This window comes from Xanthobacter nonsaccharivorans, from assembly GCF_043194755.2.
In the GTDB taxonomy this organism is placed as follows: domain Bacteria; phylum Pseudomonadota; class Alphaproteobacteria; order Rhizobiales; family Xanthobacteraceae; genus Xanthobacter; species Xanthobacter autotrophicus_G.
Window position 1 is genome coordinate 4,322,305 of the sequence record NZ_CM195526.1, and the last position, 55,498, is coordinate 4,377,802.

At 69.7% G+C, this 55,498-nt stretch carries 52 protein-coding genes (2 of these 52 running past the window's edge); 20 read left to right on the forward strand and 32 right to left on the reverse strand.

Annotation, left to right across the window (positions count from 1 at the left end; genetic code table 11):
- Nucleotides 1-1,258, forward strand: partial view of a siroheme synthase CysG gene (gene cysG / locus V5F59_RS19675; RefSeq protein ID WP_393976816.1) — the 3' portion only. Its footprint begins 239 nt before the window's first position; only the last 1,258 of its 1,497 coding nucleotides appear in the window; its start codon lies off the left edge, out of view; its stop codon occupies nt 1,256-1,258.
- A gap of 34 nt (nt 1,259-1,292) precedes the next feature.
- On the opposite strand, the gene V5F59_RS19680 is transcribed toward cysG, so the two are convergent.
- The 6 genes from V5F59_RS19680 to V5F59_RS19705 all read right to left on the reverse strand — a co-directional run bounded on the left by V5F59_RS19680 (nt 1,293) and on the right by V5F59_RS19705 (nt 8,829).
- Entirely contained in the window at nt 1,293-2,039 is a 747-nt protein-coding gene (locus V5F59_RS19680) for an SDR family NAD(P)-dependent oxidoreductase (protein WP_393976818.1), read from the reverse strand.
- Nucleotides 2,040-2,229: 190 nt separating this feature from the next.
- Entirely contained in the window at nt 2,230-3,777 is a 1,548-nt protein-coding gene (gene purF, locus V5F59_RS19685) for an amidophosphoribosyltransferase (RefSeq protein ID WP_509211116.1), read from the reverse strand.
- 18 nt (nt 3,778-3,795) lie between these two features.
- Entirely contained in the window at nt 3,796-4,500 is a 705-nt protein-coding gene (locus tag V5F59_RS19690) for a CvpA family protein (protein ID WP_393976822.1), read from the reverse strand.
- A gap of 108 nt (nt 4,501-4,608) precedes the next feature.
- Nucleotides 4,609-6,078, reverse strand: coding sequence for a DNA repair protein RadA (radA, locus tag V5F59_RS19695; RefSeq protein WP_393976824.1), 1,470 nt, complete (start codon nt 6,076-6,078; stop codon nt 4,609-4,611).
- 121 nt (nt 6,079-6,199) lie between these two features.
- Nucleotides 6,200-7,282 (reverse strand): alanine racemase, encoded by a 1,083-nt coding sequence (gene alr, locus V5F59_RS19700; protein WP_393976826.1) that lies wholly within the window; start codon nt 7,280-7,282, stop codon nt 6,200-6,202.
- Nucleotides 7,283-7,347: 65 nt separating this feature from the next.
- Nucleotides 7,348-8,829, reverse strand: a complete 1,482-nt coding sequence (locus V5F59_RS19705; RefSeq protein ID WP_393976828.1) for a replicative DNA helicase — start codon at nt 8,827-8,829, stop codon at nt 7,348-7,350.
- Nucleotides 8,830-9,110: 281 nt separating this feature from the next.
- Between V5F59_RS19705 and V5F59_RS19710 the strand changes: the two genes are divergently transcribed.
- Nucleotides 9,111-9,536, forward strand: a complete 426-nt coding sequence (locus V5F59_RS19710) for a hypothetical protein (protein ID WP_393976830.1) — start codon at nt 9,111-9,113, stop codon at nt 9,534-9,536.
- Between the two features lie 51 nt (nt 9,537-9,587).
- Nucleotides 9,588-10,403, forward strand: coding sequence for an alkaline phosphatase family protein (locus V5F59_RS19715; RefSeq protein WP_393976832.1), 816 nt, complete (start codon nt 9,588-9,590; stop codon nt 10,401-10,403).
- A 16-nt stretch (nt 10,404-10,419) separates the two neighbouring features.
- Here the strand turns inward: V5F59_RS19715 and V5F59_RS19720 are convergent, their stop codons facing one another.
- Nucleotides 10,420-10,962: an SH3 domain-containing protein gene (locus tag V5F59_RS19720; protein ID WP_393976834.1), complete on the reverse strand. Its 543-nt coding sequence runs from the start codon at nt 10,960-10,962 to the stop codon at nt 10,420-10,422.
- A gap of 253 nt (nt 10,963-11,215) precedes the next feature.
- Between V5F59_RS19720 and V5F59_RS19725 the strand changes: the two genes are divergently transcribed.
- Nucleotides 11,216-12,217: a 2-hydroxyacid dehydrogenase gene (locus V5F59_RS19725; RefSeq protein ID WP_393976836.1), complete on the forward strand. Its 1,002-nt coding sequence runs from the start codon at nt 11,216-11,218 to the stop codon at nt 12,215-12,217.
- 212 nt (nt 12,218-12,429) lie between these two features.
- On the opposite strand, the gene V5F59_RS19730 is transcribed toward V5F59_RS19725, so the two are convergent.
- The 5 genes from V5F59_RS19730 to V5F59_RS19750 are packed head-to-tail and all read right to left on the reverse strand — an operon-like array spanning nt 12,430 to nt 15,792.
- Nucleotides 12,430-13,380: a glycosyltransferase domain-containing protein gene (locus V5F59_RS19730; protein WP_393976838.1), complete on the reverse strand. Its 951-nt coding sequence runs from the start codon at nt 13,378-13,380 to the stop codon at nt 12,430-12,432.
- The gene (locus V5F59_RS19735; RefSeq protein WP_393976840.1) at nt 13,377-14,198 is read right to left on the reverse strand and encodes a HesA/MoeB/ThiF family protein; all 822 of its coding nucleotides are present in this window, start codon (nt 14,196-14,198) and stop codon (nt 13,377-13,379) included. The genes V5F59_RS19730 and V5F59_RS19735 overlap by 4 nt, the downstream gene beginning before the upstream one ends.
- Nucleotides 14,199-14,255: 57 nt before the next feature.
- A complete protein-coding gene (locus tag V5F59_RS19740; protein WP_393976842.1) occupies nt 14,256-14,861 on the reverse strand; it encodes a DsbE family thiol:disulfide interchange protein in 606 nt (201 codons plus the stop codon).
- Nucleotides 14,858-15,040, reverse strand: coding sequence for a heme exporter protein CcmD (ccmD, locus tag V5F59_RS19745; RefSeq protein WP_393976844.1), 183 nt, complete (start codon nt 15,038-15,040; stop codon nt 14,858-14,860). Before ccmD ends, V5F59_RS19740 begins: the two co-directional genes overlap by 4 nt.
- Nucleotides 15,041-15,060: 20 nt before the next feature.
- A complete protein-coding gene (locus V5F59_RS19750; protein ID WP_393976846.1) occupies nt 15,061-15,792 on the reverse strand; it encodes a heme ABC transporter permease in 732 nt (243 codons plus the stop codon).
- Nucleotides 15,793-15,987: 195 nt separating this feature from the next.
- On the opposite strand from V5F59_RS19750, the gene V5F59_RS19755 reads away from it, so the two are divergent.
- Nucleotides 15,988-16,383: a hypothetical protein gene (locus V5F59_RS19755; RefSeq protein WP_393976848.1), complete on the forward strand. Its 396-nt coding sequence runs from the start codon at nt 15,988-15,990 to the stop codon at nt 16,381-16,383.
- Between the two features lie 120 nt (nt 16,384-16,503).
- On the opposite strand, the gene V5F59_RS19760 is transcribed toward V5F59_RS19755, so the two are convergent.
- Both V5F59_RS19760 and V5F59_RS19765 read right to left on the reverse strand, forming a co-directional pair.
- Nucleotides 16,504-17,709, reverse strand: coding sequence for an NAD-dependent formate dehydrogenase (locus V5F59_RS19760; protein WP_393976850.1), 1,206 nt, complete (start codon nt 17,707-17,709; stop codon nt 16,504-16,506).
- 255 nt (nt 17,710-17,964) lie between these two features.
- Complete coding sequence (locus V5F59_RS19765; protein WP_393976852.1) at nt 17,965-18,891, reverse strand: LysR family transcriptional regulator; 927 nt, start codon at nt 18,889-18,891, stop codon at nt 17,965-17,967.
- A 181-nt stretch (nt 18,892-19,072) separates the two neighbouring features.
- On the opposite strand from V5F59_RS19765, the gene V5F59_RS19770 reads away from it, so the two are divergent.
- Complete coding sequence (locus V5F59_RS19770) at nt 19,073-19,429, forward strand: winged helix-turn-helix domain-containing protein (RefSeq protein WP_393976854.1); 357 nt, start codon at nt 19,073-19,075, stop codon at nt 19,427-19,429.
- Here V5F59_RS19770 and ccmB read toward each other — a convergent pair whose 3' ends face one another.
- Together ccmB and ccmA are read right to left on the reverse strand one after the other, a co-directional pair.
- Complete coding sequence (gene ccmB / locus V5F59_RS19775; protein WP_393976856.1) at nt 19,430-20,101, reverse strand: heme exporter protein CcmB; 672 nt, start codon at nt 20,099-20,101, stop codon at nt 19,430-19,432.
- Nucleotides 20,098-20,709, reverse strand: a complete 612-nt coding sequence (gene ccmA / locus V5F59_RS19780; protein WP_393976858.1) for a heme ABC exporter ATP-binding protein CcmA — start codon at nt 20,707-20,709, stop codon at nt 20,098-20,100. The genes ccmB and ccmA overlap by 4 nt, the downstream gene beginning before the upstream one ends.
- Before the next feature lie 204 nt (nt 20,710-20,913).
- Here ccmA and acnA point away from each other — a divergent pair, with 204 nt between their 5' ends.
- The 3 genes from acnA to V5F59_RS19795 all read left to right on the forward strand — a co-directional run bounded on the left by acnA (nt 20,914) and on the right by V5F59_RS19795 (nt 25,377).
- Nucleotides 20,914-23,610 (forward strand): aconitate hydratase AcnA, encoded by a 2,697-nt coding sequence (acnA, locus tag V5F59_RS19785; RefSeq protein WP_393976860.1) that lies wholly within the window; start codon nt 20,914-20,916, stop codon nt 23,608-23,610.
- A 212-nt stretch (nt 23,611-23,822) separates the two neighbouring features.
- A complete protein-coding gene (locus V5F59_RS19790) occupies nt 23,823-24,587 on the forward strand; it encodes a DUF1223 domain-containing protein (RefSeq protein ID WP_393976862.1) in 765 nt (254 codons plus the stop codon).
- 418 nt (nt 24,588-25,005) lie between these two features.
- Nucleotides 25,006-25,377, forward strand: coding sequence for a DUF2794 domain-containing protein (locus V5F59_RS19795; protein ID WP_393976864.1), 372 nt, complete (start codon nt 25,006-25,008; stop codon nt 25,375-25,377).
- A 232-nt stretch (nt 25,378-25,609) separates the two neighbouring features.
- On the opposite strand, the gene irrA is transcribed toward V5F59_RS19795, so the two are convergent.
- A complete protein-coding gene (gene irrA / locus V5F59_RS19800; protein WP_393977084.1) occupies nt 25,610-26,089 on the reverse strand; it encodes an iron response transcriptional regulator IrrA in 480 nt (159 codons plus the stop codon).
- A 345-nt stretch (nt 26,090-26,434) separates the two neighbouring features.
- Between irrA and V5F59_RS19805 the strand changes: the two genes are divergently transcribed.
- Nucleotides 26,435-26,923: a disulfide bond formation protein B gene (locus V5F59_RS19805; protein WP_393976866.1), complete on the forward strand. Its 489-nt coding sequence runs from the start codon at nt 26,435-26,437 to the stop codon at nt 26,921-26,923.
- 6 nt (nt 26,924-26,929) lie between these two features.
- On the opposite strand, the gene V5F59_RS19810 is transcribed toward V5F59_RS19805, so the two are convergent.
- From V5F59_RS19810 to V5F59_RS19820, 3 genes are all read right to left on the reverse strand, one after another.
- Nucleotides 26,930-27,487 (reverse strand): HNH endonuclease, encoded by a 558-nt coding sequence (locus V5F59_RS19810; protein ID WP_393976868.1) that lies wholly within the window; start codon nt 27,485-27,487, stop codon nt 26,930-26,932.
- A 138-nt stretch (nt 27,488-27,625) separates the two neighbouring features.
- On the reverse strand, nt 27,626-28,333 hold the full coding sequence (locus tag V5F59_RS19815; protein ID WP_393976870.1) for an alpha/beta hydrolase: 708 nt from the start codon (nt 28,331-28,333) through the stop codon (nt 27,626-27,628).
- A gap of 63 nt (nt 28,334-28,396) precedes the next feature.
- Nucleotides 28,397-29,047 carry a DNA-3-methyladenine glycosylase family protein gene (locus V5F59_RS19820; protein WP_393976872.1) on the reverse strand — a complete coding sequence of 217 codons (651 nt, stop codon included), beginning with the start codon at nt 29,045-29,047 and terminating at the stop codon, nt 28,397-28,399.
- Nucleotides 29,048-29,176: 129 nt separating this feature from the next.
- Between V5F59_RS19820 and gluQRS the strand changes: the two genes are divergently transcribed.
- Nucleotides 29,177-30,109 carry a tRNA glutamyl-Q(34) synthetase GluQRS gene (gene gluQRS, locus V5F59_RS19825; RefSeq protein ID WP_393976874.1) on the forward strand — a complete coding sequence of 311 codons (933 nt, stop codon included), beginning with the start codon at nt 29,177-29,179 and terminating at the stop codon, nt 30,107-30,109.
- On the opposite strand, the gene V5F59_RS19830 is transcribed toward gluQRS, so the two are convergent.
- Nucleotides 30,088-31,029, reverse strand: coding sequence for an AEC family transporter (locus V5F59_RS19830; RefSeq protein ID WP_393976876.1), 942 nt, complete (start codon nt 31,027-31,029; stop codon nt 30,088-30,090). The two genes, gluQRS and V5F59_RS19830, sit on opposite strands and share 22 nt — an antisense overlap.
- A gap of 10 nt (nt 31,030-31,039) precedes the next feature.
- Nucleotides 31,040-31,354, reverse strand: coding sequence for a hypothetical protein (locus V5F59_RS19835; protein ID WP_393976878.1), 315 nt, complete (start codon nt 31,352-31,354; stop codon nt 31,040-31,042).
- Nucleotides 31,355-31,736: 382 nt separating this feature from the next.
- Here V5F59_RS19835 and V5F59_RS19840 point away from each other — a divergent pair, with 382 nt between their 5' ends.
- Both V5F59_RS19840 and V5F59_RS19845 read left to right on the forward strand, forming a co-directional pair.
- Nucleotides 31,737-31,937, forward strand: coding sequence for a hypothetical protein (locus V5F59_RS19840; protein WP_393976880.1), 201 nt, complete (start codon nt 31,737-31,739; stop codon nt 31,935-31,937).
- 116 nt (nt 31,938-32,053) lie between these two features.
- Entirely contained in the window at nt 32,054-32,668 is a 615-nt protein-coding gene (locus tag V5F59_RS19845; protein ID WP_393976882.1) for an SCO family protein, read from the forward strand.
- Here the strand turns inward: V5F59_RS19845 and V5F59_RS19850 are convergent.
- Nucleotides 32,613-34,556, reverse strand: coding sequence for a glycosyltransferase (locus V5F59_RS19850; protein ID WP_393976884.1), 1,944 nt, complete (start codon nt 34,554-34,556; stop codon nt 32,613-32,615). The genes V5F59_RS19845 and V5F59_RS19850 overlap by 56 nt on opposite strands.
- Nucleotides 34,557-34,772: 216 nt before the next feature.
- On the opposite strand from V5F59_RS19850, the gene V5F59_RS19855 reads away from it, so the two are divergent.
- A complete protein-coding gene (locus tag V5F59_RS19855; protein WP_393976886.1) occupies nt 34,773-35,708 on the forward strand; it encodes a transporter substrate-binding domain-containing protein in 936 nt (311 codons plus the stop codon).
- A gap of 81 nt (nt 35,709-35,789) precedes the next feature.
- On the opposite strand, the gene V5F59_RS19860 is transcribed toward V5F59_RS19855, so the two are convergent.
- Nucleotides 35,790-36,401: a TetR/AcrR family transcriptional regulator gene (locus V5F59_RS19860; RefSeq protein WP_393976888.1), complete on the reverse strand. Its 612-nt coding sequence runs from the start codon at nt 36,399-36,401 to the stop codon at nt 35,790-35,792.
- A 124-nt stretch (nt 36,402-36,525) separates the two neighbouring features.
- Between V5F59_RS19860 and V5F59_RS19865 the strand changes: the two genes are divergently transcribed.
- Nucleotides 36,526-36,753, forward strand: coding sequence for a putative antibiotic biosynthesis monooxygenase (locus V5F59_RS19865; RefSeq protein ID WP_393976890.1), 228 nt, complete (start codon nt 36,526-36,528; stop codon nt 36,751-36,753).
- Between the two features lie 76 nt (nt 36,754-36,829).
- Entirely contained in the window at nt 36,830-38,512 is a 1,683-nt protein-coding gene (locus V5F59_RS19870; protein WP_393976892.1) for a lysine--tRNA ligase, read from the forward strand.
- Between the two features lie 405 nt (nt 38,513-38,917).
- Here V5F59_RS19870 and metH read toward each other — a convergent pair whose 3' ends face one another.
- The 3 genes from metH to V5F59_RS19885 form a co-directional block, all read right to left on the reverse strand.
- The gene (metH, locus tag V5F59_RS19875; RefSeq protein WP_393976894.1) at nt 38,918-42,658 is read right to left on the reverse strand and encodes a methionine synthase; all 3,741 of its coding nucleotides are present in this window, start codon (nt 42,656-42,658) and stop codon (nt 38,918-38,920) included.
- A gap of 92 nt (nt 42,659-42,750) precedes the next feature.
- Nucleotides 42,751-43,683, reverse strand: a complete 933-nt coding sequence (metF, locus tag V5F59_RS19880) for a methylenetetrahydrofolate reductase [NAD(P)H] (RefSeq protein WP_393976896.1) — start codon at nt 43,681-43,683, stop codon at nt 42,751-42,753.
- Nucleotides 43,683-44,702 carry an ArsR/SmtB family transcription factor gene (locus V5F59_RS19885; RefSeq protein ID WP_393976898.1) on the reverse strand — a complete coding sequence of 340 codons (1,020 nt, stop codon included), beginning with the start codon at nt 44,700-44,702 and terminating at the stop codon, nt 43,683-43,685. Before V5F59_RS19885 ends, metF begins: the two co-directional genes overlap by 1 nt.
- 270 nt (nt 44,703-44,972) lie before the next feature.
- Here V5F59_RS19885 and V5F59_RS19890 point away from each other — a divergent pair, with 270 nt between their 5' ends.
- Nucleotides 44,973-46,262 carry a L,D-transpeptidase family protein gene (locus tag V5F59_RS19890; protein ID WP_393976900.1) on the forward strand — a complete coding sequence of 430 codons (1,290 nt, stop codon included), beginning with the start codon at nt 44,973-44,975 and terminating at the stop codon, nt 46,260-46,262.
- Nucleotides 46,263-46,357: 95 nt separating this feature from the next.
- On the opposite strand, the gene V5F59_RS19895 is transcribed toward V5F59_RS19890, so the two are convergent.
- Nucleotides 46,358-47,044, reverse strand: coding sequence for a DUF1345 domain-containing protein (locus V5F59_RS19895; protein WP_393976902.1), 687 nt, complete (start codon nt 47,042-47,044; stop codon nt 46,358-46,360).
- Nucleotides 47,045-47,256: 212 nt separating this feature from the next.
- Here V5F59_RS19895 and V5F59_RS19900 point away from each other — a divergent pair, with 212 nt between their 5' ends.
- Entirely contained in the window at nt 47,257-47,835 is a 579-nt protein-coding gene (locus V5F59_RS19900; RefSeq protein ID WP_393976904.1) for an HdeD family acid-resistance protein, read from the forward strand.
- Nucleotides 47,836-48,053: 218 nt separating this feature from the next.
- Here the strand turns inward: V5F59_RS19900 and V5F59_RS19905 are convergent, their stop codons facing one another.
- From V5F59_RS19905 to V5F59_RS19915, 3 genes are all read right to left on the reverse strand, one after another.
- Nucleotides 48,054-51,143: an efflux RND transporter permease subunit gene (locus tag V5F59_RS19905; protein WP_393977086.1), complete on the reverse strand. Its 3,090-nt coding sequence runs from the start codon at nt 51,141-51,143 to the stop codon at nt 48,054-48,056.
- Between the two features lie 44 nt (nt 51,144-51,187).
- Nucleotides 51,188-52,390, reverse strand: a complete 1,203-nt coding sequence (locus V5F59_RS19910; protein WP_393976906.1) for an efflux RND transporter periplasmic adaptor subunit — start codon at nt 52,388-52,390, stop codon at nt 51,188-51,190.
- Nucleotides 52,391-52,491: 101 nt separating this feature from the next.
- Nucleotides 52,492-53,106: a TetR/AcrR family transcriptional regulator gene (locus V5F59_RS19915; protein ID WP_393976908.1), complete on the reverse strand. Its 615-nt coding sequence runs from the start codon at nt 53,104-53,106 to the stop codon at nt 52,492-52,494.
- Between the two features lie 179 nt (nt 53,107-53,285).
- Here V5F59_RS19915 and V5F59_RS19920 point away from each other — a divergent pair, with 179 nt between their 5' ends.
- A complete protein-coding gene (locus V5F59_RS19920) occupies nt 53,286-54,380 on the forward strand; it encodes a WD40/YVTN/BNR-like repeat-containing protein (protein WP_393976910.1) in 1,095 nt (364 codons plus the stop codon).
- Between the two features lie 8 nt (nt 54,381-54,388).
- Nucleotides 54,389-54,679: a ubiquitin family protein gene (locus V5F59_RS19925; protein WP_393976912.1), complete on the forward strand. Its 291-nt coding sequence runs from the start codon at nt 54,389-54,391 to the stop codon at nt 54,677-54,679.
- A gap of 3 nt (nt 54,680-54,682) precedes the next feature.
- Here the strand turns inward: V5F59_RS19925 and V5F59_RS19930 are convergent, their stop codons facing one another.
- A protein-coding gene (locus V5F59_RS19930; RefSeq protein WP_393976914.1) for a phosphoglycerate dehydrogenase crosses the window boundary here: on the reverse strand, nt 54,683-55,498 show its 3' portion. Its footprint extends 174 nt past the window's final position; 816 of the gene's 990 nt are visible here — the last part of the coding sequence; its start codon lies off the right edge, out of view; its stop codon occupies nt 54,683-54,685.

Below are 55,498 nucleotides of genomic sequence, written 5' to 3' on the forward strand. Positions count from 1 at the left end.
GCCCCACGGCCCCATCGCCATTCACGTGCGCCCCTGGCATAAGGACGACCTCACCGGCGCCACCCTCGCCATCGGCGATTTCGAGGCGGATGAGGAAGCCGGTCGGTTCGGCGCGGCCGCCCGCGACACGGGCGTGCCGGTGAATGTCATCGACAAGCCGGCCCTGTCCGACTTCACCTTCGGTGCCATCGTCAACCGCTCTCCCCTCGTGGTGGGCATCTCCACCGATGGCGCGGCTCCAGTGTTCGGGCAGGCGGTGCGGGCGAAGATCGAGGCGCTCTTGCCGTCCGGCTTCAAGGCCTGGGCTCTGGCGGCCAAGACCTGGCGTCAGGCGGTGACCGCCCGCGGCCTCAGCCACCATGCCCGCCGCGCCTTCTGGGAGCGCTTCGCGGCCAAGGCGCTGTCCGAGCCGCATCGTGCGCCGGAGGAGGCGGACCGCGCCGCCTTGTTCGCCGCCATCGAAACCGAGGGACAGGCGCCGCATACCGGCTCGGTGGTGCTGGTGGGCGCCGGCCCCGGCGATCCGGAGCTGCTGACGCTGAAGGCGGTGCGCGCCCTCCAATCAGCGGACGTGGTGCTTTACGACGACCTCGTCTCGGGCGCGGTCCTCGATTTCGCCCGCCGCGAGGCGAGGAAGATGCTGGTGGGCAAGACCGGATACGGCCCCTCCTGCAAGCAGGACGACATCAACGCGCTGATGGTGGACCTGGCGAAGGAAGGCCGGCGGGTGGTGCGCCTGAAGGGCGGCGAGCCCATGATCTTCGGCCGTGCCGGCGAGGAAATCGCTTATTGCCGCGCCTCCGGCGTGCCGGTGGAGGTCATCCCCGGCATTTCCGCGCCGCAGGGGGCGGCGAGCCGGCTCGTCACCTCCCTGACCCATCGCGACCATGCGCGTCGGCTACAGTTCGTCACCGCCCACGCCCGCGACGGCAAGCTGCCGAAGGACCTCGACTTTGGCGCCCTCTCCGACAAGGCGGCCACCACGGTGGTCTACATGCCCCGCCGCACCCTGCCGGACCTCGTGCGCAACCTGCTCGCCGCCGGCATCGATCCCGCGACTCCCGCCATCGCCATCTTCTCGGTGACGCGGCCGGAGGAAAGGATCGTCCTCGCCGAAATCGGGACCCTGAACGAGGAGGTCACGCGCGCGATGGAAGCCGGCGCCGAGGGGCCGTGCCTCGTGCTCTACGGCTTTGCGCTGGCGGAAGCCAGCGCCAGCGCCCTCGTCGCGGATGCAGAACGCGCCGCCCTGGGCTGAGCCCGGCCGGCGCGCCGAAACGAACGGAGCGCCCTCAGGACGGCAGATGGAAGTCCAGCAGCTTGCCCTGCGGGAAATCGTAGAGCTTTCCCGTCTCCATGAAGCCGGGCAGGCACAGGGGCAGGATGGCCGCGGCGGCTTCCTCGGGGGTCGGCAGCGTCATCGGGTCCTCCCCCGGGAAGGCCTTCGCCCGCATCAGGGTGCGGATGGGCCCGGGGTTGAAGAGGTTCACCTTGAGATTGCCGGTAACGCTTTCCGCCGCCCAGGTGCGGGCCATCACCTCCAGCCCGGCCTTGGTGATGGCGTAAGGCCCCCAATAAGCGCGCGCCTTGTGCGCCGCACCAGAGGTGAGCACCACCGCCCGCCCGGTCGGCGACAGCTTCAGCAGCGGGTCGAACGAGCGCACGCAACGCCAGTTGGCGGTGAGGTTCACCGCGACGATGTCGTCCCAATCCTTGGGAAACACATGCCCGAGCGGGGAGAGCGGTCCCAGCACGCCGGCATTGGCCACGAACACGTCGAGCCGGCCGTAGCGCTGGTAGAGCGCGCCGCCCAGCCGATCGATGCCCTCGGAATCCTTCAGGTCCAGCGGCACCAGGGTCGCCGAGCCGCCCACCGCGCGGATGGCGTCGTCGATATCCTGAAGCGCCCCCTCGGTACGGCCCACCGCCACCACATGCGCCCCGGCTTTCGCGAGCTCCACCGCGGTGGCGGCGCCAATGCCGCGCGTGGCGCCGGTGACGAGGGCAATCTTCTCGGCGAGCGGCCGGTCGGCGGTCATGGAATGGTCCGTGGTTGTGACGGGAAGGCCCTGCGCCCCTCAGCGGGCGAAGGAAGAGGAGACGCAGGACCCGCAGGCCCGCCGGAAGAGGCCATCTGGTCCCTGTGCCGCGCCAGCCCTCCCCCGTCCGGCGGGAGAGAGGACCAGTCCAAGCCCCAGCTTAGATGGTCCCGGCTCAGATGGCCGCGGCTCAGCTCGCCTCGGCGAGGAGGGAGAGCTGCTGCTGTCCCACGGCGCCCGCGCGGTCGGTGAGCGGGGTGGGGTAGTCGCCCGTGAAGCAGTGATCGGTGAACTGGGGCTTCGCCGGATCGCGCGCCTCGTAGCCCATGGCGCGATAAACGCCATTGACGGACAGGAAGGCCAGCGAATCCGCGCCGATATAGCGCCGCATGCCCTCCAGGTCGTGGGTGGCGGCGAGCAGCTTGTCCCGGTCCGGCGTGTCGATGCCGTAATAGTCGGGGTGGGTGATGGGCGGCGAGGCGATGCGGAAATGCACCTCCTTGGCGCCCGCATCGCGCATCATCTGCACGATCTTCACCGAGGTGGTGCCGCGCACGAGGCTGTCGTCCACGAGGACGATGCTCTTGCCCTCCACCACCGAACGGTTGGCGGAGTGCTTCATGCGCACGCCCTGGTCGCGGATGGACTGGGTCGGCTGGATGAAGGTGCGGCCCACATAATGGTTGCGGATGATGCCAAGCTCATAGGGAATGCCCGAGAGCTGGGAGAAGCCGATGGCCGCCGGCACGCCGGAATCCGGCACGGGAACGATGACGTCGGCATTGGCGGGGCTCTCCTCCGCCAGCACCTGGCCCATCTTCTTGCGCACCTGGTAGACGGAGCGCCCGCCCACCACCGAATCCGGCCGGGCGAAATAGATGTACTCGAAGATGCAGGGGCGCGCGGCCATCTCCGGGAACGGCTTGAAGGACTGCACGCCCTCCTCGTCGATGACGATCACCTCGCCATTCTCGATGTCGCGCACGTAGCGCGCGCCGATGATGTCGAGGGCGCAGGTCTCCGACGCCAGGATGGGCGAGCCCTCCAGGGAGCCGAGCACCAGCGGGCGGATGCCGAGCGGGTCGCGGGCGCCGATGAGCTTCTTGTTGGTCAGCGCCACCAGAGAATAAGCGCCTTCCAGGGCCCGCAGGGCATCAATGAAGCGGTCGATGAAGCGCGGCTTCTTGGAGCGAGCCACGAGGTGAAGGATCACCTCGGTATCGGTGGTGGACTGGGTGATGGCCCCCTCGCGCACCAGCTGCTTGCGCAGGGTCAGGCCATTGGTGAGGTTGCCGTTGTGCCCCACCGCGAAGCCGCCGGCATCGAGCTCGGCGAACAAGGGCTGCACGTTGCGCAGCAGGGTTTCGCCGGTGGTGGAGTAGCGCACGTGGCCCACGGCGGAATCGCCGGGAAGGCGGGCGATCACGTTGGCATCGGAGAAGGCGTCGCCCACGAGGCCGAGCCGCCGCTCGGAATGGAAGCGCCGGCCGTCATAGGAGACGATGCCCGCCGCTTCCTGCCCACGATGCTGGAGCGCATGCAGGCCGATGGCCGTGATGGCCGCGGCCTCCGGGTGATTGTAGATGCCGAAGACGCCGCATTCCTCGCGCAGCCGGTCCCCGTTGAGATCGAGATCGAAGGCGCCGCGCGTCTCCGGCAGAGGGGCGCCATGCCCGTGGGGCGCCGCGGCGCCTTTTTCACCCTCGGTCTCGAGACCCTGGCTGTCGCAGTCCATCATGCACCTCCGCCCGGGCGGCTATAGGCCAACGCCGTGCGCGCTTTCGGCCGGCTGGCCCAACCCCAGCCGCCCCGATCCGCGGTACGTGCCCGCGCCCGTGGCGGATGGCTGGGCCATCGCGGCCTTGATTATGGTGCCCCCCAAATCCGTCCGCGGCCCCCCTGCGGGGGCGGCCGGAGTTGCGGGCGCATCGCCCTCCTCACCGGCGGGCGGTTTCTTTAGTTGATTAAGAATGGTGTTTCCAGGGTTATCCGGCAACTGCGCCTTCAGCCACTCCCCCATATTCTTCATGGCGGGCAGGGTTTTTGCGTTTGCAACCCATGGGGGGAGCTTCTCCGGCGGCACCAGCCAGTTGAAGAACAGAAGCGCGATCACCATGAGCAGCAGGCCGCGGGCCAGGCCAAAGAGGAAGCCCAGAGTGCGGTCCAGGGCGCCGATTCGGCTGTCCAGGACCAGATCGGAAATGCGGGCGGTGATGATCGACGCGATCAGCAGCGTGCCCAGAAAAAGAAGAGCGACCGTCACCGCAAGCGCTGCCGAGTCCTGTGAAATGTACTGCTTCACATACGGCAAGGCCTGCTTGTGGAAATACGCGGTCACGCCGGCCGCCACCACCCAGGACATGATGGAGAAGACTTCGCGCAGGAAGCCGCGAACCATCGCAAGCAACCCGGAAATCAGCATGACCGACAAAACAATAATGTCGAGCAAGGTCACAGGCATCGGCGCATTGATCCGTGGTGAGGGCGCACCGCGAGGCGCTGATGCGCGCGGCGTTCCGCCCCCCGGAGCCTCGCCGCGCGGCTGATATAGCTCGCGCGAGGCGCCGCGTCACCTTCCCTCGTCCTCCGGCCAGTCGGCGTGGGCGACGGCCCGTGGCGTCGCGTCGCGCCCGGAAGGGCTCCGCGTCTCGCGCATGGCTGGCCGACGCGGAGCGCGGGCCGCGATGCCCGCCACCAGCTCCGCCAGGGAAGAAACGGCGGTCACCGCCACCGGCGCCTCCACCCCGTCCAGCCCCCCGGCGGGAATAACGGCCCCCGCGAAGCCGAGCTTCGCCGCTTCCTTCAGCCGCGCCGGCGCCTGCGACACCTGCCGCACGGCCCCGGTGAGGCTCGCCTCGCCGAAATAGACCGCATCCGCCGGCAGCGGGGCGCCGGTGAGTGAGGAGACGAGGGCCGCCGCCACCGCGAGGTCGGCCGCCGGCTCGCCGATCCTGAGGCCGCCGGCCACGTTGAGATAGACGTCGTGCCCGCCGAGACGCACGCCGCAGCGCGCATCCAGCACCGCCAGCACCATGGAAAGGCGGTTCGGGTCCCACCCCACCACCGCCCGGCGCGGCGTGCCGAGGGAGGAGGGTGCCACCAGCGCCTGGATCTCCACCAGCACCGGGCGCGTGCCCTCCATGCCGGCGAAGACGGCGGTGCCCGGCGCCCCGGCGTCGCGGTTGGAGAGGAACAGCTCCGAGGGGTTGGCCACCTCGGAGAGGCCGCGCCCTGTCATCTCGAACACGCCGATCTCGTCGGTGGGCCCGAAGCGGTTCTTCTGCGCACGCAGGATGCGAAACTGGTGGCCGCCGTCGCCCTCGAAGGAGAACACCGCGTCCACCATGTGCTCCACCACCCGAGGGCCGGCGATCTGCCCGTCCTTGGTCACATGGCCGACAAGGATGACGCAGGCCCCCGTCTGCTTGGCGAAGCGCACCAGCAGCTGGGCGGAGGTGCGCACCTGCGTCACCGTGCCAGGGGCGGATTCCACGCTGTCCGACCACATGGTCTGGATGGAATCGATCACGACCATGTGAACCGGCGGCCCACCCGAGAGGGTGGCGATGATGTTCTCCGCATTGGTTTCGGCGGCGAGGCCCACATCGGCTTTCTCCAGGCCCAGCCGCTGGGCGCGCAGGCGCACCTGGTCCACCGCCTCCTCGCCCGACACATAGACGACGCGCTGCCCGCCGGTGGCGAGCGCCGCCGAGGCCTGCACCAGCAGCGTGGACTTGCCGATGCCCGGATCGCCGCCGATGAGCAGGATGGAGCCGGGCACGAACCCGCCGCCGGCGACCCGATCGAGCTCTCCGATGCCGGAGACGAGCCGGGGCGCGGGCTTGGCCGTGCCTTCCAGCTTCTCCAGCACCACGGCGCGGCCCTTGCGGCTGGAGCGCTGGGCGGCGGGCACGCTGGCGGCCACCGCCACTTCCTCGGCGATGGTGTTCCAGGCGCCGCACGCCTCGCACTTGCCCTGCCAGCGCGCATAGACCGCGCCGCAGGACTGGCAGATGAAGGAATGATCGCGCCGCGCCATGGGACCCCCGTGCCGCCGCGCGAATCCCCGCGGGGTAGCCGCAGTCTAGAGCCGGATCCGCCCGGATTGAATCCATCCGATCGGGCGCCCCTGGCCAGCGCGGCCCGCCCGTTCGGGACGGCTACCCACCCACGTAGCGGCGGGCATAGCGGGCGCCGAGCGAGGTGAGGACCTCGTAGCCGATGGTGCCGGATCGGGCGGCGAGGTCGTCCACACCGATGCCGTCGCCCAGGAACACGGCGGTGTCGCCGCGCTCCACCGCCTGCTCGGGGAGGTCGGTGATGTCGAGGGTGGCGAGGTCCATGGAGACGCGACCCACCAGATGGCAGCGCCGCCCGGCGAGGATCGCCTCGGCCCCCTTCACCATGTCCGAGGAGCCGCCGGCGCGGAACAGCCCGTCCGCATAGCCGATGGCGACGGTGGCAAGCCGGCTCGGCCGCTTCAGGCGTTGGACCGCGCCGTAGCCCACCGTCTCACCGGCGGGCGCGCTCAGCACCTGGATCACCTTCGCCTCGAGCCGCACCACGGGCTGCAGCGGCGGAACCCCGGCGATGGCGACGCCGCCGTAGAGGAAGATGCCGGGCCGCACCATCTCGAAGCGGAAATCCCGGCCGAGCAGCGTTCCCGCCGAATTGGCGAGGGAGGCCGGCACGCCGGGGAAGCGTCGCACCACATCGGCGAAGATCATGCGCTGGCGGGCGGTAAGCACGTGGCCTGGCATGTCGGCGCAGGCCAGATGGCTCATGATCAGGCTGGGCGTGAAGCCCAGGAGCCGAAAGGTGCCGGAGAGCTGCACGGCCTCCTCCAGCGAGAGGCCGAGACGGTGCATGCCGGTGTCCACATGGATCGCCGCCGGCAGGCTGGTGTTGCGGTCCCGGCAGAGGTCGCTCCAGTCGGAGATTTCCGGCGCGGACCCCAATACCGGCCGCAGGTCGGCGTCGGCATAAACGTCCGCCACCTCCGGCAACAGCCCGTTGAGCACGTAGATGATGGCTTCGGGCAGGAGGGCGCGCAGCTCCAGCCCCTCGCTCAAATGCGCCACGAAGAAGTTGCGAGCGCCGGCCCGCCACAGGGCGGGGGCGACCCGCGCCATGCCGAGGCCGTAGGCATTGGCCTTCACCACGGCCGCGCAATCGGACGGCGCGGACAAGGCGGCTATGGCGCGCCAGTTGTCGGCGATCGCGGACAGATCGATGGTGAGCACGGCGCCCGCCTCGCGCTCCTCGCGGGCGAAGGCCTCGGCAAGCTCCGGATCCTGCGGTGGGGGGCTCAGTGGCGCTCCGGCAGATGGTCCTCCCGCGCCAGGTTCGAGAAGCGGGTGAACTGGGGCTCGAAATGCACCTTTACGGTCCCCGTTGGGCCGTGGCGCTGCTTTCCGATGATGATTTCGGCCGTGTTCTCGACCGCCTTCATCTCGATCTCCCACTTGAACCACTCCTCTGTGCCCGGCTTGGGCTCCTTGTTTTTAAGATAATACTCCTCCCGGAACACGAACATGACCACGTCGGCGTCCTGCTCGATGGAGCCGGATTCGCGAAGATCCGACAATTGCGGCCGCTTGTCATCCCGCGACTCCACCTGGCGGGAGAGCTGGGACAGGGCGACGATGGGCACCTCCAGTTCCTTGGCAAGCGCCTTCAGGCCCGTGGTGATCTCGGTGATTTCCTGCACGCGCCCCTGCGACGAGCTCTTGCTGGAGCCCGAAAGGAGCTGAAGGTAGTCCACCACCATGAAGTCGAGCCCGCGCTGGCGCTTCAGCCGCCGTGCCCGCGCCACCAGCTGGGCGATGGAGATGCCGCCGGTGTCGTCGATATAGAGCGGCACGGTCTGCATGGTCTGGGCGGCGGCGGCGAGCTTGGAGAACTCGCTCTCGGAGATGTCGCCGCGGCGGATCTTGTAGGAGGCGATCTCCGCCTGCTCGGCAAGGATACGGGTGGCGAGCTGCTCCGCGCTCATTTCCAGCGAGAAGAAGCCGACCACACCGCCGGACACCGTCTCGGTGGCCCCGTCCGGCCGCGTCTCCCCGCGATAGGCGGCGGCGATGTTGAAGGCGATGTTGGTGGCGAGCGAGGTCTTGCCCATGGCCGGGCGCCCCGCGAGGATGACGAGGTCCGACGGCTGCAGGCCGCCCATCTGGTGGTCGAGGTCGTCGAGCCCGGAGGCGATGCCCGAGAGGTGGCCGTCGCGCTGGAAGGCCTTGGAGGCCATGTCCACCGATTCGCGCAGCGCCTCGCCGAACCGCAGGAAGCCGCCATCGTAGCGGCCCGTCTCCGCGATCTCGTAGAGGCGTTTTTCCGCCTGCTCGATCTGCCCCTGGGGAGTGGCATCGACCGGAGCGTCATAAGCCTCGTTGACGATCTCCTCACCGATGCGAATGAGATCGCGGCGGACCGACAGATCGTAGATGGTACGCCCGTAGTCCTCCGCATTGATGACGGTGGTCGCCTCCGCCGCCAGGCGGGCGAGGTACTGGGGGCCGGTCATCCCGGCGACGTCCAGGTCCGCGGGCAGGAACGTCTTCAGCGTCACCGGGGTCGCGAGCTTGCCCGCGCGCACCAGCGCCCCCGACAGCTCGAAAATGCGCGCGTGGATCGGCTCGTAGAAATGGCGCGGCTCGAGGAAGTCGGAGACACGGTAGAAGGCCTCGTTGTTGACGAGGATGGCGCCCAGCAGCGCCTGCTCCGCCTCCACATTGTGCGGGGCCTGACGGTAATTGGATTCGAGTTCGCCCTTGATGGGAAGGTCGAGCATGGGGCCGGGATCCGCTGGATGGGAAATTGGTTTAGCAAGTTCGGCGATGGCCGCACAGCGTCCGCGACGCGCGCAAACAAACCCCTACCCCTCTCCATCCCCCGCCCTTTGTCCACAGGTGGAGCACTCCGGGGATATCGGGAACACGCCGCAGCCCCCCCCCTTGCGTCACTGCCGATTATTTCCGCTCCGCCAACGTGGATCAGAGCGAGTTCCGCTTTGCTCCGTCCCCAAGGTGAGGTAGAGGCGTTCCCCGGCGGCAGAATGCAGGGGGAGTATTCATGCGGTTGGTTCGCATCGCGCGGTATCGCGCCTCCGCGCTGGCATTGGCGCTCACGCTGCTGTCCGTGCCGGCTCTGGCGCAGGGTGGCGGCGATCCGCTGGCGCCGCCGCCGGACCTTGGAGCCTCGGGCCTGCCGGTACCCGTGGACGGCACCGCCATTTACGGCCAGGGCACGCCGCCGCCGGTAGGATACATGGCCATTCCCGCCCCGCCCTCCACGTGCGCCGGCATCGCCGCGGCGGTGCGCACCCAGGGCTTCATCCTCATCCCCACCGGCAACGGCAATGCGCAGCGCTACGTGCGCGACGAGCGCTCCTGTGCCGACGACCAGGTGACCACGCCCGCCTGGATGGCGACCTCGGACAATCCGCGCTGCTTCGTGGGCTACACCTGCGGGGAGGCCAGCAACGACGGCGGGAACTGACGCGCGCCCGCGCTTCCGCCCTTCCCGAAATCGTTGACTGGCAGCCGCCCCATGCGCGTAACCCCCGACAGCATCCTGTTCATCACCGTCGATTCCTGCCGCTACGACACCTTCGCGGCCGCCGACGCCCCTGCCATGAAGTCCGTCTCCGCCCTCTACAAGGCCCAGGCTCCGGCGCATTTTACCTACGCGTCGCACATGGCCATGTTCGCGGGCTTCACGCCCGGCGTGGCGGAGCTGGAGAAGCCCTTCCTCAACCCGAAGTTCGCGCGGCTCTTCCGGCTCGACCGGGCCGGCGCTGCGGGCCATGCGCGGCCGGGCTTCTCCGTGTCGGGCGACGACATCGTCTCCGGCTTCCGAAATGCCCGCTACGCCACGGTGGGCGCCGCCGCCATGGGCTGGTTCGACCCGAAGACGCCGGTGTCGAAGAAGCTCACCGGCAGCTTCGAGCAGTTCCTGTTCACCGGCGACAAGGGCGTGAAGGCGCAGCTCGCGTTCATCGAGAAGGCGCTCTCCCGCGAGACGCGCCGGGACCTGTTCGTGTTCCTGAACCTCGGGGAAACCCACGTGCCCTATTATTTCGAGGGCGCGCCGTGGGACCGGACGGACAATCCATGCCTGCCCTTCCAGAAGGTGAACCGGGCGGAGGAATGCCGGGAGCGCCAGCGCCTCAGCTGCGAGTATCTGGACCGCCAGATCGCCCCGCTGCTGGAGCAATTCTCCGGCGCCACCATCATCGTGTGCGGCGACCATGGCGACTGCTGGGGCGAGGACGGCCTGTGGGAGCACGGCATCGCCCACCCCATGACGCTGACCGTGCCGCTGCTGATGCGCTACCGCGGGCGGCCGGTGGAAGAGGTGGTGTGACGGGGCGCGCCGCGCCTCACTCCACCTTCTCGTTGGGATAGACGCCGAACAGCTGGGACTGCGGCACGTAGCCATCGAATCCCTCGCCGATCAGGCGGCAGAACTTGCCATCGCAGGCCTTCACTCCGGCCAGCACCTTGGGCTCCAGCCGCGCCACCACGCGGGCGTCGGGGTTCGGGCTGTCGCGCAGCGGCACGGTCTCGCCCTTCAGCCACGGGGCGACGAGGGCGGTGCGCCGCAGCGACAGCATGGAGTGGTAGACCCAGCCCTCCGACCCATCGGAATCGCGGATGCGCCGCCAGGTGCCGAACTCGGCCGTGACCTCCACCGGAAGGCCGGCGCGGGTGAAGACCCAGGACACGTCGTGGTCCTTGTTGGGACCGTTGCGCACGTTCACCGTGTCCGCCTTCAGGGAGACGAAGCGCGGCACCGGCAGGCCCGAGGTGCCCTCCTCCGCCGCCCCGGCGGGGGAGGCGCCGAGCAGCGAGGTGACCGAAAGTGCCAGAGCCAGTGCAACGGCCAGGGGGCTTCGCATCAGGTGGAGGGGCATCTTCCGCATCTCGGGAACGTCCTTTCGCATCGCACCAAATATCCGGGGCTTTCGGGCGGCTTTGCGTCGTGCACCGCCGGAGGCCCCGGCCTGATGTCTCATCAAAAAGTTAGAAGGGGGTTGTCACCGCGCGCTGAATGCGCACGAAGTGCGCCGGGTCCCGCCCGGCGTCAAGGCGGCCTTTGCGCTGCCGCCTTGTGTTTCCCCGTCTGTCTGCTAGAGGGGACCTGACTGCTTAAGAATTGGGGAATGGGGAGTAACGATGGTGCGTCGCAAACCCCTCGTCGTCGTCACCCGCAAGCTGCCCGACTCCGTCGAGACGCGCATGCGTGAACTCTTCGACGCGAAGCTGAACGTCGACGACGTGCCCATGGACCAGGCCGCCCTCGTCGAGGCGGTGAAGACCGCGGACGTGCTCGTCCCCACCGTCACCGACCGCATCGATTCGGCCGTGCTGTCCCAGGCCGGCGAGAACCTGCGGCTGATCGCCTCCTTCTCCAACGGCGTTGACCACATCGACGTCTCGAGCGCGCTGAACCGCGGCATCACCGTCACCAACACCCCCGGAGTCCTCACCGAGGACACGGCGGACATGACCATGGCCCTCATCCTCGCCGTGCCGCGCCGCCTCGCCGAGGGCGCGCAGGTGATGATCTCCGACAAGGAGGAGTGGCCCGGCTGGTCGCCCACGTGGATGCTCGGCCGGCGCATCTGGGGCAAGCGCCTCGGCATCATCGGCATGGGCCGCATCGGCCAGGCGGTGGCGCGCCGGGCCAAGGCTTTCGGCCTTCAGATCCATTACCACAACCGCCGCCGCCTGCCCTCCGGCATCGAGGAGATGCTGGATGCCACCTATTGGGACAGCCTCGACCAGATGCTGGCGCGCATGGACATCGTGTCGGTGAACTGCCCGCACACGCCCGCCACCTACCACCTGCTCTCGGCCCGGCGCCTGAAGCTGCTGAAGTCCGACGCCTATGTGGTGAACACGGCCCGCGGCGAGGTGATCGACGAGAACGCCCTGACCCGCCAGCTGGAAGCCGGCGAGATCGCCGGCGCCGGCCTCGACGTGTTCGAGCACGAACCGGCGGTGAACCCGAAGCTCGTGCGCCTCGCCCGGCAGGGCAAGGTGGTGCTGCTGCCGCATCTCGGCTCCGCCACCCTGGAAGGGCGCGTGGACATGGGCGAGAAGGTCATCGTCAACATCAAGACCTTCATGGACGGCCATCGTCCGCCGGACCGCGTGCTGCCGGCGATGCTCTGAGAGCCGCCGCGGGCAAAGGGAAGGCCGGCACGGATTGAGCCGGCCCGAAGGAATCCGCCAGCAAGCTCCCGGGACGCGAGCGCACCATCCCCCAGCCCGCGAACCGGACGGGCGGATGCGCCACCCTCGCGGCTAAATGGATCGCGCTCCAAGCTTAAGAAAGAGACCGCGTTAGCCGCTCTGACTGCGATGCGATCAGAGCGGCGCGCGCCCTAGCGCCCCGGCTGGCGTTTCCTCAGGAGCCTGCCGAAGGCCCGCCCGAAGACACCGCGCAGCGGCCCCCGCGAGGTCTTGCCGAGCCTCGCGTTCAGCTCCTCATTGCGCGCGGCGAACTGAGCCAGGGCGGCTTCCACGTCGGCGGTGCGCGAGAGCGCGCCGGCGAGGCGGGCTTCCAGCTCCGCCTTCTCGTGCAGCCAGCGGCGCCCCAGAATCTCCGGCGGCAGCTGGGACAGCTCGGCGGAGAACGGAAAGGCGGAACGGTCCCGCTTCTGGATGACCGGCCAGCGATGGCACCAGGATTCCCGGTTGTCCATCGCGAGGCGCTCCACCTCCAGCCCCGCGAGGTGGTAGGCCAGCGGGCCCGACACCTGGTCCCGCCGGGAATAGCGCATCACATGGGTGAGCCACAGCCGCATGGCCGCGACGACCTTCGGATCGTGGTGCCGGCGGATCATCAGGCCCGACCAGAATGGCACCTCGTCGAGCACCTGCGGATGGAACAGGCGGTAGTGGTTCAGCTGTTCCAGGATGCGGCCGGCGTCATCGTAGCCGAGGCGCAGGATCTCGAGGAACTCGTCGGCGATGCTGGCCCGGAAGCTGTGGCCAGGAATGGCGGCCAGCGTCCGCGGCGTGAGATAGCAGGCGAGGATCTCCTCCGGCGGCGCCAGGAGGCTGATGGAATTGTCGATGTAGAGCGAGACGTCGTAGTCCGGCAGCAGTTCCTGCGGGCTGAGCTTGACCACGCGCTGGCTGCGCACCGGATCCGAAGGCAGCACGGGTGTGACGCGGACAATGCGCCAGGTGTCGCTCGCCAGGTCCGGATCATCCGTGAAGCAGATGAAGTCCATGGCGGACGATGCCGCGACCGGCTGCTCGTTGAGCGCCTCGTAGCCGCCCATCAGGCAGGTATAGACGCACGCCCTCCGCGCGGTGGCGGCGCTCACGCCGCCGCCTCGCCGCGGCGATGGGCGGACAGGTCGGTGATGCGCGGGCCCTCCCCCGTCAGCGGGTTCTCCGGGTCCCAGCCGTAGCTCAGCGTCTCGAAGCGCATGGAGCGGGCGTCGATCATCAAAAGGCGCCCGACCAGCCCCTCACCGAAGCCGACCACGGCCCGGATCGCCTCCAGCGCCGCCAGTGAGCCGGCGATCCCCGCGAGCGCGCCCAGCACCCCGGCTTCCGCGCAGGCGGGAACCGTGCCGGGGGGCGGCGGCTCGGGGAAGAGGCAGCGGTAGGTGGGGTTGGGCGTGCCGTCCGGCCCGCGCTCATGAGCCCGCAAGGTGGTGACCGTGGCATCGAAGGCGCCGAGCGCCGCCGTCACCAGCGGCTTGCCGGCCAGCACGCAGGCATCGGAGACCAGGTAGCGCGTGGAGAAATTGTCCGAGCCGTCCACCACCACGTCCGCCCCGGCGATGAGCTCCAGGGCGTTGTCAGCGCCGAGCCGCACATTGTGGGTCACGAGCTCCACATGGGGGTTGAGGGCGGCGATGGTGTCGCGCGCGCTCTCGGTCTTGGGCCGGCCCACGTCCTGGGTGCGATGGATGACCTGCCGCTGCAGGTTGGACAGGGACACCAGGTCGTCCTCCACGAGGACCAGCCGCCCCACCCCCGCCGCGGCGAGATAGAGCAGCACCGGCGCGCCGAGGCCTCCGGCGCCCACCACCAGCACCGTCGCCGCCTTCAGCTTCTGCTGGCCGGGGCCGCCCACGTCGTGCAGCACGATGTGGCGGGCGTAGCGTTCGATTTCTTCCGCGGAGAAGGCCATGGGTGAATCCATAATGCCGCGCGGGCCCGGCGTCACCTCCGCAGCGGACATAGCCGCTCAGTTGGCCGAGAGGCGCGCGATCAGCGGCAGCAGGGTGTTCGCCACCGTCTCGGGCGTCAGCGGCCCGACGAACTTGTGGGCGATGGTGCCGTCCTTCGCCAGCACAAAGGTCTCGGGCACGCCATAGACCCCCCAATCGATGGCGGCGCGGCCCTTCGGATCCACGCCCACCGCTTGGTAGGGCAGGCCATACTGGCCGAGGAAGCGGCGGGCGTTCTCCGGCGCGTCCTTATAGTTGATGCCGACGAGGTTGAAGCGGCCGTCCTTGGCGAGCTGCATCAGCACGGGATGCTCCTCCCGGCAGGGCGCGCACCAGGACGCCCAGACATTCACCAGCGTCGGCTTGCCTGTGAGGGCGGCGATGTCGATGCCCGGCAGGTCCGCCCCTCCGGGCGCCTTCAGGCCCGCGAGCGGCGGCAGGGGGATGGTCGGCGCTGGCTTGCCCACGAGGGCGGAGGGGATGCGGGAGGGATCGCCCCCGGTCTCCAGCCGGGAGAAGAAGAGCGCCGCGAGGCCGAGGAACAGCACCAGCGGCAGGGCCACCAGCCACAGGCGGCGGCGGGGCGCGGGGGCTTCGGGCGGAGAGGCGGGCGCGGCGCTCATGCTTCGTCCTTTGCCACGGACGTCCCCGCCGGACGCGACCTGCGGCCGATGCCGCGGGCCTCCAGCTCCGCCAGCGCGCGGCGCTGGCTCGCATAATCGATGAGGAACCAGGCGGCGAGGCCGCCGAGGCCGAGGACGGTGACGCCGTAGGAAGCGGCGATGAAGAAGGTGTGGCTCATGGGGCTCCGCAACCGCGCCGTCAGGCCATCGCCTCGGCCGCGGCGCGGGCCTCCAGCGCGGCGACGCGCCGGCGCAGGATTTCGGTTCGCATGCCCAGCATGTGCAGGGCAAGGAACAGAAGCGTGAAGCCGACGGCGCAGGCAAGGAGCGGCCAGAGCAAGGTGGCGTCGATGGTGGAGCCGCCCATGCGGAACACCGACGCGGGCTGGTGCAGCGTGTTCCACCAGTCCACCGAGAACTTCACGATGGGCACGTTGATGAAGCCCACCAGCGTCAGCACCGCGGCCGCGCGGCCGGCGCGGTTGGGATCGTCGATGGCGGCGCGCAGCGCCATGAGGCCGAGATAGAGCAGCAGCAGCACCAGCATGGAGGTGAGACGCGCATCCCACACCCAGTAGGTGCCCCACATGGGCCGCCCCCACAGCGAGCCGGTGATCAGGCACAGCGCGGTGAACATGGCGCCCACCGGGGCCGCGGCCTTGTGCGCCACGTCGGCGAGCGGATGGCGCCAGACCAGGATGCCGATAGAGGAGGCGGCCATCATGGAATAGCCGAACAGCCCGAGCCACGCGAACGGCACATGGATGTACATGATGCGCACCGTCTCGCCCTGCTGGTAGTCGGGCGGGGCGCGGAAAGCGAGGACGAAGCCGACGGCGAGCGTCGCCACCGCCGCCGCCGTGAGCCAGGGCAGCACGCGGGCGGAGAGGCTGAGGAAGCGGACCGGGTTCGCAAGGTCGAGCAGCGCCATGGTGCGGTTCTAGTGCGCGATCCCACCGGATGGAAGCCCCGCTCCATTCCCCCGCATGCGCTGGGAATCTGTGTCGCAGGCCGTTCACGGCGGCGCGGCTGGAGGTCGCCGGAGAAGGATCCGCGCCGGGCGCTTGACTTGCGCTATATCTGATTGAATATAGGAGCGCGCTGGGCAACATCGGAATTCACGGCGATGGAGCGGGAAGACATCATCGGGCAGGAGCTTCTGTCCTTCGACGTGGCGGTGGACGGCAGCCGGATCCGCATGAGCTTCAGCAGGCCCGACGGCAGCCTCACCGCGCTCAATTTACCCTCCGATTGCCTGCAGGCCATGGTGATGACCCTGCCCAAGATGATGGCGGAGGTGCTGCGGGCCCGTCACAAGGACGACAGCCTGCGCCTCGTCTATCCCGCCCACATGGTGCGGATCGAGCAGGCCTCCGATCCCTCCACCCTCATTCTCACGCTGGCAACGCCGGATGGCTTCGAGGTGTCCTTCGCCTTGGGCGGGCGGCACCTGAAGACGCTGGCGGCGGCCCATGCCTCCCTCGAGCGGCGGCCGGAGGGCGCGGCCGTCGCCTTCAACTGAGTCCCGTTTCGCAACCGATCCACGTTTCCAGGCTCTCGTGTGGCATATCTCGAACCGGCGGCACCGGGAGCCGAAAGGCCCCCGGTGCCATTTTCATTTTCGCTCCCGGCGCGATGCGTCTCAGCCCGCCTTCCTGAACTTCGCGGCCTCCTCCGAGCCGCCGGTGGCATTGCCCTTTGAGTAGGAATGCGCGCCGACACCGGCGAGATTGCCGCCCTGCACGATGAGGTATTCGTCGCGGATCGGCCGGCCCTCGAAGAAGCACTCCAGGATCTCGCGGGTCCCCGCCGCATAGCGGGTCTGGGCGGTCAGCGAGGTGCCGGAGATGTGCGGGGTCATGCCGTTCCACGCCATGGTGCGCCAGGGGTGGTCGGCGGGCGCCGGCTGCGGGAACCACACATCGCCGGCATAACCGGCGAGATGGCCGTTCGCGAGCGCCCGGGCGACCGCGTCGCGGTCGCACAGCTTGCCGCGGGCGGTGTTGACGATGTAGGCGCCGCGCTTGAACAGCTTCAACGTCTCGTCGTTGATCATGTGCTCGGTTTCGGGGTGCAGCGGGCAGTTCAGGGTCACCACGTCGCAATGCGGATACATCTCCTCGCGGGTGGCGTGCCAGGTGAGGTTCAGTTCCTTCTCGACCGCTTCCGGCAGGCGGTGGCGGTCCGTGTAGTGCAGCTTCACGTCGAAAGGCTTCAGGCGGCGCAGCACCGCAAGGCCGATGCGGCCGGCCGCGACCGTGCCGACGCTCATGGCCTCCAGATCGTAGGAATGCGCCACGCAGTCGGCGATGTTCCAGCCACCCTTGCGGGCCCAGTCATGGGAGGGAAGATAGTTGCGCACGAGGCCGAGGATCATCATCACCACATGCTCGGCGACGCTGATGGAGTTGCAGTAGGTGACCTCGGCGACCGTGATGTCGCGGTCGATGGCCGATTGCAGGTCCACATGGTCGGAGCCGATGCCCGCGGTGAGGGCGAGCTTCAGCTTCTTCGCCTTGGCGATCCGCTCCGGGGTGAGATAGGCCGGCCAGAACGGCTGGGAGATCACCACGTCGGCGTCCACCAGCTCCTTCTCGAACACCGAGTCCGGGCCGTCCTTGTCGGAGGTCACCACCAGCGTGTGGCCGTTCGCCTCCAGATACCGGCGCAGGCCCAGCTCGCCGGAAACCGAGCCGAGCAGCGTGCCGGGGGTGAAGTCGATGCCCTTCGGCGTGGGCAGGGTCTGGCCGCCGGGATAATGGTCGATCTTCGGCAGGTCGTCGCGGGCATAGCTCTTGGGATAGCCATCGATCGGATCGTCGTAGAGAACGCAGAGCACCTTGGCCATGTTTTCCTCCTTGGATTGCCGGATGCGCAGAAGGGAGGCCGCACGGGGCCGTCGTGCCGCGTGCACGCGTCCGCTTTGTCAGCCCTGGCTTGCGGCTTCGCGCTGTTTGGGGCTTTGGCGGCCGGCCTGAAGCCGCCCGACGTGCGCATCCGTCTTGAACCGGCGGCTCGTTTGCGCCGGTGGGAGGAGTTAAGGGCCGCGGGCGCGGCCGGTCCAATCGTTTGGCTTCAAGAATCTATAGCCGGCACCGATCGCTCAGGCGCAGGCGCCCAGCAGCATCGGCGCCGCCTCCTGCGGGCGGCGCACCGCCACGCGCGTCACATGGCGCAGGAAGGCCACGGCGAGGGGCGAGGCAGGGTCCCGGTCCGAGGTCGCCAGCCCCACGGACTGGCTGTGCTCCGGCCCCACCAGCGGAATGGCGTGGAGCGGGCCGGGCACGTTGAAGGTGGCGAGATAGCTGTCGGGCACGATGCCCGCCCACGCCCCTGAGCGCACCAGCGACCAGACCCCGAGGAAGGAATTCGCCTCCATCCGCGGATTGGAGGACACGCCGGCCGCCGCCAGGATGCGATCGACGATGCGGCGGTTCTGCATCTCCGCCGTCAGCAGGCACAACGGATGCTCGGCCGCGTCCGCCCAGCTGATGGCTTCCACATCCGCAAACTCCGGCGCGGCGGTGACGAAGACATAGCGCTCCTCATAGAGCGGCACCCGGCGCACGCGGCTCAGGGGCTCGCTGTCGAAATAGGTGACGCCGGCGTCGATCTCCAACTCGTCGAGCCCGCGCTGGATGGCGGTGGACGGCAGGGAGAGCAGCTGCACCCGCACATGCGGATAATGCGTGCAGAAGCCGTTCACCAGCGCCGGCATGGCCGGGATGGCCGCGGGAATGACGCCGAGGCGCAGGGTCCCCGACAGCCCATCCGAGGCATCGGACAATTCCTGCCGCAGGCCCTTGTAGTCCGCCACCATGCGCTGTGCCCAGGCGAGCACCCGCTCCCCCTCGAGGGTGAGGCCGAGGAAGCGATGGGAGCGAATCACCAGCGGCAGGCCCAGCTCCTCCTCCAGCCGCCGGATACCGGCCGACAGGGTGGGCTGCGACACCCGGCACGCCTCCGCCGCCCGCCCGAAATGCCCCTCGCGCGAAACCGCGACCAGATATTGCAGCTGGCGCATGAACATGTGCGTGGCCCCTTGTCCGTTCTCTGCCGGTCGCTTCCCGTCCGCACGGCATGTTATATAGCTACGGGAATAACGACAAGACGCCGGACCATTTGCTAGGCTGTTCCAGTTCAAGGGGCGCGCCGGGCCCGCCTTATCGGCTGGCCCGGTCCCGGACACCTTCGCAGCACGAGTCCTCCCGATGGCGTCGCTGAGCGTGAGAATAGACCTCGGTTCCGGCAACCGGATCGGACCCGGCAAGATCGAGCTTCTGGAGAAGATCGATGCCTCCGGCTCCATCTCGGCGGCAGGTCGCGCCATGAACATGTCCTACCGCCGCGCCTGGGAGCTGGTGGAGGAGATGAACGCCCTTTTCACCGCTCCCCTTGTCTCGCCACGCACCGGCGGACGGCAGGGCGGGGGCACGGAGCTGACGGCGCTCGGCCGGTCCGTGGTGGCCAATTACCGGACGGTGGAGCAGGCGGCCCGCGACGCCGCACGGGCCCAGATCTCCGAGCTGGAGGCGGAGCTGGCGCCTCTTCCCTCCGCCGCGGAATAATCAGCTGCGAGCGGCCCGCAGGGCTGCCGCGGCCGCCACCGGGCCCAGCACCAGCGCGAACAGGGTGAGCCCCACCAGCACGCGGAACGGGGTGCCGAACGGCACCGGCCCCGTCACCGCAGCCTGCGTCGCCGACACGGCGAAGATCAGCACGGGAATGGCGAGGGGAATCACCAGCACCGCGATCAGCAGCCCGCCCCGGCGGAAGGCCCCGGCGAAGGCCGCCCCCACGAGGCCGAGGAAGGTGACGGCGGGCGTGCCCACCAGCAGCGTGAGCACCACGGCGCCGATGGCGGCGGGCTCCAGGTTCAGCATCAGCGCCAGCACCGGCGCCGCCACCACCAACGGCAGGCCGGTGGCCAGCCAGTGGGCAAGCCCCTTGGCCGCAGCCACCAGCTCCAGCGGCAGCGCGGAGAGGGTGAGCGCATCCAGCGAGCCGTCCTCCGCATCGGCGGCGAACAGGCGTTCGAGCCCGATGAGGCTGGCGAGCAGCGCGCCGATCCACAGGATGGCGGGTCCGATGCGGGCGAGCAGCACCAGGTCCGGCCCCACCGCGAACGGCATCACCGTGACCACCGACAGGAAGAAGACGACGCCCAGCCCCGCCCCTCCCCCGGAGCCGAGGGAAAGGGCCATGTCGCGCCGGACGATGGCGAGAAAGGTGGCGATCATGCGCGGCCTCCCAGCCGGAGCTCGTCGGTCTCGCCAAGGTCGAGGGGCGCGTGGGTGGCGGCGATGAGGAGGCCGCCGGCGGCAAGGTGCGCCCGGCCGAAGGCGGCAAAGCGCGCCTGCGCCTTCACGTCGAGGGCGGTGGTGGGCTCGTCCAGCACCCACACCGGGCGGCGGGAGACCAGGAGGCGGGCGATGGCGAGCCGGCGCTTCTGCCCGGCGGAGAGCACCTGCGCCCTGAGCCGGCCGAGGCCGCCGAGGCCCACCTCCTCCAGCGCCTCCCCGACGGAAAGACCGGTCGGCCCCAACACCGTGCGCCAGAAGGCGAGGTTGGCGTTGACGGTCAGCGCGCCCTTCACCGCATCCTCATGGCCGAGATAGTGGATGTGCTCGCCGATGGGCGTGTCGCCGCCGCCGTCGATGCGCACCTTCCCTTCCGTCGCCCCCAGCAGTCCGGAGAGGATGCGCAGCAGGGACGACTTGCCCGCCCCGTTCGGCCCCACCACCAGAAGGGCCCGGCCGGGGCGCGCCGCCACGTCGAGCCCCTCGAACAGGAGCTTGAATCCCCGGCGGCAGGCCAGCTGCTCCCCCACCAGACCCGACACCGCCATGGGTCCCTGTCCCCTGCTTTTGGTGCATTGCACATCGCGTGCGGTTATCGCATGACCGCGCTTTGAAATGGCTCTATAAAGCCGCTGAACCGCGCCGTCCAAGGTGGCGAAGTGCTGGTGCGAAGCCACGTCGCACCACGACACACGCTCCGCCATCGCGGATGGTGCTGCCTCGGTCGATCATCGAACCGGAGTTATTGCGCCGTGACTTCTCTGGACAGCTTCAAATGCCGCACCACGCTCGAGGTGGACGACAAGGAATACGTCTACTACAACCTTGAGCTGGCGGAGAAAAACGGCCTTCCCGGCGTGTCGGCCCTGCCCTTCTCCATGAAGGTCCTGCTGGAGAACCTGCTCCGCTTCGAGGACGGCCGCTCCGTCACCAAGGACGACATCGTCTCCATCGCGGACTGGCTCAACAACCGCGGCAAGGCCGAGCGCGAGATCGCCTACCGCCCCGCCCGCGTGCTGATGCAGGACTTCACCGGCGTTCCCGCCGTGGTGGACCTTGCCGCCATGCGCGACGCCATGGTGGCGCTGGGCGGCGACCCGGCGCGCATCAACCCGCTGGTCCCCGTGGACCTGGTCATCGACCACTCGGTGATCGTGAACTATTTCGGCTCCGACAGCGCTCTGAAGAAGAACGTCGAGGAGGAATACAAGCAGAACCAGGAGCGCTACCGCTTCCTGAAGTGGGGCCAGAACGCGTTCGACAATTTCCGCGTCGTGCCCCCCGGCACCGGCATCTGCCACCAGGTGAATGTGGAATACCTGGCCCAGACCGTGTGGACCCGCAAGGAAGAGCTGGACGGCAAGACGGTCACCGTCGCCTATCCGGACACCTTGGTGGGCACCGATTCCCACACCACCATGGTCAACGGCCTGGGCGTGCTCGGCTGGGGCGTGGGCGGCATCGAGGCCGAGGCGGCCATGCTCGGCCAGCCCATCTCCATGCTCATTCCCGAGGTCATCGGCTTCAAGCTCTCCGGCAAGCTGCGCGAGGGCATCACCGCCACCGACCTCGTGCTCACCGTCACCCAGATGCTCCGCAAGAAGGGCGTGGTGGGCAAGTTCGTCGAGTTCTTCGGCCCGGGCCTCGAGCACCTCTCCCTCGCCGACCGCGCCACCATCGCCAACATGGCGCCCGAGTACGGCGCGACCTGCGGCTTCTTCCCCGTCGACCGCGAGACCATCGACTATCTGGAAGAGACCGGCCGCAAGGACAGCCGCGTGGAGCTGGTGGAAAAGTATTCCAAGGCCCAGGGCATGTGGCGCAAGAAGGACACGCCCGATCCGGTTTTCACCGACACGCTGGAGCTTGACCTCGACACCGTGCTGCCGTCGCTGGCCGGCCCCAAGCGCCCGCAGGACCGCGTGCTGCTCTCCGAGGCCAAGGCCGGCTTCGTCTCCGCCCTCGAAGGCGAGTTCAAGAAGCCCGGCGAGGCCGCCAAGCGCGCCCCCGTCGCCGGCACCGACTATTCGGTGGGCCATGGCGATGTGGTGATCGCCGCCATCACCTCCTGCACCAACACCTCCAACCCGTCCGTGCTCATCGCCGCCGGCCTCGTCGCCCGCAACGCGGTGAAGAAGGGCCTGAAGACCAAGCCGTGGGTGAAGACCTCGCTGGCGCCGGGCTCGCAGGTGGTGGCCGAGTATCTCGAGAAGAGCGGCCTGCAGGACGACCTGGACAAGCTGGGCTTCAACCTCGTCGGCTTCGGCTGCACCACCTGCATCGGCAACTCCGGCCCGCTGCCGGAACCGGTGTCCGCCGCCATCAACGAGGGCGACCTCGTGGCCGCCGCGGTGCTCTCCGGCAACCGCAACTTCGAGGGCCGCGTGAACCCCGACGTGAAGGCGAACTACCTCGCCTCCCCGCCGCTGGTGGTGGCCTACGCGCTGGCCGGCTCGCTGCAGGTGGACCTCACCACCGAGCCGCTCGGCACCGACAAGGACGGCGCGCCCGTCTACCTCAAGGACATCTGGCCCTCCAACAAGGAGATTGCCCAGTACATCCGCGAGAACGTCACCAAGAAGATGTTCAAGGAGAAGTACTCCGACGTCTTCAAGGGCGACGAGAACTGGCAGAAGATCGCCATCCCCACCGGCCAGACCTACGCCTGGCAGGATGCCTCGACCTATGTGCAGAATCCGCCCTACTTCGTCGGCATGAAGAAGGAGCCGGAGCCGGTCAAGGACATCATCGACGCCCGCATCATGGGCCTGTTCCTCGACTCCATCACCACCGACCACATCTCGCCGGCCGGCTCCATCAAGCAGGCGTCCCCGGCGGGCAAGTACCTGATCGAGCATCAGGTGCGCCCGGTGGACTTCAACCAGTACGGCACCCGCCGCGGCAACCATGAAGTGATGATGCGCGGCACCTTCGCCAACATCCGCATCAAGAACCAGATGGTGCCGGGCGTGGAAGGCGGCGTGACCATCCACTATCCGGATGGCGCGGAGCTGCCCATCTACGACGCGGCCATGAAGTACAGGGCCGAGGGCGTGCCGCTGGTGGTGTTCGCCGGCAAGGAGTACGGCACCGGCTCGTCCCGCGACTGGGCGGCCAAGGGCACCAAGCTGCTCGGCGTGCGCGCCGTGGTGGCCCAGTCCTTCGAGCGCATCCACCGCTCGAACCTGGTGGGCATGGGCATCGTGCCGCTGGTGTTCAAGGACGGCGAGAGCTGGCAGACCCTGGGCATCAAGGGCGACGAGATCGTCACCCTCAAGGGCATCGAGGGTGACCTCAAGCCCCGCCAGACGCTGACGGCTGAGGTCAAGTTCGCCGACGGCACCGTGAAGAACGTCGACCTCGTCTGCCGCATCGATACGCTGGACGAGCTCGACTACTTCCGCAACGGCGGCATCCTGCCCTACGTGCTGCGCTCGCTGGCCGCCTGAGGCAAGATCAGGACCTGAAGGGCGGCGCACGCCGCCGCCCTTCACCTTTGCGATGCCGGCCGGAGCCTTCCTCCGCGCCGGCATCCTTCGTTTTTGAACGCTCGTTACTTTATCGAAGAGAGTCCCGACACCCCATTGTGACTGGTCGCTGGCCGCCGGCTCGGTTATCTCGGGGACCTCCGTTCCATTGCAGACGAACCCGATTGCGCTCCATGCTGTTCCCCCGCACCGCCCTCGCGCTTGCTCTTGCCCTCGCCGCCGTTCCGGCCGCGGGGCAGAGCCAGCCCAAGGCGGCAGGGGAACCGAGGACGGTGGTGGAACTGTTCACCAGCCAGGGCTGCGCCTCCTGCCCGCCGGCCGACGCGCTGCTGGGGGAGCTGGCGAAGGAACCGCAGGTTCTCGCCCTCACCCTGGCGGTGGACTATTGGGACTATGTGGGCTGGAAGGACACCCTCGCCCTGCACGGCCATTCCCTCCGCCAGAAGGCCTATGCCGACCAGCGCCCGGACCGGAAGGTGTTCACCCCCCAGATGGTGGTGGACGGCACCCTCGTGGCCAAGGGCAGCGACCGCGCCGCCGTGCAGCGCGCCCTCCTCGCCGCCCGCAGCTCCGGGGGATTGGCGGTGCCCCTGGACGTCAAGCGCGACGGCGACACCCTTGAGGTGGCCCTGCCGGAAACCGATCTGCCCGGCGCTTCCTCCGGCCACGCTGGCGCGGAGCTGTGGGCCTGTCCCATCGCCCGCAGCCAGACCGTTGCCATTGGACGCGGTGAGAATGGCGGACGCAACGTCACCTATTCCAACGTGGTGCGCGGCTGGGTGCGGGTCGCTCCCTGGCAGGGCCGCGCGGCCCACTTCCGGGTGGCGCTGAAGGACCTCCACCGCGATGGCGCCGATTCCGTCGCGCTGCTGCTGCAGGAAGGCACCCCCACGGCGCCCGGCCGGATCCTCGGCGCCGCCGTGCTGTCCCTCGACTGACCCCTCCCTGCCGGAAGACGAAGGCCGGCGCGCAGTGCCGTTGCGCGGCGCTTGTGCGCAGCTTGGCCAAAAAAAAGCCACCGCGAAGGTGGCCACTTGGGGGTCTTAAGTCGATGCGTAGCAGTGGCCGGCTCGCGCGCACCCCGGGGGGCTGGGGGGCTGGGATAGACCGGAGCGCCTCGCGAACCGGCCCTGCTACGAGAGAGAAGATCACCCGGCGCCACGGCGGGCGGTTGGCCGAATTCCGGCGAGACTGTGATTCCATTGACGTTGGCGTGATAGGTATCTTGAAACCATTTTACCCCCTGTGGCAGCCGGCTACGGATTGGGCTTGAAAGCTTGCCCGCCCGCAGTGATCATGGAGCCCCGTGGAGCGCGCGGGTGCCGTCTGCGGCGCCTCTGACCACAAGGAGGCCCGATGGGAGACGTCGAACCCATAGTCCTGGCGCACCGCGCAGGAACGCCGGCCCAGCCCGCGGTGCCCGCCACTCCCCCGCTGAAAGTCACCTTTGACCGGCGAGAGCTCGACCGGATCCTTGATCTCTACGGCCGCATGGTGGCCCTCGGCGAATGGCGCGACTACGCCATCGACTTCCTGCGCGACAAGGCCGTGTTCGCCATCTTCCGCCGCGCCATGGACGTGCCGCTCTACCGGATCGAGAAGGACCCGCGCCTCGCCCGCCGGCAGGGCATGTACAGCGTGGTGTCGCAGACCGGCCATATCCTCAAGCGCGGCCATGAATTGCCCCGCGTGCTGGCGGTGCTGGAAAAGCCGTTGCGCAGCATCTGACGCCGCCGGGGGCGCCGCACTGGCCGCCTCCATCCTGAAGGCCCGTGCCGTTCGGGCCTCCGGCCGAGCGGCCGGCCGCCCCTGAAGGCGCCAGGTGCTCGCGCCGCCGGTGCCGTCTCCCTTCCGCTATCGCGCGAAAAGCCCCGCCAGAAACACATATGGCCGGGACATGCCCGGCCATCGCACCCTGCTCATCGCGCGCCCGCGAAACGCGGGCCTGGCGCGGTCCTTATCAACTGCGGGTCTTGCGACGCAGGCGCACCACCACGTCCACGCGCGCCACCTCGTAGCCTTCCGGCGGCTCGGGCAGGAGGCTCACCTCCACATCCTGGGCGGGGATGTCCACGAGGTCGTTCTGGCCTTCCAGGTAGAAATGGTGGTGGTCGGAGGCGTTGGTGTCAAAATAGGTCTTGGACCCGTCCACCGCCACCTCGCGCAGCAGGCTCACCTCGGTGAACTGGTGCAGGGTGTTGTAGACGGTGGCGAGGGACACCGGGAAACGCGCCTTGATGGCTTCCTCATGCAGGATTTCCGCGGTCACATGACGGTCGCCCTTGGCGAACAGCAGCCAGCCGAGGGCAAGGCGCTGGCGGGTCGGGCGCAGGCCCACTTCCTTCAGCATCTCGCGGACGTCATGGAAGGGGCAGCCGGTCCGGCGCGTGGTGTTGATGTCCCGAAGCTGGGCAACGGGCAGCACGGGACCATCGTGCATGTCGCTGCCCTGGTTGGCGGGCGCGACGAAGGGGAAGCGGGTGCGGGGCATCTCGTTCATTTCGTCGGCAATCTGTATCGCTATATCCAAAATATGCCGCCGACGAGGAAACGCAATGCGAATGCCTCCGAAGACGACTAGCAAGTTTATACCCCACATTGCAGTGCGGTGCCATACGGAGCGGGCTGAGTAAGAAGAGTTCCAAGGTGTCGGGGCACCGCCGCCCTTCGCTCACAGCTGCGTCAGGAGCCCGTCCCCGCGCCTGTTCGCCATGGACAAGGCCGTCTGCGCCGGTCTATCGCGGTGCAGCGCCGAACTGCGGCGCGCCTGTGGGAGAGGCCGCCCTTGCCCCTGCGTGATCAAGAAACCGCCGCCCTGATGCTGGTGGCCGGCGCCGCCATGACGCTCGCTGCGGCGTGGTACTTCCAGCTGGTGATCGGGCTCGCGCCCTGCCCGCTCTGCCTCGACCAGCGGATCGCCTATTACGCCGCCATTCCCTTGGGTCTGCTGACCTATTGGGCTGCCCGCGGCGAACGGCGGGGCGTTGCGCGGGCGCTGCTGGTGGTGCTCGGGCTGGCGATGGTCGGCAATTCGGCCCTGGCGGTCTATCACGCCGGCATCGAGTGGCATTTCTGGCCGGGCCCCACCACCTGCACCGGCACGCCCAACCTCGGCGGCGACATCCTCTCCGCCCTCAGGAAGACGGAAGTGCCCAGCTGCGACCAGGCGGCCTGGCGGCTGTTCGGCATCTCCATGGCCGGATGGAACGCGCTGATCGCCGCGGGACTCGCGCTGGTGGCGTTCGGAGGCGCGACAACCCGTCGCGATGCCTGACGGCGCTCAGGGATCGAGCTCGGTATCCCAGTAGAGATAATCCAGCCAGCTTTCGTGCAGATAGTTCGGTGGGAAGTGGCGGCCGTTCTGGTGCAGGTCGTGCACGGAGGGCTGGAAGGGCATCTGCGCCGGCCACATGCCCACGTCGCCCGGCATATGGCTCCCTTTGCGCAGGTTGCAGGGGGAGCAGGCGGCGACGACGTTTTCCCAGGTGGTCTGCCCGCCCCGGGAGCGCGGGATGAGATGATCGAAGGTGAGATCGTCGCGGGAGCCGCAATACTGGCAGGAGAAGCGGTCGCGCAGGAAGACGTTGAAGCGGGTGAAGGCCGGTTGTCGCGTGGGCTTCACGAAGGCGCGCAGTGAAACCACGCTGGGCAGCCTGATCTCGAACCCCGGACTTCGCACCGCCTTGTCGTAATATTCGACGATGTTCACCCGATCGAGGAAGACGGCCTTGATTGCATCCTGCCAGCTCCAGACCGACAGCGGGTAGTAGCTCAAGGGACGGTAGTCCGCGTTGAGCACGAGCGCTGGCCAGGCACCGGGTGACAAAGCAGTGGTCAAGGACCCAACTCCTCGTCTTGCGTACCGAATCGCGCCTGACGATCCCGGTACGGCGGCGATACTCTATATGCACCGTGTCATTCTTGTGAAGCCGCCGGCTAAATCACCCCCGACGACTGTTGGATATTGGGCGACTGCTCAAGCGCCGCCGCCACGGCGGAGCGCGTGGGCGAGGAAGGCGCCGCCATGGGCGAGGCCGGTTTCATCGATGCCGTGGCCGAGGCCGACGCTGCGGTGCCATTCCACCGGCACCCCCGCAGCCGCGAGCCCGTTGGCGGAGGCGAACAGGGCCGCCTCGGGAATCACCTCGTCCTCCGAGCCGTGGACCATGAGGATCGGCGGCCGGGCCGGCAGCTCCAGCCCTTCCGTCACACCGCCGGACACCTCCACCCACAGGCCGGAATAGGCCACCACCGCCGCCGGCGCCTCCTGCGCGGTGGTGGCGAGCTTCAGCGCCATCATCGCCCCCTGGCTGAAGCCCACGAGGGCGAGGCGCGAGGCCGGCAGATCGTATTTGGCCAGCTCCTCGGCGAGGAAGTCGCGCAGGAGAGGCGCGGCGTCCTCCGCTCCGCGGGTCAGCTCGTGGGGATCGCGGAAGGTGAGCGGGAACCATTGCCGCCCCACCGGCGCACCCTCGCAGGGGTCCGGCGCATGGGGGGAGACGAAGGCGGCGCCGGGCAGAAGCTCGGCCCAGGCGGTGCCGATGTCGATGAGGTCGCGCCCGTCCGCGCCATAGCCGTGCAGCAGAACCACGAGGCAATCCGGGTCGCCGCCGTGGCGCGGGCGCAGGCGCGGGCCATCCAGGATCGGCTCGTCGAGGGAAACTCCGTCGAGGGGAAAGCGCATGATGACCTCTTCGCGGCCGCTCCCGCCGCCAGGCCGCCGGCGCTCGGGGCGCGCGTCGCCCCCTCAGGCCGGCGCCCCCTGCCGGGCGCGCCGCGCGCCATAGTACGCCCACAACAGGTGGGCCGCCACGCCGCGCAGCGGCCGCCAATCCTCGGCGATGGCGAGGAGGCCCTGCGGCGTGCAGCGCCCCGGCAGCTCGAAGGCCTCGCCCATGGCCACCTGCAAGGCGAGGTCGCCCTGGGGAAAGGCATCCCCCCGCCCCAGGCAGAACAGCAGGTAGATGTCAGCGGTCCATAGCCCCACGCCGGGCAGGCGCGTCAGAATGTCGGCGGCCTCATCCGCCGGCAGGCGCGCCACGGCGTCGAGGTCCACCACCCCGTCCGCCAGCGCGCGGGCGATGCCGGTGAGGGTGCGGATCTTCGGCGCGGAAAGGCCCGCGCCCCGCAGTGCCTCGGGAGTCGCGGCGAGCAGGCGCTCCACGGTGGGCGCGCCGCCCAGCAACGCCTCCACCCGGCCATGGATGGCGCGGGCCGAGGCGACCGAAAGCTGCTGCGCCACCACCACCGCCGCCAGCCCGGCAAATCCCGGTGGGCGCCGCCGCAGCGCCGGCCGCCCCGCCACCTCCACCAGGGGCACGAGGCGCGGGTCCAGCGCCATCAGGGCATCCAGCGCCGTCTCGAAGACGCCCTGGTCACTGAGCTGCGGCTCCTGCATCTTCCTCTCCCTGCCATGCCCCATGCTGGGACCGGACCCGCCTCTGTTCAATAACTTACGGGGGGATTCCCCGATCGGATCGAGACAGTTCCTGTTCCATCCAGTCGGATCGCGCTCTAGCCTGCCGCGATGCTCGACGCCTCTCCCCCCGACGCGCGCCCCTTCATCTGCCGCTTCGCTCCGAGCCCCAACGGGCGGCTGCATCTCGGTCACGCCTTCTCGGCGCTGGTGAATGCGGATGCGGCGCGGCGCCTGTCCGGCACGTTCCTCTTGCGCATGGAGGACATCGACGCCACCCGATGTCGCCCGGACTATGAGCAGGCCATCCGCGACGACCTCGCCTGGCTCGGCGTGACGCCGGATGCGCCGCCGCGCCGGCAGTCGGAGCATTTTGCGGACTATGCCGCCGCCCTCGCCCGGCTGGAGGGGATGGGCCTCGTCTATCCCGCCTTCGAGAGCCGCTCCGACATCGCCCGCGCGGTGAGCGAGCAGGAAACGGCCACCAGCCGCCCCGCCCCCCGCGATCCGGACGGCGCGCCCCTCTACCCCTTCCCGCGCACGGCCATGGCCGATCGCGAGCGCCAGGCACGGCGGGCCGCCGGCGCGCCCTTCGTGCTGCGGCTGGACATGGCGGCGGCGCTGGCGGCCGCGGGCGGCCCGCTCTCCTGGCAGGAGGCGGAGGGCGCCCCGGAAGGTCCCCTGCGGACCGTGCCGGCCGACCCCGCCCAATGGGGCGACGTGGTGCTGGCCCGCAAGGACGTGCCCACCTCCTACCACCTCTCGGTGGTGGTGGACGACGCCATTCAGGGCATCACCCATGTGATCCGCGGCATGGACCTGTTCCATGCCACCTCGGTCCACATGCTGCTGCAGCGCCTGCTGGGCCTGCCGGCGCCGGTGTATCACCACCACCGCCTGATCCTGGACGCGAGCGGCCACAAGCTTTCCAAGAGCAATGCCGCCGTCAGCCTCGCCGCGCTGCGGGCGGCGGGCGCCACGCCGGAGGATATCCGCCGCCGGCTCGGGCTCGCGGAGCCGGCCTACCCCACTCCCAGCACGTAGAGCCAGAAGGCCACCGTCACCACCGCCAGCCCCGTGGACAGGGAGACCGCGCTGGTGGAGGTGCCCACCGCCACCCCGTAGCGCTGGGCGAGGAGATAGCCATTCACCCCGCTCGGCATGGCGGCGAACAGCACCGCCACCCCGGCCCACACCGGCGGCATGGTGAACAAGGCGGTGAGGCCCAGCACCGCCGCCGGATGCACCACCAGCTTGAGAAAGCAGATGACGGCCGAGGGGGCGAGGTCGCCACCCGCCATGCCGTAGCGCTTCAGCGACAGCCCGAGGGAGATGAGGGCGCAGGGGGTGGCGGCGGCCGACAGCAGGTCGATCATCTGCTTGGGCACGCCCACCGCCTGGATGCCCACCACCTTGGCCAGCGCCCCGGCATAGATGCCGAGCAGGATGGGATTGAGCGCCAGCGCCTTCACCAGCTTGATGACGGTGGCGCGGGAGAAGCCGGCGCTGCCTTCCAGCAGCACGGTGGCCGCCACCAGCATGACCGGCAGGTGGATGGCGATGAGCAGGAAGAGCGGCACCGCTCCCGCCTCGCCATAAGCCTTCAGGATCAGCGGGACGCCCACGAACACCGTGTTCGCCTGGCCGGCGGCGAAGCCGTGGATGACCGCCTCCTGCCGGCCGCGGCCGAACAGCTTCTGCGCGGCCAGCATGGCGAGGCCGAAGACGAAGAAGGCTCCGGTGAAATAGGCGATCCAGTAGCCCCAGGGCTGCGCCTCCGGCAGGCGCGATTCGCTCAGCGTCTTGAAGATGAGCACCGGCACCGACAGGCTGAACACGAATTCGGCGAGGCCGTCGGTGGCCCGCTCGCTCACGAGGCCCACGCGGGCGGACACGTAGCCCACCAGCACCATGCCGAAGACCGGCAGGACGATGACGGCGATCTCGGCGAGGATGTTCAGCATGGGGGCTCCGTCAGGCGGCCGCGCCGAGCCGGCCCGCCGCCCCGGGGGAGGAGGCGCGGGCAAGCTCCGCATCGCGGACGCAGACCATGGTGGCAAGGCGCATCTTCAGCCGGAGCGCGAGGTCCGGCGGCGCGGAGAATTCCACCTCCACGCTGAGTCCGCCAGCTGACGCAGCGCAATCCACCCGGTGGGGCAGCACGGCATGGATGACGAAGGGTTCGAGCAGGCGCAGCAGGGCATTGGGGTCGCCCTCGGCCTCCACAGCAAGGCGGTAGAGCTCGGCGCCGGCCGGGGCGCCGTCGTGGGACGGGTGAAGCGTGGACATGGGAAAACTTCCGGGGAAGGACGCGGGTTGAGGCGTCACAAGCGCAGCGGGCGGAGCCTCGAGGGCTCCACGGGTCGCGCCGCGGGAGGAATTCCGGAACGGCGCGTCAGAACACCCGGCCGACGGTGTCGACCGGGCGGGGAATTCGCCGTTGTGCCGCAAAAGCGGCAGGCGTCTGGTGTCCGCACGCGTTCATGGCGCAAAACCTAGAACGGGCACGGGGGCGCGTCAACGGCGGATAAATCGGTTTAGGGGCCGGGCAGCGCCGGTATCCGGGCGCCTTTGTCACGCTTCGGTGAGACGGCGGACGTTGGAAATCGGGGGGCGTCCGCGCTAGTCTGGGCGGCAGCCCCACCGGGACGCGTAATTTCTGGAGCAGACCATGGCGCAGACCCTCCACCGGCCGTTGAGCGAGGCCGCCCCGCGGCCCGCCGGAACGGGCCGGCCGTCGGAGCGGCTGATGATCCTCGCCGCGGTGGCGACCGTCGGCGCGTTGCTCGCCGCAGGCGTGCTCCTGTGGCTGCGCCATGGCGCCACCGTCTTCTTCGACATGCTGAACGCCGGCATCGCCTCCTGCCTGTGAGGTCCTAGCGACAAGACCGACGGCCGCCGCCCCGGCAGGCGGCCGGGAACGATGAGCAGCGCTCCGGCGCAGTGAAAGACAGCAAGGCCGCGCCCCCGCCGCGGTGAAGGAAGGCCATGGCCCCGCACAGCATCTCCCAACGCAGCAAGATCATCGCGCTCTTCGCCGCCTTCGCCGCCGGCGCCCTCGTGCTCGTCGTCGCCGTCACGCTGCTGGCGCCGCCGCCCCGGCCCACGGTGACGAGCACCGGCACGGCACAGGTGGGGGGGCCCTTCAGGCTCGTGGACCAGACCGGCGCGCCGGTGACGGAGGCCATCCTGAAGGGCAAGCCCAGCCTCATCTTCTTCGGCTTCACCCACTGCCCGGACGTGTGCCCCACCGCCTTGTTCGAGATGACGGAGATCTTCACCGCCCTCGGCCCGGATGCAGCCAAGGCGCAGGCCTTCTTCGTGACCGTCGATCCGGAGCGCGACACGCCGGAGTCCCTCAAGGACTACGTCTCCAGCTTCGCGCCGCAGATCCGCGGCCTCACCGGCTCGCCGGAGGCCATCGAGGCGATCAAGAAGGAATACCGCGTCTATTCCCGCAAGGTGCCCCTGAAGGACGGCGACTACACCATGGACCACACCGCCGTGGTCTATCTCATGGACAAGACCGGCACCTTCGTCGCGCCGTTCAATTCCAAGCGGCCGCCGGCCGAGGCGGCGGCGGAGCTGAAGCGCTACTTCTGACCGGGGTCCCCGTCGCCGCGCGGCGACGGGCGAGGCCGTGCTCGGTCTTGCGCCAGAAATGGGGGCGGCGCGCCAGCTCGACCACCGCCCGCCATGCCGCCACCGACAGCAGCAGCCAGTAGGCGGGAATGCTGAGGGCGATGGCCCAGCGCATGGCGAAGCCCCGTCGCCGCAGCCCGACGATGGAGGTCGCCACCGTGCCGGCATAGCCGGCCGCCAGCGTCGCATAGGCGAGAGCGGACGCGAGCACCTCGGCGGGCGAGGTGCAGGGCACCCCCGCCACCCCGCGCACCACGTCCACCGCCAGCACGGCGACGCAGAGGGGGTGCACCAGCGCCGCCGCGAACGGCCCGGCGGCAAGCACGGCGAGCGCCAGCGTCGCGCCAGGGCCGAGGTCGCGCACCAGCGCGCGGGGGCGGCGGCCGTGCACCATCAGCGTCTGCGCCCAGCCCTTCAGCCAGCGCGTGCGCTGGCCGAGCCAGGCGTTGACCGTCACCGGAGCCTCCTCATAGGTGGTGGAGGCGATGACCCGGGTCTGCCAGCCGGCGCGGGCGAGGCGGATGCCGAGGTCGGCATCCTCGGTGACGTTGAAGGGGTCCCAGCCCCCCACCTCCTCCAGCACCCGGCGGCGAAAATGGTTGGAGGTGCCGCCCAGGAGAATCGGCAGGCCGAGGGCGCTCAGCACCGGCAGCAGCACGTCGAACTGGCCGGCATATTCGGCAGCGAAATGGCCGGCGACGAGGCTGTCGGCGCCATTGTCCACCGCGAGCCGGGCCTGCACGCAGGCAACCTGCGGGCCGCCCCTGCGGAAGGCGGCCAGCGCCCGCTTCAGCTGGTCCGGCTCCGGCAGGTCCTCCGCGTCGCAGATGGCGACGAAGCTGCCGCGTGCGAAGGGCAGCGCCGCATCCAGCGCCTTCGGCTTGGTGCGCGGGCCGATGGCCGGCACCGCCACCTCCTCCATGTGCGGCGGCAGGCGCAGGGCGGCGATGGCGGCGCGGGTGTCGGCATCGTCCGCCTCCACCACCAGCTTGATGTCCAGCTTCTCCGGCGGATAGTCGAGCGCGGAGAGCGCCGCGACGAGGCCCGGCACGCTGGCCGCCTCCCGGTAAAGCGGCACCAGAACGGAATAGAGCGGCAGCGTCCGCTCGTCCTGGAGCGCGGGCTCGTCCTCCGGCGGCTGGAACAGGCAGCCGGCGAAGCGCAGCGCGATCCAGGACAGGAACAGCAGCGACAGCAGCATCTGCGTCGCCAGCAGCCCTTCCCCGGGCGCGCAGGCGAGAAGAACGGCGAGCAGCGCGGCGACGGCACCGGCGATGACGGCGAGGGCGCGCGCCGGCCTGAGGCTCGCCGCCGACAGGAGGGGCCTTGCCTGCAGCAGCGCCGTGACCGCCCGCGCCGTCATCGCCGGCCCCGCCGCTCGTGCCACGGTCCGGCGGAGCGCCTCGGGCGGGGCGAGGCGCAGGCGGCCGGGGAGGCTCCCGTCCGCCTTCAGCGCCCGGAACAGGCGGCGCGCCTCCCGCCCCCGCGCCGCCACCACATAGCGCGGGCGCAGGCCGGCCGGCGCCTCCAGCAGCACGCCGGTGCGCAGCATGGCTTCGGCCATGGCGGTGTCGAACGCCGGGGGATCCGTCTCCAGCTCGGCGAGGGCGACGCCCAGGTGGGCGGCGAAAAGGCGCGCGGCGGTGGCGCTGTCCACCGTGCCCTGCGCCACCAGCACCTCGTCCGCCCCCACCCCGAGGCGACGGGCCCGCGCGGCCGCGGCGGCGAGGGTCTCGGCAGGCAGGTGACCGACGAAGGGGCGCAGCTCCGGCGGCAGGGCGCGCGGCAAGGGCACCGTGACGGGCGCCGCGAGGGGCACAACGGCCGGCTCCGGCGCGCGCGCGGACATGCCCCCGGTTTTCCCCTCGTCCCCGGTGCGCGGGGCATCGACAAAATGCCCCGCCTGCGGTTTCCTCCGGCCCTTGCCGGAGGCCCGCGCGTCCCCCACCATGCGCCCGTCCCCCGGCCCTTATGGGCCCAGCCCGCTGCAGTGCAACCTCAAGGTAGTAGAACCGCGATGGCGCGACCAGACCTTTTCGCCCCGCCCCGCCGCCGGCGCGCGCGCGTGGCGGCGACCCTGGGCGTGGCGGCGGCGATGATGGCGCTGGCGACGGCCGGATCGCCCGCCCATGCCCAGCCGGCCCGCACCGCGCCCACGCCGCCGCCTCCCCCGTCCGCCGCCCCGCAACCCCCGCCGCCGGTGTTCGGCGCGACGGTGGATCCGAAGCTGAAGGCGGTGATGGTGCCGAACTTCTGGAATGTGGAGCGCCGGGTGGAACGCCCGGACGCCGCCCGCCTGCCGAAGGAGCTGCGCTTCGTCACCACCGACGACTACGCGCCCTTCAACTTCCTGAATTCGGACGGCATCCTCTCCGGCTTCAACGTGGACCTCGCCCGCGCCGTCTGCGCCGAGCTGGCGGTGACCTGCGTGATCCAGGCGGCGGCGTTCGACGCCATTCCCGACGCCATCGGCGAGGGGCGGGCGGACGCGGCCATCGCCGGCATCGCCGCCACCCCGGCCAACCGCGCCACCTTCGACTTTTCCGAGCGCTATCTCGGCCGCCCGGCCCGCTTCGTGGGCAAGGCGCAGGAGACGCTGGACACGGCGACGCCGGAAACCGTCGCCTCCAAGAAGATCGGCGTGGTGAGCCGCACCGCCCACGAGGCCTATCTGCGCTCCTTCTTCAACGAGGCGGCCATCCGCACCTATGCCGACCTGAAATCCGCCCAGGAGGCGCTCAAGGCCGGGCAGGTGGACCTGGTGTTCGGCGACGGCATCACCCTCGCCCTCTGGCTGAACGGCACCGAGAGCGCCGGCTGCTGCCGCTTCGTGGGCGGGCCTTTCACCGAGAGCCGCTTCTTCGGCGACGGCTTCTCCGTGGCGGTGAAGGAGGGCAACGACACCCTGCGCCACGCCATCGACTTCGCCCTCCAGCGCATCTGGGAAAAGGGCGTCTACACCGACACCTACCTGCGCTGGTTCCCCATCGGCTTCTACTGAGGCCGGACGCCGCTCCCCTGGTGGACCGCGCGCCGATCAGATGGCGCCGGGCACCTTGGGGCCATGTGCCCGGATCGCGCCCTACCGTCCCTCCCCCGCCGGGGTACCCGCAATGAGGCGGGCCACCCGGGCGATGGCCGGCGGGTCGTCGGCAAGGCGGTCGGTCAGCAGGTGCACCCAGTTGAAGCCGATGTAGAGGGTGAGGAGGTCATCCACCGCTTCCGGCGCGATCTCGCCGCGGGCGGCGGCGCGCTCGAACATGTGGCGCAGGTCCTTCAGCCGCTCCGGCAGGAATTTCTCGCGCAGCGCCGCGAGGGCGGCGTCCGTGGTCTGCGCCTCGGCCAGCAGCGCGCGGAAGGTGCGGCCCGAGGGGGTCTCCCGCCAGAAGCCCCAGAGCGCGCGGGTGTAGGCCAGGATGTCGCTCCACAGGGCGCCGGTCTCCGGCAGGGCCATGTGGGCGGCCTTCTCCGCCGAATAGACGTCGATGAAGAGGTCCGCCTTGGTGGGCCACCAGCGGTAGATGGTGGGCTTGCCCGCCCCCGCCCGCCGCGCCACCTCGTCGATGGAGAAGCCGGCATAGCCCCGCTCCGCCAGCAGCTCCCGCGCGGCGGACAGGATCGCCGCCTCCGTCTCCGGGCTGCGCCGGGCGCCGATGGAGGAGCGGCGGCGCTCCGTGGCGGTGGGATCGGTCATCGGGGCTGCGTCCTCGAATTTCCCCTTGCATAACGAAACGGATCGTATATATCAATCGCCACATAGGAACGGATCGTTTCGTTCCAATCGGAGCGCAACCGGTCCCGCCTTCGGAGTTCCCGCCATGAGCATTCTCGCCGTTCTTGCCCATTTGCGCTTCCTGGGCCTGATGATGGTTGGCGCCTATGGGCTCATCAACGCGATCCTCACCCTGCTCTCGCCGCTCACCACCGGCTGGCCGGTGTGGGCCACAACCCTGCTCGCCGTGCCGCCCATGGTGGTGGGCATGGTGCACCTCGTGCTGCCCGTCGCCCGCCGGCACCTCCCGCGTCCCGGCCAGACCCAGGCATGAGCCTGCCCCGCGCCGGATCGCGTTGACGCAACCGTCCGACATTCCTAAGTTCCGCGCTCCTTTTCCGGAGCCTGTCATGACTGAAGCCTCGTCCGCCTTTGCCGATCCGGCCACGCTTGCCGGTGAGCTGAAGCGCGTCGCCGAGACGGCCACCGCCTGGCCGTTCGAGGAGGCGCGCAAGCTGGTGGAGCGGCTGAAGCGCAGGCCCAAGGAGCGGGCGGACGACCCGGTGCTGTTCGAGACCGGCTACGGCCCCTCGGGTCTGCCGCACATCGGCACCTTCGGCGAGGTGGCGCGCACCACCATGGTGCGCCACGCCTTCCGCGTGCTGACGGAAGACAGGGTGAAGACCCGCCTCGTCGCCTTCTCCGACGACATGGACGGCCTGCGCAAGGTGCCGGACAACGTGCCGAACAAGGAGATGCTGAAGGCCGCCCTTGGCCTGCCGCTGACCAAGGTGCCGGACCCGTTCGGCACCCATGACAGCTTCGGCGAGCACAACAACGCGCGCCTCAGGTCGTTCCTCGACGCCTTCGGCTTCGAGTACGAGTTCATGTCGGCCACCGACTGCTACATGTCCGGCCGGTTCGACGCGACCCTGCTCAAGGTGCTGCAGCACTACGAGAAGGTGATGAACGTCATGCTCCCCTCCCTGCGCGAGGAGCGGGCGGCGTCCTATTCGCCCTTCCTGCCGGTGTGCCCGCGCACCGGCCGCGTGCTGCAGGTGCAGATCCTGGAGCATCACCCCAGTAAGGGCACCGTGACCTACGAGGACCCGGAGACGCAGGAGAAGGTCACCGTCCCCGTCACCGGCGGCCACTGCAAGCTCCAGTGGAAGCCCGACTGGGCCATGCGCTGGGTGGCGCTCGGCGTCGATTACGAGATGGCCGGCAAGGACCTCATCGATTCCGTGAAGCTCTCCAGCCAGATCGCCAGGGCGCTGGGCGGCGAGCCGCCGGAGGGCTTCAACTACGAGCTCTTCCTCGACGAGAAGGGGCAGAAGATCTCCAAGTCGAAGGGCAACGGCCTCTCCATCGAGGACTGGCTGAGCTATGCCTCGCAGGAGAGCCTCGCCTTGTTCATGTTCCAGTCGCCGCGCTCGGGCAAGCGGCTCTATTTCGACGTGATCCCGCGCAACGTGGACGATTACTTCGGCTTCCTCGCCAAGTATCCCGAGCAGGACTGGAAGATGCGGCTCGGCAATCCGGTGTGGCATATCCATGCCGGCGATCCGCCGCAGGTGGACATGCCGGTGTCCTTCACCATGCTGCTCAACCTCGCCTCCGCCTCCAACACGGAGGACGAAAGCGTGCTGTGGGGCTTCCTCAACCGCCACGTGCCAGGCGTGTCCGCCGAGACCCACCCCAAGCTCGCCGAACTGGTCGGCTATGCGGTGAAGTATTTCCACGCCTTCGTGAAGCCCAACAAGGTGTTCCGCGCCCCCGACGAGGTGGAGCGGGACGCCCTGGAAAAGCTCGACGCGGCGCTGGCTGCCCTGCCGGGGGAAGCCACCGCCGACGACATCCAGAACGCGCTCTACGACGTGGCCCGCCCCATCCCGCGCTACCAGGACCTCAAGGCCAAGGGCGCGACCGAGGCGCGGCCGGGTGTGTCCATCGAGTGGTTCAACACCCTGTACCAGGTGCTGCTGGGCCTCGAGCGCGGCCCCCGCTTCGGCTCCTTCGTGGAGATCTACGGCGTGACGGAAACCCGCGAGCTGATCCGCAAGGCGCTGGCCGGAGAGCTGGCCGCCGCCTGAGGGGAAGCACGCCCGCGAAATGAAAATGCCCGGCTTCGCGCCGGGCATTTTCATTTGGGCCTTTCTCCGCCGTCATCGGTCAAGACGGCGCGCGGGCATCCGGCGCAGCAGCGCGGAAACGTGGAGGTCCCGGACGAGCCGGGGGATGACGGGAGCGCGTGAAACCGCCCTCCCGCCCCTGCCGACTGCAGCGTCAGCGGAAGGAGAGCCGGGGCCCAGCGCACAACCGCGCCGAAGGCGGCTTTTTCCAGCGCGGCCTTGAGGTATTGCCGGCTTCGCCGAAGTCTCCCCTGAACCCCGGATCGGCGCTCAGGCTGCGCCTTCGCTGGTCCGGGGAACGGCAAGCCCTTCATCCCGCCGCCCCTGTCAGGGCCGGCCTCTCTCCCTGCCGCCCGTGGGCTGCCCCTACTCCGCCGCAGCCACCCGCGCCGGGTCGTAGTTCAGGATGGGCGCGAGCCACTTCTCGGCTTCCTCCACGCTCCAGCCCTTGCGCCTCGCATAGTCCTCCACCTGGTCGCGCTCGATGCGGCCGACGCCGAAATAGGCGCTCTCCGGATGGGCGAAATAGAGGCCCGACACCGCCGCCCCCGGCCACATGGCGAAGCTCTCGGTGAGATGGATGCCCGCCTTCTCCGTGGCGTCGAGCAGGGAGAAGAGCGTCGCCTTCTCGGTGTGGTCGGGCTGGGCCGGATATCCGGGCGCGGGGCGGATGCCGCGGTAGCGCTCGGCGATGAGGTCGTCGTTGGAGAGCGCCTCCTCGGCCGCGTAACCCCAGAACCTGGTGCGCACCATATGGTGCATGCGCTCGGCGAAGGCCTCCGCGAGGCGGTCGCACAAGGCCTTCAGCAGGATGGCGGAATAGTCGTCGTTGGCCGTCTTGAAGGCCGCCACCCGCTCCTCCTCGCCAATGCCGGCGGTCACCGCGAAGCCGCCCACATAGTCCGGCACGCCCGTTTCCAGCGGCGCGACGAAATCGGCGAGCGCGAGGTTGAAGCGGCCTTCCCGCCGCGCCAGCTGCTGGCGCAGCGTGTGCAGGGTCGCGAGGGGCACCTTCCGGGTATCGTCGCGGAACAGGACGATGTCGTCGCCCACCGCATTGGCCGGCCAGAAGCCCACCACGGCGCGGGCCGTGACCCACTTCTCCGCGACCATCTTCTCCAGCATGGCCTGCGCATCCTTGAAGAGCGCGCGGGCCGGCTCGCCCACCACCGGGTCTTCGAGGATCGCCGGGTAGCGGCCCGTCAGCTCCCAGGACTGGAAGAAGGGCGTCCAGTCGATGAAGGGAAGGAGATCGGCGAGGTCGTGGTCCTCGATCACATGGGTGCCGAGGAAGGACGGCTTCTCCGGCGCATGGCCGGCGAAATCGAGCTTGAGGGCGTTCTCGCGGGCCTTGGCGAGGGCGAGACGCTGCTTGTTGGCGTCCGCCCGGGCATGGGCCTCCGCCAGCTTCACGTATTCGGCGCGGATGTCCGCCACATAGGCGCCGCGCGTTTCCGCGTTGAGCAGGCTGGAGACCACGCCCACGGCGCGGCTCGCATCGGTGACATAGACCGCCTGCCCGCGGTCGTAGCGCGGGGCGATCTTCACCGCGGTGTGGACGCGCGAGGTGGTGGCGCCGCCGATGAGGAGGGGCACGGAGAAGCCTTCGCGCTCCATCTCGGCCGCCACGTTCACCATCTCGTCGAGGGAGGGGGTGATGAGGCCGGAGAGGCCGATCACGTCCACCTTCTCCTCCTTGGCGATCTGGAGGATCTTCGCCGTGGGCACCATCACGCCGAGGTCGATGACCTCGTAATTGTTGCACTGGAGCACGACGCCCACGATGTTCTTGCCGATATCGTGCACGTCGCCCTTCACGGTCGCCATCAGGATCTTGCCGGCGGCGGAAGCCGCGGTGAGGCCCTGCTCCTCCTTCTCCGTCTCCATGAAGGGCATGAGATAGGCCACCGCCTGCTTCATCACGCGGGCGGACTTCACCACCTGGGGCAGGAACATCTTGCCGGCGCCGAACAGGTCGCCCACCACGTTCATGCCGGCCATCAGCGGGCCCTCGATGACGTGCAGCGGACGGGCCACCGACTGGCGCGCCTCCTCGGTGTCGGCCTCCACGAAGTCGGTGATGCCGTTGACCAGAGCGTGCTCCAGCCGCTTCTCCACCGGCCAGGAGCGCCAGGCGAGGTCGGCCTCCTTCTTCTCCTTGCCGGCCGCGCCCTTGAAGCCCTCGGCCAGCGCCAGCAGGCGCTCGGTGGCGTCCGCGCGGCGGTTCAGCACCACGTCCTCGCAGGCCTCGCGCAAGGCGGGCTCGATCTCGTCATAGACGGCGAGCTGGCCGGCATTGACGATGCCCATGTCCATGCCCGCCTGGATGGCGTGATAGAGGAACACCGCGTGCATGGCCTCGCGCACCGGCTCGTTGCCGCGGAACGAGAAGGAGAGGTTGGAGACGCCGCCCGAGACGTGGGCGTGCGGCAGGTTCCGGCGGATCCAGCGCGTCGCCTCGACGAAGGCGACGCCATAGCCGGAATGCTCCTCGATGCCGGTGGCCACCGCGAAGATGTTGGGATCGAAGATGATGTCTTCCGGCGGGAAGCCCACCTCCTGCGTCAGGATGCGGTAGGCGCGGGCGCAGATCCCCGTCTTGCGCTCGAAGGTGTCGGCCTGGCCCTCCTCGTCGAACGCCATCACCACCACGGCGGCGCCGTAGCTGCGCACCAGCCGCGCCTTCTCGCGGAAGGCCTCCTCCCCCTCCTTCATGGAGATGGAGTTGACGATGCCCTTGCCCTGCAGGCGCTTCAGCCCCTGCTCCAGGATCTCCCACTTGGAGCTGTCCACCATCACCGGCACCTTGGCGATGTCCGGCTCAGCGGCGACCAGGTTGAGGAAGGTGACCATGGCCGCCTCGCTGTCGAGGAGGCCTTCGTCCATGTTGATGTCGATGACCTGCGCGCCGTTCTCCACCTGGTCGCGGGCCACTGCGAGCGCGGCGGGGAAGTCGCCGGTGGTGATGAGCTTCCTGAAGCGGGCCGAGCCGGTGACGTTGGTGCGCTCGCCCACGTTCACGAAGGGAATCTCGGGCGTCAGCTCGAACGGCTCCAGGCCGGAGAGGCGCAGGCGCGGCGCGAGCTCCGGCACCGGCCGCGGCGCCTTGCCCTTCACCGCCTGCGCGATGGCGGCGATGTGCGCGGGCGTGGTGCCGCAGCAGCCGCCCACGATGTTCACGAGGCCCGAGGAGGCGAACTCGCCCACGAGGGCCGCCATGGCCTCCGGGCTCTCGTCATACATGCCGAACTCGTTGGGCAGGCCGGCGTTGGGATAGGCGCAGACGAGGGTGTCCGCCACCCGGCCGATCTCGGCGATGTGGGCGCGCATCTCGCGGGCGCCCAGCGCGCAGTTGAGGCCGATGGAGAAGGGCTGCGCGTGGCGCAGCGAATACCAGAAGGCGGCGGGCGTCTGGCCGGAGAGGGTGCGGCCGGAGAGGTCGGTGATGGTGCCCGAGATCATCACCGGCAGGCGGATGCCGCGCTCGGCGAACAGCTGCTCGATGGCGAAGATGGCCGCCTTGGCGTTCAGCGTGTCGAAGATGGTCTCGACCAGCAGGATGTCCGCCCCGCCGTCGACCAGCCCGCGCGCCTGCTCGTGATAGGCGGCCGCCAGGTCGTCGAAGGTCACCGCCCGGAAGCCGGGGTCGTTCACGTCCGGCGAGATGGAGGCGGTGCGGTTGGTGGGGCCGAAGGCGCCGGCGACGAAGCGCGGGCGCCCGTCCTCCTTCTCCGCCATGTCGGCGGCCTCGCGGGCGAGGCGGGCGCTCTCGAGGTTCAGCTCGTAGACGATCGCCTCCATGCCGTAGTCGGCCTGGGCGATGGAGGTGCCGGAGAAGGTGTTGGTCTCCACCATGTCCGCGCCGGCGCGGAAATACTGGAGATGGATGGCCCGCACCGCGTCCGGCTGGGTGAGGCTCAAGAGGTCGTTGTTGCCCTTCACGTCCCGCGGCCAGTCGGCGAAGCGCGCCCCGCGGTAGCCGGCCTCGTCCAGCTTCAGCTGCTGGATCATGGTGCCCATGGCGCCGTCGAGCACCAGGATGCGCTCGGACGCGGCCTTCTGCAGGGCGGCGAGGGTTTCGGCGGCGCGGGTCGGGGTGGCGCTCATCTGTGCTGTCTCGGGCTCGGGGCGGCGGGCATGTCCGCCTCGGTGAAGGAGAGCCGGCGCGCGGGGCGCCGGCGGGAAAAGGTGTCGCGGCCTCAGACCGCCACCGCCTGCGGCACCGTCGCGCCCGCATGGGGGCGCAGGCCGAGCAGGTGGCAGATGGCGTAGACGAGGTCGGCGCGGTTCAGCGTATAGAAATGGATATCCGTGACGCCCCGATCAACGAGGTCCGTCACCTGCTCGGCGGCCACCGCCGCGGCGATGAGCTTGCGGGTCTCCGGATCGTCGTCCAGCCCCTCGAAGCGCTTCAGCAGCCAAGCCGGCACGCTTGCCCCGGTGCGGGTGGCGAAGTTCGACGCCTGCTTGAAGTTGGTGACGGGCAGGATGCCGGGCACGATGGGAATGTCGATGCCCTTGGCCCGCACCTTGTCGAGGTAGCGGAAATAAACGTCATTCTCGAAGAAGAACTGGGTGATGGCGCGGGTGGCGCCCGCATCCACCTTGGCCTTCAGATAGTCGATGTCGGCATCGAGGCTCGCGCTTTCCGGGTGCTTCTCCGGATAGGCGGAGACGGAGACCTCGAAATCGCCGATGCGCTTGATGCCGGCCACGAGGTCGCAGGCATAGGCGTAGCCGTCCGGATGCGGCTCGTAGCGGGTGCCGACGCCACTGACCGGATCGCCGCGCAGGGCGACGATGTGCTTGACCCCCGCCTCCTTGTAGGAGCGCACCACCTCGTCGATCTCGGCGCGGCTCGCGGCCACGCAGGTGAGGTGGGCGGCGGGGGCAAGGTCAGTCTCCCTGGCGATGCGCTCCACGGTGGCGTGGGTGCGCTCGCGGGTGGAGCCGCCGGCCCCGTAGGTGACGGAGACGAACGCCGGCGAGAGCGGCGCGAGGCGGGCGATGGAGGCCCACAGGGTCTTCTCCATCTCCTCCGTCTTCGGCGGGAAGAACTCGAACGATACCGACACGGGCTTGCGATCCGTCTCCCGGCTGGCGCGCAGCGGGGCGGGGGTCGGCGACATCATCAGGCAATCTCCCTGTCGGCGAGGTCGGAGCTGGCCATGAGCACGCGCGGATCGCGCGCGAGCCAGAGCGAGACGGTCAGGCTGTCCCCCGCCCCGCCTTCGGGCGCGAGGGTGCGGAAGGAGGTGAGCTCCAGCCCGGCATCGGCGAGCCATGTGGCCACCGTCTCGCGGGCGAAGCCGAGGTGGCGGTGGGCATGCGCCTCGCGCAGGAATTCCAGGGCGTGGGGGGCGAAGTCCACCACCAGCATCCGCCCGCCGGGCGCGAGCACGCGGGCCGCCTCCTTCAGGGCGCGGCGGCCGTCATCGAGATAATGCAGCACCTGGTGAACGATCACCGCGTCGAACGAATCACGCGGAGCCGGCACGGCGTAGATGTCGCTCTGGCGCAGCAGGCAATTGCGGACGCCGGCATTCTCCAGGTTGGTGCGGGCGACACCCAGCATGTCGGGGGAGAGGTCCACGCCCATGCCGCGCTCGATGTCCGGGGCGAACAGCTCCAGCATGCGGCCGGTGCCGGTGCCGAGGTCCAGCAGCGAGCGGATGGGCGCGCCGCCGAGGGCCTGGCGCACCGCCGCCTCCACCGCAGCCTCGGGCACGTGGAGCTTGCGGATCTCGTCCCACTGGCGGGCGTGGGCGGAGAAATAGGCCAGGGAGGCGGCGGCGCGGGCGGAACGCACCGCATCGAGCCGGGCGCGGTCGTCGGCGAGCACCGGGTCTTCCCGGTCCAGGAGATCGAGCAATTGCGCCGCGATGACGCCGCCCGCCCCTTCCGAGGCCCGGCGGTAGAACACCCAGCTCGCCTCGCGGTGGCGCTCCACCAGCCCCGCTTCCGCCAGCAGCTTGAGATGGCGGGAGATGCGCGGCTGGGACTGGCCGAGAATCTCGGTGAGGTCGGAAACGGTCAGCTCGGCCTCCGCCAGCACTGCGACGAGGCGCAGGCGCGTGTCCTCGCCGGCGGCCTTCAGGCCATCCAGCACTGAGGAAAAGGACAGGGTACGGGGTCCAGCCAGATTAGACATAAAGATATCCTTATATCTATCCGAGAGACGTTTCAAGCCGAACCTTTCCCTTGTCTCGCCGCCCAGCGGCCGGCCGGGAGGGAGCCATGCCGATCACGATCACCGGCGCTGCGTCCCGCGCCATTGCACATGGCGCCCAGCGGGAATAAACGCCAAGGGGAGAGCGCTGCCCCAGGGGCTGGCGCCACCCATTAAGATACCGCTGCGGCGTGCGAATTTTTCCTCGCCCCGTTTCCAATTTCGTCACGTTTCACGGTTAACACCTCAATCATGACGCTGCGCTACAAACTCCTGCTCGCCGCCCTCTCGGCCTCGGTGCTCACCGTGCCGGCCCACGCCCAGAGCGGCTACGGCACGAACTACGGCCTGCCTTCGTCGGCGGCCGAAGACGCCGACGGAACGCTTCCGCCCGGCTCCGTCAGCGGCTATGGCGAGGCCCCTCCCGGCTATTCCGATCCCTACGCCCGCCCCGCGCCCGCCCGGCGCGACCAGGTGGAGCGCACGGACCTCGCGCCGCCCTCCGGCGCCGCCCCGGCGCCCTATGGCGCGCCGGCCCAGCAGGGCTATCCGCAGCAGGCCTATCCTCAGGCCGGATATCCGCAGCCGGCCCAGCAGGACTACGGCCGCGCCCCCACCCCCGTGACCGCGCAGCCCGGCACCGCTCCGGCGCCCTATGGCGCGCCGTCCTATGGCCAGCAGCCGGCCCAGGCCGGTTACGGCCAGGCGCCCGCCCAGGCAGGTTATGGTCAGGCCCCGCAGGGCGGCTACGGCCAGCCGCAGGTGGCCTATGGCCAGCCCGCGCCCGCTTATGGCCAGCAGCCCCAGCAGGGCGGCTATGCGGAGCCGTCCTACGCCCCGCCGCCCCGCGCCGCGGCCGACCAGGACGCCATCTACGCCAGCATCAATGCGGGCCCGCCCCCGGCGGGCGTGTATGAATCCAACGCCTCCGTGGTGCCCGGCACCACCGAGGCGCCGTCCGGCCCGCGCATCGAGAACGTGGACCCGACCGAGCCGGTGGCCGAGCGGTTCCGCCGCCAGACGGTGGACTATGTGACCAACCAGCCGGCCGGCACCATCGTCATCGATACCCCCAACACCTACCTCTATTACGTGCTCGGCGGCGGCAAGGCCGTGCGCTACGGCATCGGCGTGGGCCGCGAGGGCTTCACCTGGGCCGGCACCGAGAAGGTGACCGCCAAGAAGGAATGGGCCGACTGGCGCCCGCCGTCGGAGATGATCCAGCGCCAGCCCTATTTGCCGCGCTTCATGGCCGGCGGCCCGGGCAACCCGCTCGGCGCGCGCACCATGTATCTTGGCGGCACCATCTACCGCATCCACGGCACCAACGAGCCGCAGACCATCGGCAAGTTCGTGTCCTCCGGCTGCTTCCGCATGCTCAACAACGACGTGGAAGACCTCTACGACCGCGTGAAGGTGGGCACCAAGGTGGTCATCCTGCCGAAGAGTTCCGCCAACGCCCAGGCCAATGCGGCCGGCGGCGCCCCGGTGGCTGCTCCGGTCGCCACCGGCTCCACCGGCCGCCCGGCCGCCCAGCGCTGACGCCCGCGCCCCGAATCAGCCGTTCCGGACAGAGCGCGCCCCGCGGGGCGCGCTTTTCTTTTGTCCCGCCGGGGACGCCCGGCCGCCGCGGGATTTCAGCTGCCGCCCATGGCCGCTGCGCCCACGTTCACGCCGAGGGCGATGACCGCGGTGTTGAAGATGTAGGACGAGACCTGGTGCAGCAGCACGAAGCGCCGAAGCCGCGGTGAGTTCACCGTGATGTCCGCCGTCTGCGACGCGGTGCCGATATTGAACGAGAAATACAGGAAATCCCAATAGTCCGGCTCGGCCTTGCCGGGAAAGCCGAGCATGGGCGCCTGGTCGCCGTCATCGTCGTAATATTCATGCGCATAGTGAAACGCGAAGAGGGAGTGGAAGAACAGCCACGACAGGAACAGCGTGCCCACCGCCATGAGCACATGCCCGGTGCGGCCCAGGCCGTCGGCGGCGCCCCCCGCCTCGAGAATCACCGAGACGAGCCCCGCGCCCGAGGCGAGGAATACCACCACCAGCGCCACCCAGGCCCCCTCGTCATCCCGCTTCGCCCGCTCGCGCACCTCGGCACAGGTGCAGCGCATCACCAGCGGCACCGCCATCAGGATCCACGCCGCCGCCGCCGTGTCGAAGGCGATCAGAAAGCGCAGCCGCTGCGGACTCGGAAAGCCGGCGAGGAAGACCGCGGCCCCCAGCACCAAAGCGACGAACAGTCTCGGGTGGAAGCGCACCGCCCCCACCAGCACCCGGGCCATCCTGTGGCCGGCCCCCGCGATCCCCGACACCATCTCGACGCGCCCTCTTCTCCATCAAGTCCCCGCCACGGAATGACGCGGCACCGACCGGGTCCTGGCCGGGTCCTGGCGTGACACGTTTTCTTCGCGCAAGGGCGACGAAAACGCTCTAGGTTGCATGTGTCCCTCCTGTTTAGGTAACGGAGGGCGAATTGGGTGCAACGCAACGCGCGAGACACTGCTAGTTTCGCTCCGGAGACGGAATCATGTCCACGCCCGCCACCGCGCAAACGCCGGCTTCCGCCGTCACCGACAAGCTCCACGCCATCCGTGCCAACTGGGGCTGGTTCGTCGTCGTCGGCATCGCCTTCATCGTGCTGGGCTTCGTCGCCCTCGCCCATGTGCTCGCCTCCACCGTCGCCACGGTGTTCTACGTCGGGCTGCTGATGGCGGCGGGCGGCGTGGTCCAGGTCATCCACGCCTTCCGGGTGCAGGGCTGGGGCCGCTTCTTCTACTGGTTGCTGGCGGGCCTGCTCTATGTGGTGGCCGGCGGCCTCATGTTCTCCAACCCGCTGCTCGGCGCCGGCGTTCTCACGCTCATGATCGGCGTGGCGCTGGCGGTGGAGGGCATCTTCCGCGTGACGGCCGGAATCGGCGCCCGCCCCGGCAAGGGCTGGGGCTGGATCGTGGTGTCCGGCCTCGTCACCCTGCTGCTGGGCTTCATCATCATCGCCCGCTGGCCGGTGAACTCGGTCTATATCCTCGGCCTGTTCCTGGGCGTGGACCTTATCGTCAACGGCGTCGGCACGCTGCTGTTCGGCCTGACGCTGCGCGAGAAGGCCTGAGGCGCCCCGCGTCCCGCCCGGAAACTGCCCTCCCGCCCGGCCGCAGCCGGGGGCGTTAGCCATGGTCGGGCGGGAAGGGCTGCCCCGGGGGACGGGGCGTCGTCAGGCCTCGACGGCCTGTTCCACCGGCCCCGGTCCTGGACCGAGGGCCACCCGGTCACGCTCGATGAGCGCGCGGGCCTGAGCGAAGGCCGCGAGATACACTCGCGGCCTTCGCCTTATTCTGCCGGCTGCGGCACCGCGGCCGGCGCATTCTGCTCCTGCGTCACCTTCACGCGGAACCAGGCGGCGTAGAGCGCCGGCACCACAAGAAGCGTGAGGACCGTGGCAACCAGAAGGCCGCCCATGATGGTGACGGCCATGGGGCCCCAGAACACGCTCTCCGCCAGCGGGATCATGCCCAGCACCGCCGCCAGCGCGGTGAGCACGACGGGCCGTGCCCGGCGCAGCGTCGCCTCCACGATGGCGCGGTGGGGCGTCTGCCCGTCGCGGATGTCGTGGTCGATCTGGTCCACCAGGATCACCGTGTTGCGCATGATCATGCCGGCCAGCGCGATGAGGCCGAGCAGCGCCACGAAGCCGAACGGCTTGTGGGCGATGAGCAGCGCCGCCGCCGCCCCGATGAGGCCCAGCGGCGCGGTGGCGATCACCAGCGCGAGGCGCGAGAAGCTCTGCAGCTGGATCATCAGCAGCGTGAGCATCACGATGATCATCAACGGGAACACCGCCGCCAGCGAGGCATTGGCCTTGGCGCTCTCCTCGATGGAGCCACCGGTCTCGATGCGGTAGCCGACGGGCAGCTCCGCCTTGAGGCCCGCGAGCTTCGGCAGCAGGCGGGTGGTCACGTCCGGGGGCTGCACGCCATCCTTCACGTCGCCGCGCACGGTGAGCACCAGGTCGCGGTCGCGCCGCCAGAGGATGGGCTCCTCATGGGCATAGGCGATGCGCGCCACCTGGCCGAGGGGAACGGCAAGGCCGTTGCGGGTGGTGACGGTGAGGGCCGCCAGATGCTCCAGGTCGAGCCGCTCCTCGGGCACGGCGCGGGCCACCACGTCGATGAGCAGGGTGCCCTCCCGGTGCTGGGTCACCGTATAGCCGGAGAGCAGGGTCTGGAGCGTCTCGGCAAGATCGCGCGGCGTGGTGCCGATGGCGCGGGCGCGGTCCTGGTCCACGGAGAGGGTGATGGACTTCACCTGCTCGCCCCAATTGAGGTGCGGGTCGATGACGTCCTTGTCGGCGGCCATCACCACGCGGACCTTCTCGGCGATGTCACGGACCATGAGCGGGTCCGGGCCCACCACGCGGAACTGCACCGGGAAGCCCACCGGCGGGCCGAACACGAAGCGGTCGACGCGCACCCGCGCCTCGGACAGCGCCCCCTCGGCGAGGGCGGCGTCCAGCCGCGCCTTCAGCCGCTCGCGGGCCTCCACGTCCTTCGCCACGATGACGATCTGCGCGAAGTTCGGGTTGGGCAGCACCGGGTTGAGGCCGAGCCAGAAGCGCGGCGCGCCGCGACCCACGTAAGTGGTGGCGGTGTCCACGTCCTTGTCGTCGCCGATGAGCGCCTCGGCCTTCTTCGCGGTGGCCTCGGTGGCGGTGATGGAGGTACCCTCGGGCAGGCGCATCTCCAGGAACAGCTCGGGCCGGGTGGAGGTGGGGAAGAACTGCTGCTGCACGAAGCCGAAGGCGACGATGGCGCCGGCGAACAGGGCGACCGTGGTGCCGATCACCATGAAGCGATGGCGCAGGCAGGCCTCCAGCACCCGTCGCAGGATGCGGTAGAGCCGCCCGTCGTGCATCTCGTGGGCATGGCCCTTCTTCATGTCCGGCAGCAGCACCGTGCCGAGATAGGGCGTGAAGATCACCGCCACGAACCACGAGGCGATCAGCGCGATGCCCACCACCCAGAAGATGCCGCCCGCATACTCGCCGGAAGAGGACTTGGCGAAGCCCACCGGCACGAAGCCGGCGGCCGTCACCAGCGTGCCGGTGAGCATGGGAAAGGCGGTGGAGGTCCAGGCGAAGGTGGCCGCGCGCATGCGATCCCAGCCCTCCTCCATCTTCACCACCATCATCTCGATGGCGATGATGGCGTCGTCCACCAGCAGGCCCAGGGCGATGATGAGCGCGCCCAGCGTGATGCGGTGGAGGTCCATGCCGGACGCGAACATCACCAGGAAGACGATGGCGAGCACCAGCGGCACGGAGAGCGCCACCACGATGCCGGTGCGGAAGCCGAGCGAGAGGAAGCTCACCACCAGCACGATGACGAGGGCTTCCACGAAGGTCTTGAGGAACTCGCCCACCGAGCCGGAGACGATGTGCGGCTGGTCCGCCACCTGCGTCACGTCGATGCCCACGGGCAGCTCGGCGACGGCCTCGTCCATGGCCGCCTTGAGGTCCTTGCCGAGGGTGATGATGTTGGTGCCCTGCTGCATGGACACGCCGATGCCCAGCGCCGGCCGCCCGTGCTGGCGCACCAGGAAGGAGGGCGGGTCCTCGTAGCCGCGCTTCACCGTGGCGATGTCGCCGAGGCGAACCAGCGCGCCGTTCACCGCCACGGGCACCTCGGCGATGGCCTCGGGGCCCGTGAAAGCGCCGGTGAGGCGCAGGTTGATGCGATCGGAACGGGTGTCCACCGCGCCGCCGGCCACCACCGCATTCTGCCGCGCCACGCTGTCGAAGATCTGCTGGGGGGTCACCCCCAGGGTGGCGAGCTTGGCGTGGGAGAACTCGATGTAGATCTTCTCCGGGCGCTCGCCGATGAGATCCACCTTCTCCACATTGGGCACGCGGCGCAGACGCTGGCGGATGATCTCCGCCTGCCGCTTCAGCTCGGCGGGGGAAACACCCTGGCCGCTCAGCATGTAGAGGGCGGAATAGACGTCGCCATACTCGTCGTCGAAGCCGGGGCCGACGACGCCCGCCGGAAGGTCGCCGCGCATGTCGGAAACCTTCTTGCGCACCTGGTACCAGAGCTCCTTCACCTCCCTGGCAGGGGTGTTGTCGCGCAGGATGACCTGCACGAAGGAGACGCCAGGGCGCGAGTAGCTCTCCACCCGGTCGAGGTGGGGCAGAGACTGCAGCTTCTTCTCGATGGGGTCGGCCACCTGCGCCTGCATCTGCGAGGCGGTGGCGCCCGGCCATGCGGCCTGAACCACCATGACCTTGATGGTGAAGGAGGGATCCTCGGCGCGGCCGAGGTTGACGTAGGAATAGGCCCCCGCCGCCGCCAGCAGGAGGACGGCGAACAGGGTCAGCGCGCGATGGGTGATGGCCCAGCGGGAAAGGTTGAAACGGGAGGTCATGCCCCCCTGGCCGTCGGCTTCGCCGTGCCTGGGATCGGCGGCGCTCACTTCTGCCCCCCTTCGAGGGCCGCGGCCCGGGTGGCGCCCGCAGGCAGGCGCTCGGCGACATCGGTGGCGCCGGGGAGCCGCGCGGTACGCACCTTCTGACCCGGCAGCAGCGTCTGCACGCCCAGCGTCACCACCTCCTCGCCCTCGGCGACGCCGGAGGACAGCAGCACCGAATCATCCGTATAGGCCGCGATCTCCACCGGGCGGGCGGCCAGCGTGCGGGTGGCGGCCTCCACCACGAACACCTGCGGTCCGTGGCCGCGATCGATGAGGGCGGAGAGCGGCAGGCGCGCCACGGCCTGCTGCTGCCGGGGGCGGAGCGTCACGGTGGCGGTCATGCCGAGAGCGACGGCGCCGTCCGCCCCGGCGAGGGCGAAGCGGGCGGGATAGGTGCGGGAATTGGCCTCCGCCTGGGGCGAAAGCTCGCGCAGCCGGGCGGGGATCTGCCGGCCGGGCTCGGCCCACAGGGTCACGAAGGCGTCCGCGTCGCGGGCATCCGCCAGCGCCGTCTCGGGCAAGGCGACGACCGCCTCCTTCTCGTCGAGCCGTGCCACCCGCACGATGGTCTGGCCGGAGGAGACCACCTGGCCCGGCTCCACCGCGGTGGCCACCACCACGCCGTCGGCATTCGCGACGAGATCGGCATAGGACAGGCGGTTCTCCGCCAGCTCCAGCGAGCGCTTGGCGCGTTCGAGGCGGCCCACCGCCTCTTCCTTGGCGAGGGACTTGCGGTCGAGGTCGGCCGCGGAGGCGACGCCCTTGGCGGTCAGGGAGCGGTAGCGGGTGTCCTCGGCCGCGGTCTGGGCGAGGTTGGCGGTGGCGGCGGAAAGCTCCGCGCGGGCGCTCTCCAGCTCGAGGCGCAGGTCCTCGGGATCCATGCGGGCGACCACGTCGCCGGCCTTCACCAGGTCCCCCACCTCCACCTTGCGCTGCACCACCTTGCCGCCCACCCGGAAGGCCAGGTCGATCTCCCGGCGGGCCCGCACCACGCCCACGAAGGACTTCTCAGCCTCCCGGGGCTTGTAGGCCACGCTCGTCACCTGCACCGGCCGTGCGACGGTGGCGGGTGCCTCCCGGGTCTGGGCGGCGGTCTCCTCGCCGCATCCGGCGAGCGGCAAGGCCAGGGTGAGGAGCGAGGCGGCCAGAAGGCTAAGACGCAACACCCGACGGGGCGTCGGGCCGGAGGCAGCGGTGTCCATGGCGAGGTCCTGTCGAATGATGGGTTACGGATCAACGCTGACGATATTCAACTATCTTCATTTTACTGGCGAACGAAAGCCGCGGATCACCCCGTTCCGGTTCAGGACAGGGGGGTCCGCTCCACCTCGACGCTGCGCAGGAGGAAAGCGACGGTGGCCCGAAGGTTCGCCTCCAGGTCCTCGTCGATATGCTGGGCGACCAGCAGGGGATGGCAGAAGCGCACGGACGCGCCGAGAATGATCTGGCTCACCGCCTGCGGGTCGTGCGGCACGAAGACGCCGGAGGCGATGCCGTCGGCGAGCGCCTTGGCCACCATTTCGGCAATGCGGGCCTTGTGGGCCTCGATGGCCTCCCAATTGTTCTCGATGGCCACCTGCACCAGGTCGTGCACGCGCCGCTCCTCCAGGAAGTTTTCCTTGTGGTAGTGCAGGATGGAGAGATAGGCGGCGATGATGCGGGCCTGCGGCGTGTCCGCCGAAGCGATCGCCTCCGCCACTTCCGCCTCGCTCTCCAGCAGGCAGCGGGAGCAGATGGTGGCGACGATGGCGGTCTTGGACGGGAAGAAGCGGTAGACGTTGGCCGGCGACATGCCGAGCTCGCCCGCGATGTCCGCCACCGCGGTCTTGGCGAACCCCATGCGGCGGAACAGCTCCTCCGCCACGCGCACGATGCGCTCGCGGGTCTCGTCGGCCGTCTCCTTCACACGCACGTTCACGCGCCACCTCCACTAAAACTGACGAATATCATAAATCGTCAGTTCTGATTTTCCAAGCCCCCTCCCCGCGCCTTTCCCCCTCTTCGACGAAAAACACCGGCCCTGTCGGAATGCGCCGGGCGGTCGCGTCCTTGGTCAGGCGCCGGCCCGCAGGTCCGGCGGGCGAGAGGGAGGGACACATGGCGCGCAAAGTGCTGGTGCTGCTCGGAACCAAGAAAGGCGCCTTCATCCTCGAAAGCGGCGCCGCGCGTCGCGACTGGGCCCTGCGCGGCCCCTTCTGCGACAGCGAAAGCCCCTGGCCCATGAACCACGTGGTGGGCGATGCCGCCACCGGACGCATCTATGCCGGCGGCGGCAACGAATGGTTCGGGCCGGCCGTATGGCAATCCGACGACCTCGGCGAAAGCTGGCGGCATTCCAGCCGCGGCCTCGCCTACGCGGCGGGCGAGACGCCGGTGAAGGCGGTGTGGAGCCTCGCGGTCGCCCCCGGCGGGCGGCTCTATGCGGGCGTCGAGCCCGCGGGCCTGTTCCGCTCGCAGGATGCCGGCGAAAGCTTCACCCATCTCGACGGGCTGCAGCAGCATCCCTCCCGACCGGAATGGAACCCGGGCGGCGCCGGGCTCATCCTGCATTCGCTGGTGCTGGATCCGGACGACGCCGAGAGCGTGTGGGTGGGCATCTCCGCCGCCGGCGTGTTCCACAGCGCGGACGGCGGACGCAGCTGGACCGCCCGCAACCGCGGCACCCGCGCCGACTACAATCCCGAGGACCAGCGCTATCCCGAGCACGGCCAGTGCGTGCATTGCGTGGTGAAGGCGCCGGGCCTGCGCCACCGCCTCTACCAGCAGAACCATTGCGGCATGTACCGCTCCGACGACGGCGGGGCGACATGGCAGAGCATCGAGCGGGGCCTGCCCTCCAGCTTCGGCTTTCCCGCCGCCGCCCACCCGCGCGACCCGGACACCCTGTTCCTGGTGCCGCTCAACGGCGACGTCCGCGGCCGCTACATGCCGGAGGCGAAGGCCGCCGTATGGCGCACCCGCGACGGCGGCGCCTCCTGGACCGCGCTGCGGCAGGGCCTGCCCCAGCAGAACGCCTATTTCAACGTGCTGCGCCAGGCCATAGCCACCGACCCGCTGGAGCCCGCCGGCCTCTATTTCGGCACCGGCTCGGGCGAGCTCTACGCCAGCGCCGACGAGGGCGAGACATGGGCCCGCATCGCCGAGCACCTGCCCGCCATCACCTCGGTGGAGACGCTGGTGGTGGAGCCCTGAGGCCGGCGATGAACGCCCCCTCCCCCGCCCCGGCGAAGGTGCGCGTGCGCCTGCCGGCCCATCTTGTCCGGCTGTTCCCCGACGGCGCGACCCATGTCGAGCTTCAGGCCGCCAGCGTCGGCGAGATGATGGATGCGCTGGAGGCCTTGTGGCCCGGCATGCGCCACCGCCTGTGCGACGAGAGCCCCGCCATCCGCCGGCACATCAACGTGTTCGTGGGCGGACGGCGGGCGCAGCTCGACACCGCCCTGCCGCCGGGGGCGGACGTGTTCGTCATCACCGCCATCAGCGGCGGGTGAAGGTCAGCGCCCGTCGGCGATGAGGCAGCCTGCCGGAAACGGCAGCCCGTCGAGGGCGGCGACGACGCATTGCGCCGAGATGAGATTGCCCCGCGCCAGCGCCTCGCGGCTGGAGCCGGCGGCATGGGCGGTGGCCACCACGTCCGGCCGCGCCGCCAGCGCGTCGGCGATGCCCTGCAATGCAGGGTCGCGCTCCGCCTCGAACACGTCGAGGCCGGCCCCGCCGATATGCCCCGCCTGGAGCGCCGCCAGCAGCGCCCGATCGTCCACCAGCCCGCCGCGGGAGGTGTTGACCACGATGGCGCCCGGCTTCATGGCACCGAGGGCCGCAGCGTCGATGACGTGCTCCGTCTCCGGCCCCAGCGGCGCGTGCAGGCTCACCACGTCGCTCTGGGCGAGAAGATCCGGCAGCGCGACGTAGGACACGCCGGGAAAGGCGGGGTCGGGGGTACGGGTCGCCACCAGCACGCGCCCCTCGAAGCCCGCGAGGCGACGCGCCACCGCCCGGCCGATGCGGCCGAAGCCGACGAGGCCCACGGTCTTGCCGGTGAGGTCGGCGCCGCTCAGCACCTTCCAGCTGCCGGCGGAGATGGCGGCCGTGCTCTCGCGCAGCCGCCGGAGCACGGCGAGGATGAGGGCGAGGGTATGGTCCGCCACCGCCGGATCGTTCGCCCCCGACGCGATGGTGACCACGCGGCCGAGATCGCGGGCCGCCGCCACGTCCACCTGGTCGTAGCCCACGCCGCGCCGGGCGATGACGGTGAGCTGGGGATGGGCGGCGAGCACGTCCCGCGTCACGTTCCGCATGCCGACGATCCA

What these genes read in the sequence shown, in the direction of transcription:
- V5F59_RS19690 (WP_393976822.1), bottom strand. Translation starts at nt 4,500, where the DNA reads ATGCCTGTGACCTTGCTCGACATTATTGTTTTGTCGGTCATGCTGATT.
- V5F59_RS19925 (WP_393976912.1), top strand. Translation starts at nt 54,389, where the DNA reads ATGAACGCCCCCTCCCCCGCCCCGGCGAAGGTGCGCGTGCGCCTGCCG.
- V5F59_RS19870 (WP_393976892.1), top strand. Translation starts at nt 36,830, where the DNA reads ATGACTGAAGCCTCGTCCGCCTTTGCCGATCCGGCCACGCTTGCCGGT.
- V5F59_RS19830 (WP_393976876.1), bottom strand. Translation starts at nt 31,029, where the DNA reads ATGCTGAACATCCTCGCCGAGATCGCCGTCATCGTCCTGCCGGTCTTC.
- radA (WP_393976824.1), bottom strand. Translation starts at nt 6,078, where the DNA reads ATGGCGCGGCGCGATCATTCCTTCATCTGCCAGTCCTGCGGCGCGGTC.
- V5F59_RS19725 (WP_393976836.1), top strand. Translation starts at nt 11,216, where the DNA reads ATGGTGCGTCGCAAACCCCTCGTCGTCGTCACCCGCAAGCTGCCCGAC.
- V5F59_RS19895 (WP_393976902.1), bottom strand. Translation starts at nt 47,044, where the DNA reads ATGGTGTCGGGGATCGCGGGGGCCGGCCACAGGATGGCCCGGGTGCTG.
- V5F59_RS19770 (WP_393976854.1), top strand. Translation starts at nt 19,073, where the DNA reads ATGGCGTCGCTGAGCGTGAGAATAGACCTCGGTTCCGGCAACCGGATC.
- V5F59_RS19910 (WP_393976906.1), bottom strand. Translation starts at nt 52,390, where the DNA reads ATGGACACCGCTGCCTCCGGCCCGACGCCCCGTCGGGTGTTGCGTCTT.
- V5F59_RS19905 (WP_393977086.1), bottom strand. Translation starts at nt 51,143, where the DNA reads ATGACCTCCCGTTTCAACCTTTCCCGCTGGGCCATCACCCATCGCGCG.
- V5F59_RS19815 (WP_393976870.1), bottom strand. Translation starts at nt 28,333, where the DNA reads ATGCGCTTTCCCCTCGACGGAGTTTCCCTCGACGAGCCGATCCTGGAT.
- ccmD (WP_393976844.1), bottom strand. Translation starts at nt 15,040, where the DNA reads ATGAGCCACACCTTCTTCATCGCCGCTTCCTACGGCGTCACCGTCCTC.
- V5F59_RS19680 (WP_393976818.1), bottom strand. Translation starts at nt 2,039, where the DNA reads ATGACCGCCGACCGGCCGCTCGCCGAGAAGATTGCCCTCGTCACCGGC.
- V5F59_RS19720 (WP_393976834.1), bottom strand. Translation starts at nt 10,962, where the DNA reads ATGCGGAAGATGCCCCTCCACCTGATGCGAAGCCCCCTGGCCGTTGCA.
- V5F59_RS19850 (WP_393976884.1), bottom strand. Translation starts at nt 34,556, where the DNA reads ATGTCCGCGCGCGCGCCGGAGCCGGCCGTTGTGCCCCTCGCGGCGCCC.
- V5F59_RS19750 (WP_393976846.1), bottom strand. Translation starts at nt 15,792, where the DNA reads ATGGCGCTGCTCGACCTTGCGAACCCGGTCCGCTTCCTCAGCCTCTCC.
- V5F59_RS19860 (WP_393976888.1), bottom strand. Translation starts at nt 36,401, where the DNA reads ATGACCGATCCCACCGCCACGGAGCGCCGCCGCTCCTCCATCGGCGCC.
- irrA (WP_393977084.1), bottom strand. Translation starts at nt 26,089, where the DNA reads ATGCACGATGGTCCCGTGCTGCCCGTTGCCCAGCTTCGGGACATCAAC.
- V5F59_RS19890 (WP_393976900.1), top strand. Translation starts at nt 44,973, where the DNA reads ATGACGCTGCGCTACAAACTCCTGCTCGCCGCCCTCTCGGCCTCGGTG.
- gluQRS (WP_393976874.1), top strand. Translation starts at nt 29,177, where the DNA reads ATGCTCGACGCCTCTCCCCCCGACGCGCGCCCCTTCATCTGCCGCTTC.
- V5F59_RS19840 (WP_393976880.1), top strand. Translation starts at nt 31,737, where the DNA reads ATGGCGCAGACCCTCCACCGGCCGTTGAGCGAGGCCGCCCCGCGGCCC.
- metF (WP_393976896.1), bottom strand. Translation starts at nt 43,683, where the DNA reads ATGATGTCGCCGACCCCCGCCCCGCTGCGCGCCAGCCGGGAGACGGAT.
- V5F59_RS19900 (WP_393976904.1), top strand. Translation starts at nt 47,257, where the DNA reads ATGTCCACGCCCGCCACCGCGCAAACGCCGGCTTCCGCCGTCACCGAC.
- purF (WP_509211116.1), bottom strand. Translation starts at nt 3,777, where the DNA reads ATGATGGACTGCGACAGCCAGGGTCTCGAGACCGAGGGTGAAAAAGGC.
- V5F59_RS19705 (WP_393976828.1), bottom strand. Translation starts at nt 8,829, where the DNA reads ATGCTCGACCTTCCCATCAAGGGCGAACTCGAATCCAATTACCGTCAG.
- metH (WP_393976894.1), bottom strand. Translation starts at nt 42,658, where the DNA reads ATGAGCGCCACCCCGACCCGCGCCGCCGAAACCCTCGCCGCCCTGCAG.
- V5F59_RS19820 (WP_393976872.1), bottom strand. Translation starts at nt 29,047, where the DNA reads ATGCAGGAGCCGCAGCTCAGTGACCAGGGCGTCTTCGAGACGGCGCTG.
- V5F59_RS19735 (WP_393976840.1), bottom strand. Translation starts at nt 14,198, where the DNA reads ATGGCCTTCTCCGCGGAAGAAATCGAACGCTACGCCCGCCACATCGTG.
- V5F59_RS19865 (WP_393976890.1), top strand. Translation starts at nt 36,526, where the DNA reads ATGAGCATTCTCGCCGTTCTTGCCCATTTGCGCTTCCTGGGCCTGATG.
- V5F59_RS19845 (WP_393976882.1), top strand. Translation starts at nt 32,054, where the DNA reads ATGGCCCCGCACAGCATCTCCCAACGCAGCAAGATCATCGCGCTCTTC.
- ccmB (WP_393976856.1), bottom strand. Translation starts at nt 20,101, where the DNA reads ATGATCGCCACCTTTCTCGCCATCGTCCGGCGCGACATGGCCCTTTCC.
- V5F59_RS19715 (WP_393976832.1), top strand. Translation starts at nt 9,588, where the DNA reads ATGCGCGTAACCCCCGACAGCATCCTGTTCATCACCGTCGATTCCTGC.
- V5F59_RS19740 (WP_393976842.1), bottom strand. Translation starts at nt 14,861, where the DNA reads ATGAGCGCCGCGCCCGCCTCTCCGCCCGAAGCCCCCGCGCCCCGCCGC.
- V5F59_RS19760 (WP_393976850.1), bottom strand. Translation starts at nt 17,709, where the DNA reads ATGGCCAAGGTGCTCTGCGTTCTCTACGACGATCCGATCGATGGCTAT.
- ccmA (WP_393976858.1), bottom strand. Translation starts at nt 20,709, where the DNA reads ATGGCGGTGTCGGGTCTGGTGGGGGAGCAGCTGGCCTGCCGCCGGGGA.
- V5F59_RS19765 (WP_393976852.1), bottom strand. Translation starts at nt 18,891, where the DNA reads ATGTTCATGCGCCAGCTGCAATATCTGGTCGCGGTTTCGCGCGAGGGG.
- V5F59_RS19835 (WP_393976878.1), bottom strand. Translation starts at nt 31,354, where the DNA reads ATGTCCACGCTTCACCCGTCCCACGACGGCGCCCCGGCCGGCGCCGAG.
- V5F59_RS19920 (WP_393976910.1), top strand. Translation starts at nt 53,286, where the DNA reads ATGGCGCGCAAAGTGCTGGTGCTGCTCGGAACCAAGAAAGGCGCCTTC.
- V5F59_RS19710 (WP_393976830.1), top strand. Translation starts at nt 9,111, where the DNA reads ATGCGGTTGGTTCGCATCGCGCGGTATCGCGCCTCCGCGCTGGCATTG.
- V5F59_RS19885 (WP_393976898.1), bottom strand. Translation starts at nt 44,702, where the DNA reads ATGTCTAATCTGGCTGGACCCCGTACCCTGTCCTTTTCCTCAGTGCTG.
- V5F59_RS19790 (WP_393976862.1), top strand. Translation starts at nt 23,823, where the DNA reads ATGCTGTTCCCCCGCACCGCCCTCGCGCTTGCTCTTGCCCTCGCCGCC.
- V5F59_RS19755 (WP_393976848.1), top strand. Translation starts at nt 15,988, where the DNA reads ATGGAGCGGGAAGACATCATCGGGCAGGAGCTTCTGTCCTTCGACGTG.
- V5F59_RS19795 (WP_393976864.1), top strand. Translation starts at nt 25,006, where the DNA reads ATGGGAGACGTCGAACCCATAGTCCTGGCGCACCGCGCAGGAACGCCG.